The sequence below is a fragment of the Serratia sp. CY81684 genome, assembly GCF_052166595.1.
Taxonomy (GTDB): Bacteria; Pseudomonadota; Gammaproteobacteria; order Enterobacterales; family Enterobacteriaceae; genus Serratia; species Serratia nematodiphila.
In genome coordinates this window covers 1-49980 of sequence record NZ_JBJNOO010000010.1, presented here as the reverse complement: position 1 = coordinate 49980, position 49980 = coordinate 1, and the positions used below count along the sequence as shown (strand labels likewise).

The 49980-nt window shown below is 59.5% G+C and carries 49 protein-coding genes, 3 tRNA genes and 1 rRNA gene; 37 read left to right on the top strand and 16 right to left on the bottom strand.

Translation table 11 applies throughout. The features are described from left to right. The 3 genes from rrf to dkgB form a co-directional block, all read left to right on the top strand. A 5S ribosomal RNA gene (gene rrf, locus ACJ8QF_RS23960) occupies positions 1-109 on the top strand; the annotation flags it as partial. 94 nt (positions 110-203) lie between these two features. Further along, a tRNA-Asp gene (locus tag ACJ8QF_RS23955) sits at positions 204-280 on the top strand. A 214-nt stretch (positions 281-494) separates the two neighbouring features. Further along, positions 495-1298 (top strand): 2,5-didehydrogluconate reductase DkgB, encoded by an 804-nt coding sequence (dkgB, locus tag ACJ8QF_RS23950; RefSeq protein ID WP_015376713.1) that lies wholly within the window; start codon positions 495-497, stop codon positions 1296-1298. A gap of 47 nt (positions 1299-1345) precedes the next feature. Here dkgB and yafC read toward each other — a convergent pair whose 3' ends face one another. Further along, on the bottom strand, positions 1346-2233 hold the full coding sequence (gene yafC, locus ACJ8QF_RS23945; protein ID WP_265262031.1) for a DNA-binding transcriptional regulator YafC: 888 nt from the start codon (positions 2231-2233) through the stop codon (positions 1346-1348). Positions 2234-2338: 105 nt separating this feature from the next. Here yafC and ACJ8QF_RS23940 point away from each other — a divergent pair, with 105 nt between their 5' ends. Then, the gene (locus ACJ8QF_RS23940; protein WP_265262032.1) at positions 2339-3514 is read left to right on the top strand and encodes an MFS transporter; all 1176 of its coding nucleotides are present in this window, start codon (positions 2339-2341) and stop codon (positions 3512-3514) included. Positions 3515-3755: 241 nt separating this feature from the next. Continuing rightward, entirely contained in the window at positions 3756-4550 is a 795-nt protein-coding gene (locus ACJ8QF_RS23935; protein ID WP_025160092.1) for an endonuclease/exonuclease/phosphatase family protein, read from the top strand. 52 nt (positions 4551-4602) lie between these two features. On the opposite strand, the gene mltD is transcribed toward ACJ8QF_RS23935, so the two are convergent. Together mltD and gloB are read right to left on the bottom strand one after the other, a co-directional pair. After that, positions 4603-5985: a murein transglycosylase D gene (mltD, locus tag ACJ8QF_RS23930; protein WP_442537913.1), complete on the bottom strand. Its 1383-nt coding sequence runs from the start codon at positions 5983-5985 to the stop codon at positions 4603-4605. Between the two features lie 71 nt (positions 5986-6056). Continuing rightward, the gene (gloB, locus tag ACJ8QF_RS23925; RefSeq protein WP_265262033.1) at positions 6057-6812 is read right to left on the bottom strand and encodes a hydroxyacylglutathione hydrolase; all 756 of its coding nucleotides are present in this window, start codon (positions 6810-6812) and stop codon (positions 6057-6059) included. 44 nt (positions 6813-6856) lie between these two features. Here gloB and ACJ8QF_RS23920 point away from each other — a divergent pair, with 44 nt between their 5' ends. Further along, complete coding sequence (locus ACJ8QF_RS23920; RefSeq protein ID WP_004930191.1) at positions 6857-7576, top strand: class I SAM-dependent methyltransferase; 720 nt, start codon at positions 6857-6859, stop codon at positions 7574-7576. On the opposite strand, the gene rnhA is transcribed toward ACJ8QF_RS23920, so the two are convergent. Beyond that, complete coding sequence (gene rnhA, locus ACJ8QF_RS23915; protein WP_265262034.1) at positions 7573-8040, bottom strand: ribonuclease HI; 468 nt, start codon at positions 8038-8040, stop codon at positions 7573-7575. The genes ACJ8QF_RS23920 and rnhA overlap by 4 nt on opposite strands. Before the next feature lie 72 nt (positions 8041-8112). Between rnhA and dnaQ the strand changes: the two genes are divergently transcribed. Together dnaQ and ACJ8QF_RS23905 are read left to right on the top strand one after the other, a co-directional pair. After that, entirely contained in the window at positions 8113-8856 is a 744-nt protein-coding gene (dnaQ, locus tag ACJ8QF_RS23910) for a DNA polymerase III subunit epsilon (protein WP_004930195.1), read from the top strand. A 144-nt stretch (positions 8857-9000) separates the two neighbouring features. Next, positions 9001-9077 (top strand) — tRNA-Asp (locus tag ACJ8QF_RS23905). A gap of 105 nt (positions 9078-9182) precedes the next feature. Here the strand turns inward: ACJ8QF_RS23905 and ACJ8QF_RS23900 are convergent. Next, complete coding sequence (locus ACJ8QF_RS23900) at positions 9183-11423, bottom strand: TonB-dependent siderophore receptor (RefSeq protein WP_265262035.1); 2241 nt, start codon at positions 11421-11423, stop codon at positions 9183-9185. A 234-nt stretch (positions 11424-11657) separates the two neighbouring features. Between ACJ8QF_RS23900 and ACJ8QF_RS23895 the strand changes: the two genes are divergently transcribed. Further along, the gene (locus ACJ8QF_RS23895) at positions 11658-12536 is read left to right on the top strand and encodes a siderophore-interacting protein (protein ID WP_004930199.1); all 879 of its coding nucleotides are present in this window, start codon (positions 11658-11660) and stop codon (positions 12534-12536) included. A 134-nt stretch (positions 12537-12670) separates the two neighbouring features. Here ACJ8QF_RS23895 and ACJ8QF_RS23890 read toward each other — a convergent pair whose 3' ends face one another. Genes ACJ8QF_RS23890 through ACJ8QF_RS23880 form a run of 3 tightly spaced genes read right to left on the bottom strand, consistent with a single transcriptional unit; the run spans position 12671 to position 15267 of the window. Further along, positions 12671-13306: a LysE family translocator gene (locus ACJ8QF_RS23890; protein ID WP_442537912.1), complete on the bottom strand. Its 636-nt coding sequence runs from the start codon at positions 13304-13306 to the stop codon at positions 12671-12673. Between the two features lie 39 nt (positions 13307-13345). After that, positions 13346-14119 carry an amidohydrolase gene (locus ACJ8QF_RS23885; RefSeq protein ID WP_021505014.1) on the bottom strand — a complete coding sequence of 258 codons (774 nt, stop codon included), beginning with the start codon at positions 14117-14119 and terminating at the stop codon, positions 13346-13348. Further along, the gene (locus tag ACJ8QF_RS23880; RefSeq protein ID WP_265262037.1) at positions 14107-15267 is read right to left on the bottom strand and encodes a pyridoxal phosphate-dependent aminotransferase; all 1161 of its coding nucleotides are present in this window, start codon (positions 15265-15267) and stop codon (positions 14107-14109) included. The genes ACJ8QF_RS23885 and ACJ8QF_RS23880 overlap by 13 nt, the downstream gene beginning before the upstream one ends. Before the next feature lie 164 nt (positions 15268-15431). On the opposite strand from ACJ8QF_RS23880, the gene ACJ8QF_RS23875 reads away from it, so the two are divergent. The 3 genes from ACJ8QF_RS23875 to ACJ8QF_RS23865 are packed head-to-tail and all read left to right on the top strand — an operon-like array spanning position 15432 to position 17271. Next, positions 15432-16046, top strand: coding sequence for a methylthioribulose 1-phosphate dehydratase (locus tag ACJ8QF_RS23875; RefSeq protein WP_004930206.1), 615 nt, complete (start codon positions 15432-15434; stop codon positions 16044-16046). Next, on the top strand, positions 16043-16732 hold the full coding sequence (gene mtnC, locus ACJ8QF_RS23870; RefSeq protein WP_048326840.1) for an acireductone synthase: 690 nt from the start codon (positions 16043-16045) through the stop codon (positions 16730-16732). Before ACJ8QF_RS23875 ends, mtnC begins: the two co-directional genes overlap by 4 nt. Beyond that, positions 16729-17271: a 1,2-dihydroxy-3-keto-5-methylthiopentene dioxygenase gene (locus tag ACJ8QF_RS23865; protein WP_049189023.1), complete on the top strand. Its 543-nt coding sequence runs from the start codon at positions 16729-16731 to the stop codon at positions 17269-17271. Before mtnC ends, ACJ8QF_RS23865 begins: the two co-directional genes overlap by 4 nt. Before the next feature lie 17 nt (positions 17272-17288). Here the strand turns inward: ACJ8QF_RS23865 and mtnA are convergent, their stop codons facing one another. Continuing rightward, complete coding sequence (gene mtnA / locus ACJ8QF_RS23860) at positions 17289-18317, bottom strand: S-methyl-5-thioribose-1-phosphate isomerase (protein ID WP_442537911.1); 1029 nt, start codon at positions 18315-18317, stop codon at positions 17289-17291. A gap of 146 nt (positions 18318-18463) precedes the next feature. On the opposite strand from mtnA, the gene mtnK reads away from it, so the two are divergent. Continuing rightward, the gene (mtnK, locus tag ACJ8QF_RS23855) at positions 18464-19663 is read left to right on the top strand and encodes an S-methyl-5-thioribose kinase (RefSeq protein WP_442537910.1); all 1200 of its coding nucleotides are present in this window, start codon (positions 18464-18466) and stop codon (positions 19661-19663) included. Between the two features lie 73 nt (positions 19664-19736). On the opposite strand, the gene ACJ8QF_RS23850 is transcribed toward mtnK, so the two are convergent. Beyond that, positions 19737-19889, bottom strand: a complete 153-nt coding sequence (locus ACJ8QF_RS23850; RefSeq protein ID WP_004930217.1) for a Hok/Gef family protein — start codon at positions 19887-19889, stop codon at positions 19737-19739. Between the two features lie 284 nt (positions 19890-20173). After that, entirely contained in the window at positions 20174-22630 is a 2457-nt protein-coding gene (fadE, locus tag ACJ8QF_RS23845) for an acyl-CoA dehydrogenase FadE (protein WP_044031891.1), read from the bottom strand. A 246-nt stretch (positions 22631-22876) separates the two neighbouring features. On the opposite strand from fadE, the gene lpcA reads away from it, so the two are divergent. Together lpcA and ACJ8QF_RS23835 are read left to right on the top strand one after the other, a co-directional pair. Beyond that, positions 22877-23458 (top strand): D-sedoheptulose 7-phosphate isomerase, encoded by a 582-nt coding sequence (lpcA, locus tag ACJ8QF_RS23840; RefSeq protein ID WP_004930220.1) that lies wholly within the window; start codon positions 22877-22879, stop codon positions 23456-23458. A 101-nt stretch (positions 23459-23559) separates the two neighbouring features. Next, the gene (locus tag ACJ8QF_RS23835; protein WP_004930222.1) at positions 23560-24363 is read left to right on the top strand and encodes a class II glutamine amidotransferase; all 804 of its coding nucleotides are present in this window, start codon (positions 23560-23562) and stop codon (positions 24361-24363) included. Here the strand turns inward: ACJ8QF_RS23835 and dpaA are convergent. After that, a complete protein-coding gene (dpaA, locus tag ACJ8QF_RS23830; RefSeq protein WP_004930225.1) occupies positions 24298-25068 on the bottom strand; it encodes a peptidoglycan meso-diaminopimelic acid protein amidase in 771 nt (256 codons plus the stop codon). The genes ACJ8QF_RS23835 and dpaA overlap by 66 nt on opposite strands. Positions 25069-25622: 554 nt before the next feature. Between dpaA and ACJ8QF_RS23825 the strand changes: the two genes are divergently transcribed. The 8 genes from ACJ8QF_RS23825 to nqrM are packed head-to-tail and all read left to right on the top strand — an operon-like array spanning position 25623 to position 32733. Continuing rightward, the gene (locus tag ACJ8QF_RS23825) at positions 25623-26972 is read left to right on the top strand and encodes a Na(+)-translocating NADH-quinone reductase subunit A (protein ID WP_197753979.1); all 1350 of its coding nucleotides are present in this window, start codon (positions 25623-25625) and stop codon (positions 26970-26972) included. A gap of 3 nt (positions 26973-26975) precedes the next feature. After that, entirely contained in the window at positions 26976-28217 is a 1242-nt protein-coding gene (locus tag ACJ8QF_RS23820) for an NADH:ubiquinone reductase (Na(+)-transporting) subunit B (protein WP_044031889.1), read from the top strand. Next, a complete protein-coding gene (locus ACJ8QF_RS23815) occupies positions 28207-29001 on the top strand; it encodes a Na(+)-translocating NADH-quinone reductase subunit C (RefSeq protein ID WP_004930230.1) in 795 nt (264 codons plus the stop codon). Before ACJ8QF_RS23820 ends, ACJ8QF_RS23815 begins: the two co-directional genes overlap by 11 nt. Next, positions 28994-29623, top strand: coding sequence for an NADH:ubiquinone reductase (Na(+)-transporting) subunit D (locus ACJ8QF_RS23810; protein WP_004930232.1), 630 nt, complete (start codon positions 28994-28996; stop codon positions 29621-29623). The genes ACJ8QF_RS23815 and ACJ8QF_RS23810 overlap by 8 nt, the downstream gene beginning before the upstream one ends. A gap of 6 nt (positions 29624-29629) precedes the next feature. Then, on the top strand, positions 29630-30226 hold the full coding sequence (gene nqrE, locus ACJ8QF_RS23805) for an NADH:ubiquinone reductase (Na(+)-transporting) subunit E (protein WP_015376732.1): 597 nt from the start codon (positions 29630-29632) through the stop codon (positions 30224-30226). A 15-nt stretch (positions 30227-30241) separates the two neighbouring features. Continuing rightward, a complete protein-coding gene (gene nqrF, locus ACJ8QF_RS23800) occupies positions 30242-31465 on the top strand; it encodes an NADH:ubiquinone reductase (Na(+)-transporting) subunit F (RefSeq protein WP_033634097.1) in 1224 nt (407 codons plus the stop codon). Beyond that, on the top strand, positions 31449-32498 hold the full coding sequence (locus tag ACJ8QF_RS23795) for an FAD:protein FMN transferase (protein WP_351110117.1): 1050 nt from the start codon (positions 31449-31451) through the stop codon (positions 32496-32498). The genes nqrF and ACJ8QF_RS23795 overlap by 17 nt, the downstream gene beginning before the upstream one ends. 7 nt (positions 32499-32505) lie before the next feature. Further along, positions 32506-32733 carry a (Na+)-NQR maturation NqrM gene (nqrM, locus tag ACJ8QF_RS23790; protein ID WP_004930244.1) on the top strand — a complete coding sequence of 76 codons (228 nt, stop codon included), beginning with the start codon at positions 32506-32508 and terminating at the stop codon, positions 32731-32733. Positions 32734-32765: 32 nt separating this feature from the next. Here nqrM and ACJ8QF_RS23785 read toward each other — a convergent pair whose 3' ends face one another. Further along, entirely contained in the window at positions 32766-33662 is an 897-nt protein-coding gene (locus ACJ8QF_RS23785) for a glycerophosphodiester phosphodiesterase family protein (RefSeq protein ID WP_131165497.1), read from the bottom strand. A 183-nt stretch (positions 33663-33845) separates the two neighbouring features. Between ACJ8QF_RS23785 and dinB the strand changes: the two genes are divergently transcribed. Beyond that, entirely contained in the window at positions 33846-34907 is a 1062-nt protein-coding gene (dinB, locus tag ACJ8QF_RS23780; protein WP_019454302.1) for a DNA polymerase IV, read from the top strand. A 42-nt stretch (positions 34908-34949) separates the two neighbouring features. Here the strand turns inward: dinB and pepD are convergent, their stop codons facing one another. Further along, positions 34950-36410, bottom strand: coding sequence for a beta-Ala-His dipeptidase (pepD, locus tag ACJ8QF_RS23775; protein WP_442537909.1), 1461 nt, complete (start codon positions 36408-36410; stop codon positions 34950-34952). 339 nt (positions 36411-36749) lie between these two features. Between pepD and gpt the strand changes: the two genes are divergently transcribed. From gpt to ACJ8QF_RS23710, 13 genes are all read left to right on the top strand, one after another. Further along, the gene (gene gpt / locus ACJ8QF_RS23770) at positions 36750-37208 is read left to right on the top strand and encodes a xanthine phosphoribosyltransferase (RefSeq protein WP_004930253.1); all 459 of its coding nucleotides are present in this window, start codon (positions 36750-36752) and stop codon (positions 37206-37208) included. Between the two features lie 303 nt (positions 37209-37511). After that, positions 37512-38759: an esterase FrsA gene (frsA, locus tag ACJ8QF_RS23765; protein WP_015376737.1), complete on the top strand. Its 1248-nt coding sequence runs from the start codon at positions 37512-37514 to the stop codon at positions 38757-38759. Positions 38760-38819: 60 nt separating this feature from the next. Beyond that, positions 38820-39221 (top strand): sigma factor-binding protein Crl, encoded by a 402-nt coding sequence (gene crl, locus ACJ8QF_RS23760; RefSeq protein ID WP_004930258.1) that lies wholly within the window; start codon positions 38820-38822, stop codon positions 39219-39221. Between the two features lie 116 nt (positions 39222-39337). Further along, the gene (gene proB / locus ACJ8QF_RS23755; protein WP_033634090.1) at positions 39338-40441 is read left to right on the top strand and encodes a glutamate 5-kinase; all 1104 of its coding nucleotides are present in this window, start codon (positions 39338-39340) and stop codon (positions 40439-40441) included. 9 nt (positions 40442-40450) lie between these two features. Beyond that, the gene (gene proA, locus ACJ8QF_RS23750; protein ID WP_019454296.1) at positions 40451-41704 is read left to right on the top strand and encodes a glutamate-5-semialdehyde dehydrogenase; all 1254 of its coding nucleotides are present in this window, start codon (positions 40451-40453) and stop codon (positions 41702-41704) included. A 191-nt stretch (positions 41705-41895) separates the two neighbouring features. Further along, a tRNA-Thr gene (locus tag ACJ8QF_RS23745) sits at positions 41896-41971 on the top strand. Positions 41972-42133: 162 nt separating this feature from the next. Further along, the gene (locus tag ACJ8QF_RS23740; RefSeq protein WP_442537908.1) at positions 42134-43309 is read left to right on the top strand and encodes a tyrosine-type recombinase/integrase; all 1176 of its coding nucleotides are present in this window, start codon (positions 42134-42136) and stop codon (positions 43307-43309) included. A 773-nt stretch (positions 43310-44082) separates the two neighbouring features. After that, on the top strand, positions 44083-44355 hold the full coding sequence (locus ACJ8QF_RS23735) for a helix-turn-helix transcriptional regulator (RefSeq protein WP_442537907.1): 273 nt from the start codon (positions 44083-44085) through the stop codon (positions 44353-44355). After that, complete coding sequence (locus ACJ8QF_RS23730; protein ID WP_442537906.1) at positions 44346-44558, top strand: hypothetical protein; 213 nt, start codon at positions 44346-44348, stop codon at positions 44556-44558. Before ACJ8QF_RS23735 ends, ACJ8QF_RS23730 begins: the two co-directional genes overlap by 10 nt. Further along, positions 44545-45087 carry a host cell division inhibitor Icd-like protein gene (locus ACJ8QF_RS23725; protein ID WP_442537905.1) on the top strand — a complete coding sequence of 181 codons (543 nt, stop codon included), beginning with the start codon at positions 44545-44547 and terminating at the stop codon, positions 45085-45087. Before ACJ8QF_RS23730 ends, ACJ8QF_RS23725 begins: the two co-directional genes overlap by 14 nt. Beyond that, positions 45084-45347 (top strand): hypothetical protein, encoded by a 264-nt coding sequence (locus ACJ8QF_RS23720; RefSeq protein ID WP_055313842.1) that lies wholly within the window; start codon positions 45084-45086, stop codon positions 45345-45347. The genes ACJ8QF_RS23725 and ACJ8QF_RS23720 overlap by 4 nt, the downstream gene beginning before the upstream one ends. Further along, positions 45344-45679 carry a DUF5375 family protein gene (locus ACJ8QF_RS23715; protein ID WP_043147841.1) on the top strand — a complete coding sequence of 112 codons (336 nt, stop codon included), beginning with the start codon at positions 45344-45346 and terminating at the stop codon, positions 45677-45679. The genes ACJ8QF_RS23720 and ACJ8QF_RS23715 overlap by 4 nt, the downstream gene beginning before the upstream one ends. 11 nt (positions 45680-45690) lie before the next feature. Next, positions 45691-48024 carry a primase-helicase zinc-binding domain-containing protein gene (locus ACJ8QF_RS23710; RefSeq protein WP_442537904.1) on the top strand — a complete coding sequence of 778 codons (2334 nt, stop codon included), beginning with the start codon at positions 45691-45693 and terminating at the stop codon, positions 48022-48024. 218 nt (positions 48025-48242) lie between these two features. On the opposite strand, the gene ACJ8QF_RS23705 is transcribed toward ACJ8QF_RS23710, so the two are convergent. Together ACJ8QF_RS23705 and ACJ8QF_RS23700 are read right to left on the bottom strand one after the other, a co-directional pair. Beyond that, positions 48243-49349 (bottom strand): SAVED domain-containing protein, encoded by a 1107-nt coding sequence (locus ACJ8QF_RS23705; protein ID WP_442537903.1) that lies wholly within the window; start codon positions 49347-49349, stop codon positions 48243-48245. A 1-nt stretch (position 49350) separates the two neighbouring features. Then, complete coding sequence (locus ACJ8QF_RS23700; RefSeq protein WP_442537914.1) at positions 49351-49905, bottom strand: 3'-5' exonuclease; 555 nt, start codon at positions 49903-49905, stop codon at positions 49351-49353. Positions 49906-49980 lie beyond the last annotated feature (75 nt).

Sequence of the window (49980 nt, the reverse complement as noted above, 5' to 3'; positions counted from 1 at the left end):
GCAATAGCGCGGTGGTCCCACCTGACCCCATGCCGAACTCAGAAGTGAAACGCCGTAGCGCCGATGGTAGTGTGGGGTCTCCCCATGCGAGAGTAGGACACTGCCAGGCATCAAATAAACGTTATCAGTGTGACGACTGGTAATGCGCAAGTCGCAGAGTGCGATATTGCCGGTATCGAAAGATACAACGTAAAAGAATCGGTGGAGCGGTAGTTCAGTTGGTTAGAATACCTGCCTGTCACGCAGGGGGTCGCGGGTTCGAGCCCCGTCCGTTCCGCCACTTAATTGATAAGCCCTGAGTTTCGACTCAGGGCTTTTTCATATCTGCATCTTGCGCTTTTTAGGCTGGAATTGTTCCTCTTTACCGCCTCGCCTTTCTCCATATTATTGCCTTTAGATCAAAAGTCTTATGCCGAACCAGGCGTTTTTGATCAATAAAAAAGTTGCCATAATCTTCCTCATACCACATCTACCTGTTAATGAGAGAAAACATTATGAGCATCCCTGCATTTGGTTTAGGTACTTTCCGCCTTCAGGATCAGGTTGTTATCGATTCTGTTAGCACTGCACTTGAGCTGGGCTATCGCACTATCGACACCGCGCAGATCTATGAAAACGAAGCGGCTGTTGGCCAGGCTATCGCTGCCAGCGGCGTGAAACGTGAAGACCTGTTCATCACCACCAAGATTTGGATCGCGAATCTGGCGAAAGGCACACTGATCCCAAGCCTGCAAGAAAGCTTGAAAAAACTGCAAACCTCCTACGTTGATCTGACGCTGATCCACTGGCCGTCACCCAACGACGAAGTGCCAGTTGCCGAATTTATGGCTGAGTTGCTGGAAGCGAAAAAGCTGGGGCTGACTCGCCAAATTGGCGTATCTAACTTCACCATCGACTTGATGCAGCAAGCGATTGACGCTATTGGCGCCGATGAAATCGCCACCAACCAAATCGAGCTGTCACCGTTCTTGCAGAACCGCAAGGTGGTAGAATTCGCGCAGCAGCACGGCATCGCCATCACCTCTTACATGACGTTGGCCTACGGCAAAGCGCTGCAGGATGAAACGATTAAAAGCATCGCCGCTCGTCACAATGCAACCCCAGCACAGGTTGTCCTGGCTTGGGCATTGAAGCTGGGCTATGCAGTTATTCCTTCCTCGACCAAGCGAGAAAACCTGGCGAGCAACCTGTTGGCGCAGCAACTGACGCTGACCGACGAAGATATGGCGCAGATCGCCGCACTGGAGTGCAACGGCCGTCTGGTTAGCCCGGAAGGCCTGGCGCCAAACTGGGATTAATCTTTCCTCGCAGTGGTCAGCATAAGGCGTCCATCAGGGCGCCTTTTTTATCGTTTCAGGTATTCACTCACAAAATCAATAAAGCTGCGCAGACGGTTGCTGACGGCGCTGTCGCTGTAATAAACCGCGTTGATCGGCATGGCGACCGGCAGTGTCGCTTCCACCAGAATTGGAACCAAATCTCCACGTTTGATATCTTCGTCGCTCATAAAGTCCGACAGGCAGGCGATACCGTTGCCATGCAGACAGAGATGGCGCTGGGTTTCTCCACTATTAGTGGTCAAGCCGGGAGTGATTTCCAACTGGCTGCCATCTGAACAAGCCAGTGGCCAGCGGTTCAAACTGGGCAGGTCGTTGAAGCCGATGCAGCAGTGACGTGCAAGATCTTCTACCGTTAGCGGCGTGCCGTGCTGAGCCAGATAGGCGGGGGAGGCGAGCACATGCCGGTAGCTGGTCATCAGTTTGCGCGCTTTCAGCGTGGAATCGGTCAGCTCTCCTACGCGGATCGCAATATCCACTTTTCGCTCGATCAAATTGATAAAGTTTTCCGAAGACACCAGCGATAACGACATTTCAGGATAACGTTCGCGGAACTCCGCCACTAAAGGCGTCAGCATGTGCAGCACCACCGGCGTTGCCGCGTCGACGCGCAGCAGGCCTTGCGGGCGTTGACGGCTTTCCATCAGCGCATTTTCTGCCGCGGCCATATCGTTCAGTACCTTCTGCACCTGGCGAAAGTAATTCTCTCCTTCCTGAGTCAGGCTGATTTGGCGCGTGGTGCGGTTGAGCAGCGTTACGCCCAGTTTGCTTTCCAGTTTTTTCACCGTTCGGCTAACCACGGAATTCGCTTGTTCCAAGCGTTCAGCCGCCCGGCTGAAACTGCCGCTTTCCACGACGGTGACAAAGGTGATCAGCTCGTCTGAGTTTGCTTTCATTTTTGCTCCAATGGCAAAGTTAATTTGAAATTTTGAGCATTTTTATCATTTAAGCATAGGCCGATAATAGCCGTCATCAACTTGAATGCTATTTCGGAGTAAAAAATGCCACTCGCATTACTTGCCTTAACCATCAGCGCTTTTGCTATCGGCACGACCGAGTTCGTGATTGTCGGGTTGATTCCGACTATCGCGGAGCAGTTGGGAGTGACCGTACCGTCCGCTGGGTTGCTGGTGACTATCTATGCCCTCGGCGTGGCCATCGGCGCGCCGGTGCTGACGGCCCTGACCAGCCGTATACCGCGCAAACTGCTGCTGGTTGGCCTGATGGTGCTGTTCACTCTCGGCAACCTGCTGGCCTGGCAGTCACCCAGTTATGAATCGCTGGTAGTGGCTCGGTTGTTGACCGGCCTGGCGCACGGCGTGTTCTTCTCTATCGGTTCCACTATCGCCACTAGCCTGGTGGTGAAAGAGAAGGCGGCCTCCGCCATCGCCATCATGTTTGGTGGCCTGACGGTGGCGCTGGTGACCGGCGTACCGCTGGGGACGTTCATCGGCCAGCAATTTGGCTGGCGTGAGACCTTCCTGGCCGTTTCTCTGATTGGCGCTGTCGCCACGCTGGCCAGCATTATTTTGGTGCCGAGCAATATCAAGAACCAGGGCAGCGCCGGCGTGCGGGAACAGCTGAAAGTGCTGACTCATCCTCGTCTGCTGCTGATTTACGCGATTACCGCATTGGGATACGGCGGGGTCTTCACGACCTTTACCTTCCTTGCGCCGATGATGCAGGAACTGGCCGGCTTCTCTGCTCCGACCGTGAGCTGGATACTGTTGGCTTATGGTGTCGCGGTGGCGGTGGGTAACATCTGGGGAGGCAAGCTGGCCGATCGTCATGGGGCCGTGCGTGCGTTGAGCTTTATCTTTGCCGCGCTGGCCGTTTTGTTGCTGGTGTTCCAGTTTACCGCCAGCCACAGTATTGCCGCTTTGCTGACGGTGATTGTGATGGGTGTGTTCGCTTTCGGCAACGTGCCGGGGCTGCAGGTGTATGTGGTGCAGAAAGCCGCGCAATACACGCCAAATGCGGTGGATGTGGCGTCCGGTCTCAACATCGCGGCGTTCAACATCGGCATTGCGCTCGGCTCGGTGATTGGCGGCCAGACCGTTGCCTCACTGGGGCTGGCGCAGACCCCCTGGATTGGCGCGCTGATCGTGGTGGTTGCATTGTTGCTGGTTAGCCTCAGCGGTCGCCTGGATAAAAAGTCTCAGCTGCAAACGGCTTAATTCGTAAAACCCTTGCTGCCTGGCCCGCATTTTGCGGGCCTTTTCGCATTTTTCACCTATTACCCCTCACCTTTACACAGCTATACCGTCAGAAGATTGAAATCGCTGCAGGCGGCCCCTATAACTGAAAAGGTGATGCCCGCAAAAGCCATGCCCTCTATGCAGGGTAGGCGTATAATCAATTCATCGTTGGCGAGTGTTCATCGCCAGTTTTCATGTTAATGGGTAATAGGCGAATCGCGTGCCGAAACGAACTTATGCAATGAGGTATGTTGCAGGTCAGCCAGTTGAGCGAATCTTTCCTGGCGCCGTTAACCAGCCGTTGCCGCCAGGGGCGGCGCTGCCGACGACCGGCGCCTTGCGCGTTATGGTGTGGAATATTTTCAAACAGCAGCGAGCCGACTGGCTTTCGGTGCTGAAAAACCATGGCAAAGACGCGCAGCTGGTATTGTTGCAAGAGGCGCAAACCACGCCAGAGTTGGTGAGCTACGCTACCGCCAACTATCTGGCGGCCGATCAGGTGCCGGCCTTTGTGCTACCGCAGCACCCTTCCGGTGTGATGACGCTGGCGGCCGCTCATCCTGTTTACTGTTGCCCGCTGCGCGAGCGAGAGCCGCTGCTGCGGCTGTCCAAGTCGGCCCTGATCACCGTTTATCCGCTGTACAACGGCGAGCTGTTGATGGTGGTGAACATCCATGCGGTGAACTTTAGCCTGGGCGTCGACGTCTACAGCAAGCAGTTGGGGCCGATAGGCGAACAGATCGCCAGTCACCGGGGGCCGGTGATTATGGCGGGGGATTTCAACGCCTGGAGCCGCAAGCGCATCAATGCGCTGTATGACTTTGCCGGAGAGATGGCGCTGCGCGAAGTGAGTTTCACCGACGACCATCGCCGCAAGGCCTTCGGGCGTCCACTGGATTTCGTATTTTACCGCAATCTGGGAGTGGTGGAGGCGTCGGTGCTGGTGACCAGCGCGTCGGATCACAACCCGCTGTTGGTGGAGTTTCATCCGGAGAAAGACTCGCCGGTATGGTGAATCGCAGCTAATAAAAAAGCACCCCGAAGGGTGCTTTTTTTGTGCCGAACACTTAAGTATCCGGCGTTAGCTTGTTGCCGACAAACAGGGTCAGCTTCAGACCTGGCTGCAGGTTGCCTTTGGCGAGCGTTGAATTCCAACGCATCACATCGTTAATATCGACGCCGTGACGACGTGCGATACTGGCGAGCGAATCACCTTTACGAACCTGGTAGGTGATACTGCTGTTACTGCCAGTATTGCTGGCCACTTGCAGGGTTTGCCCAACTTTTAAGGCGCTCTTGGCGCGTAAGTTGTTCCAACTCTGCAAATCGCTGGTCTTAACGTTCAGCCGCTTGGCAATGCCCGATAAGGTGTCGCCGGAGCGCACTTTATACGAACTGCCACCGGTCAAACCGCTGTTCTTCGCCAACTGCGTCGTTGGCTGAGTCACGGCGATCTGGCCATCGGCCAGCGAGTCTTTCAGTTGCTCGGCATGTCCTTTGGGAACCATGATGTAATGGGGCCCGTTGGGTGCCGTAACGCCTTTTTTGTAGCCTGGGTTATACGCTTTCATCTTGGTGACTGAAAGCCCTGCCATCTCAGCCGCCTGAGTCAGCTGGATCTGCTGTCCAACATCGATACGCGCCAGCGCACGGGTTTCATCCGTTTTCGGGAGTTTCACGCCGTACTTCTTGCTGTTCTTGATGATGTCGCTCAGCGCCAGCATTTTCGGGACATAGATTGACGTTTCACGCGGAAGCGACAATGCCCAGAAATTAGTTGGCTTACCCTGGCGTTTGTTTGCCTTCACCGCTTGCATCACGCGGCCTTCACCACTGTTATAGGCGGCTACGGTCAGTAACCAGTCGCCGTTAAACATGCGGTTCAAGCGCTGCATCATGTTAAGCGCAGCGGTTGTCGAGGCGACGACATCGCGTCGGCCGTCATACCACTGATTGTTTTTCAAACCATAATTGCGACCCGTTTGCGGCACGATTTGCCATAGCCCTGCGGCGTTGGCACTTGACGTGGCGTGTGGGTCAAAAGCGCTCTCCACTATGGGTAGCAGTACCAGTTCCATCGGCATATTACGTTTCTTAATCTGCCCGACTATCCAGTACATGTACGGCTCTGCCCGTAATGTTACATCGTGGAGATAGCTCTTACTTTTTAAGTACTTTCTTTTCTGATCACGGATCCGGGAATTTTCCGGAACCTCCATCTTCAGCTCGTCGCTAATGAAGTTCCACAGGTCCTGTTGCGCGGCGGGACTGTTGTTATCCAACCACCGCGCCGAGCTCGCTCGGCCATTTGCTGTGTACTCTCCTGCTTCACCATCTTGACCAGCCGAAGACAAACTCTGTGCATGCTGTTCTGGCGCCGGTGCGTCCTGCCTGGACGACTGGCAACCCACTAGCAAGACTGAGGCGAGAAATATCGCTTTAGCCTTCATGTGTGTGTCAATGTAGTTGCTTAAAAGACGAGCAATAATACTTTGCTTCGCCAAATAACACAACTAAAAGCTTAGAAGTTATCTTTCCGCAGGCGTAATTCGGAAAAAACTGAATGAAGGCTTTTCGGTGGTGAATTAAAGCCTAATTTCTTTTGTAAATCAGTGTTATGGCAACGTAAAAACAGGTTAATTTTGCGCTCTAATTGCAATGTAGTCGGCACGCTGGCTTGGCCTTTTGCCCTTAACGCTTCAACATGTTGTTGATATGTTTCAATCTCTCGATCTTCCGGCAAAATAGCCCGCGCAAACTTAAGATTTGAAAGAGTATATTCATGCGCGCAGCAAATTAAGGTGTTATCGGGAAGTTGCGCGAGTTGTTGAAATGAGTCGTACATTTGTTTGGCGGTGCCTTCAAACAGCCTGCCGCAGCCGGCGGAGAAAATGGTGTCGCCGCAGAACAGATAAGGGGCACTATAGAATGCCACATGGCCCAGCGTATGGCCGGGAACGGCGATAGTCCGGTATTGGCGGCCATCGATATCAAAGGTGTCGCCGTCATGGACGATGTGGTTGGCGCCTTTGTCCGCGGTTTCCTGCGGTCCATAGACGGCCAGGCCGGGGTACTGCGCGACAATCTGCGCCACGCCGCCGACGTGATCGTGATGATGGTGGGTCAGCAGGATCGCCGCCGGCACCAGCTGCAGGCGCTGCAGCGCTTCGAGCACCGGCTGCGCCTCACCCGGATCGACGATAATGCAGCGTCCCTGCCGGTCATCCAATAACCAAATGTAATTGTCCTGGAAGGCGGGAATGCTGATAAGATTCATGGTGTACCTCTCGTTGGCAACGGCTTGAAAGAAGATAATAAATCATGAAACCAGCCCATACTCTACAAAAGCTCACCGGCCCGCAGTCCTGGGCTGAGCTGCCGTGGGGGGAGTACTATCGTGAAGCGCTCGAGCGGCAGTTGCAACCCTGGTGGCCCAAGCTGTTCGGTTTCCATCTGCTGAAGATGGGCATGCTCAGCGCCGAGCTGGCCACGGATAAATGCGCAATCTCCCATCAGGTTAACGTAGGGCTGGAGGGGGAAGGGCTGCAGGTGGTCGCCGACGCTTATCAACTGCCGTTTGCCGCCAAGTCGGTAGATGCCTGCCTGTTGGCGCATACGCTGTCCTATGCGGACGATCCGCACCGCATGCTGCGTGAGGTGGACAGGGTGTTGATCGACGACGGCTGGTTGGTCATCAGCAGTTTCAATCCGTTCAGCCTGCTGGGGTTGGGCAAGCTGGCGCCCGGGTTGCGTCGTCGCCAGCCCTATGTCAGCCGCATGTTTACCCAGATGCGGCTGCTGGATTGGCTCAGCCTGCTGAATTACGAGGTGTTGCACCAGGCGCGTTTTCACGTACTGCCGTGGCACCGCAAGGGCGGCAAATTTTTATGCACCCATTTGCCGGCGCTGGGCTGCATGAGCGTGATTGTGGCGCGTAAGCGCACCTTGCCGCTGACGCCCACGCCGATGAAACTGGGGGCGAGAAAGCCGTCTCTCAGCCGCGCGGTGGGCGCGACCAAGAGCTATCGCAAGTTGCCTTAGGCTTCCGGTTGGTAACCGACGTCTTCCTGCGTCGGTTTACCGGCCGCTTCGCGCGCCAGCACGTCACAACGTTCGTTCTCCGGATGGCCGGCGTGGCCCTTGACCCATTCCCACTTCACCTCGTGGCGCTGAATGGCCCGATCCAGCCGCTGCCACAGATCGACATTTTTGACCGGTTTTTTGTCGGCGGTTTTCCAACCGCGTTTCTTCCAGTTATGGATCCAGCTGGTGATGCCCTGGCGCACGTACTGGCTGTCGGTGCTGAGCGTCACGGCGCAGGGCACGGTCAGCGCTTCCAGCGCCACGATCGCCGCCATCATTTCCATGCGGTTATTGGTGGTCAGATGGAATCCTTCGCTGAAGGTTTTTTCCGTCTGCTTATAGCGTAGTATCGCGCCGTAGCCACCGGGGCCGGGGTTGCCAAGGCAGGAGCCGTCGGTGAAAATTTCTACCTGTTTGAGCATCTCTGGTAGACTCTTCCTATCAGTTTTATAAAAGCCAAGTCTGACATAAACGAGCGCTGTGAGCACTGCAATATGATCTCTACAACCACCAGACAGATTGTCCTCGATACCGAAACCACCGGTATGAACAAGCTTGGGGTGCACTACGAAGGGCACCGCATCATCGAAATCGGTGCGGTGGAGGTGATTAACCGCCGCCTGACCGGGCGCAACTTCCACGTATACATCAAGCCGGATCGGCTGGTGGATCCGGAAGCCTACGGCGTACACGGCATCAGCGACGACTTCCTGGCCGACAAGCCGACCTTCGATCAGGTTGCCGAGGAATTCCTCGACTTTATCCGCGGCGGCGAGCTGGTGATCCATAACGCGGCGTTCGATATCGGCTTTATGGATCACGAATTCCGCATGTTGCAGCAGGGCATCCCGAAGACCGAGACCTTCTGCACCATCACCGACAGCCTGTTGATGGCGCGTCGCCTGTTCCCGGGCAAGCGCAACAACCTCGATGCCTTGTGCAGCCGTTATGAGATAGACAACAGCAAGCGTACGCTGCACGGCGCATTGCTCGATGCCGAGATCCTGGCGGAAGTTTATCTGGCGATGACCGGCGGTCAGACCTCGATAGCGTTCCAGATGGAGGGGGATACCCAGCAAAATGACGCCGCGCAAGAAATACAGCGCATTGTCCGTCCGGCGACGGCGATGAAAGTGGTCTACGCCAGCGACGAAGAAGTGAAGGCGCATGAGGCGCGTCTGGATCTGGTGGCGAAGAAGGGCGGTAGCTGCCTGTGGCGCGGGGCGCCGGCGGAATAACGGCGTTTTTGCGTGAAAAAACCTCACTGGATAAATCTTCGTTGAAAAACTGTGCAAACGGTTCATTTGCGGAGAAAAAGGCGTTGACGGAACCGAGAGGCGTCCGTAATATGCGCCTCGTTCCCCCGCAAGAGGGAATGGCGCGGAGCGGTAGTTCAGTTGGTTAGAATACCTGCCTGTCACGCAGGGGGTCGCGGGTTCGAGCCCCGTCCGTTCCGCCACTATTCAGAAGCCCTGAGTTAGCGATAACTCAGGGCTTCGTCGTTTCCGTTTTCTGAAAAACGGCGCGGCCCAATGAACGGGGCCGGCAGACCGGCCCCTTATCCTCAGAATAACACCGAATAGTTCAAGCCGAAGGTGCGTCCGCGGCCTTTATAGCTGTACAGCTCAGGCGATCCGTAGGTCGGGCTGTACAGGATCGGCGCGCGTTGGCCCCAAACGGTGGTGTATTCCTTGTCCAGCAAGTTTTCCACGCTGAAGCTGATTTTCCCTACCGGCAGGGTATAGCTGCCGAGGAAATCGAGGGTGTTGTAGCCATCGATTTTGCGGCCCTGGGTGGAGTTGGCCTTGGTGTAATCGCCATCGTCCGATACGTCGAAGGTTTGCTGCGACTGTAAACGCAGATTCCAGTCGCCCGGCGCCCAGCCGACATAAGCGGTGACTTTCGATGGGCTGGCGGTATCGACTACCAGCTTCTTCCATTCGCCGTTGACCTTGGTTTCGGAGCGGATAACGTTGAAGTTAGTGCCGGCGCTCCAGTCGCTCTCTTCAAAGAAATAATCCACCGCGCCTTCCAGCCCGTAGATACGGCGCTTATCCGCATTGACGTTGATGGTCATGTCGGTTTTATTGATGGCGATGCTCTTGTCGGACAACGAATAGTAGGCGGCGATCTGCGTGCGCAGGTTATCGCCGGTATAGCGCCAGCCCAGTTCGTAGGAATTGACCTTGATGCCTTCCAGCTTGGAGTCGCCGACGTTAACGCTCTTCAGCAGCCGGTAGTGGCCGCCGTTCAGCGCGTAGGTGCCGTTGCCGTAATACTTGCCCGGATCCGGGATCTCAAAGCCCTGAGAGAAGTTGAACCAGGTTTGCTGGCGCTCGGTCAGGTGCGCCAGCAGGCCGGCATTGAACAGCGCGTTGTTGTAGTCGGTTTTCCCGCCCGGTATAGCGTCGGCGGACGTCGCGGCGCCGGTGGCGATTGCCTGCTGCTGGTTATAACCGACGAAGTCATCAATCTTGTTTTCGGTGTACTGATAACGCACGCCGCCGCTCAGGGTGAAAATGGGGTTGATGTCGTAGCTGGCCTGCAGGAACGACGCCAGGTTGCTGGTGGTATAGCTCGGGTAGCGGCCGGTGCTGTAAGCGTTCTCCAGCGTCATGCCGCCCGACTGCTGAGCCTTCGCCAGGTTGAAGAACTGCTGGTTGGCGTTGAAGCTTTCATGCTCGGCGTCAATGCCGTAAGTCAGCGTCAGTGCGTCGACAGGTTTGCTGTTTAACGTCAGCTTGCCACCGTAGAAATCGGTTTTTTGCTGCGAAGCGCCAATGCTGCTGACGTAATAGTTCGGTGCTTTGCCCGCCAGCGTCGGGAACGGGTAGAAGGTCAACGTTTCGTCGCGGTAGTAGACCTGCGCCACCAAATCCTGGCCGAGGAAATCAGTGTTGGAATACTGCAGGTTGATGAGATGTCGTTCGGTGCCGGGGATGCGGTCGGAATTTAAGTTACCGCTGTTATATGCCTTGGCGTTGCCGGTCACCGCCGCAAAGTTCTCTCCCAGGAACAGGCCGTGATCGCCGTCGGATTGGCTTTTGTAGTATTGGGTGGTCAGCTGCAGCTGTTGATGATCGTCGATGTTGAGGGTGCCGGTGCCCATCACGTCGAGGCGATTGGAATACTGCAGGCCGGTTTGGGTATTGTCGATCAATACCTCATTGCCTTTGCCGTCATACCAGCCGCCATAGCGCTGGTAAGAAACGGACAGGCGCCCAGAGGCATTGTCGTTGCCGCCGCTGAGCGCCGCCGCCACGTTCTCGTCGTGATCGTTATGGCCGCCAAAGCCGGTTTTACCGCCGACCTGCAACTCGACTTGCTGTTCCTGTTGTCCTTTTTTGGTGACGATATTGATCAGGCCGCCGGTGCTGCCGCCGCCGTACAGCGAGGTTGCGCCGGAAATCACCTCGATATGATCGATATTGAACGGATCGATCGAATCCAACTGGCGGCTGTCGCTGCGCGATGAATTCAGGCGCACGCCGTCAATCATCACCATCATCGAGCGGCCGCGCATATTCATGCCATAGTTGGTGCGGCCCTGGCCGCTGACGTCCATGCCGGGGATCAGCTGCGCCAACATGTCCTTGATCTCTTTGCCGCCCTGAACCTGCTGTTCGATCTCCTGGCTTTCGATCACCCAGGTGGTTTGCGCCATTTCCGCCGTGCTGCGGTGTGAACGGCTGGCGGAGACCACCATCTGCTCTTCGGCGCCGGCTTTCTGATCTTCTGCCCAAGCCGTCGGCGCAAGCATCGCCAGCAGACAAGGATTCAAAACCCAAAGGTGTTTGCGTTTCATCGTTATTTATTTCCCAGGTGATATTGTTATTGCGTTATTTTTGAGAATGATTCTTTTATCAATAACGTTTCTTGTTATCAATAAAATCATGATATGATTTTTTGCGATACATTAACGTAATTAATTAGTTTTATTAACATTTTACCCGCTGCGCGATCGAGCAACCCACACCGTCAACACGGCAGCCGATCGGCCATACGTTCAAGCGACAGCCGTTGCCGGAGAAACGAGAACATGTCCGCCAGCTACAGAATTTTTGATATCACCTTGAAAAGCAAAACGCTGATTTCACCTTCGCTGGTGCGCTGCGTGTTTGAAGGTGCGGATATTCATCGGATGAAGTTGGAAGCGCCGGATCAGCGCATCAAACTGCTGTTCCCGGCGGCGGACGGCCAGATCCCGCAGTTGGCCAATAGCCCGGACTGGTATGGCGATTACATGGCGATCCCCAAAGAGCGGCGCCCGGTGATGCGCACTTATACGCTGCGTGCGCTGCGCCGTGAGCAGAATCAGATGGACGTCGAGTTCGTGCTGCATGGCGTGAACGGCCCGGCCTCCGCCTGGGCGACTCACGCCGAGCCGGGTGATGCCATTCAGACCGTCGCCCCCAACGCTGACTTCGACGGCGACAGCGGCGGCTACGAATGGGCGCCGCCGGCGCAGTTGCAGCAGGCGCTGTTGATCGCCGATGAAACGGCCGTGCCGGCGGCGATGGGCATTCTGGAGCAATTGGCACAGCAGACCAATCCGCCGCGCGTGCAGGCATTCTTCGAAGTGCCGCAGGCGGGGGATTGCCTGGATTTGACCCGCTTCCCGTTCGCCGAGGTTTACTGGCTGCCGCGCGATGTGGGCCGCCAGTTGGCGCACGGCACGTTGCTGGTGGAAGCGGTGCGCCAGCGGGTGGATATTCCCGCTTCGGCGTGCGCGCAAGCGCAGTCTTTGGCGGAAAGCAGCCTGAGCGATGAGGTGTTGTGGGAGCGGGCGGCGGGCGGCAACGCTTTCTATGCCTGGGTGGCGGCCGAGTCTTCGGCGGTGAAAACCCTGCGGCGTTACCTGATTGGCGAACGCGATCTGGACCGCGCTACCGTTAACTTTATGGCCTATTGGTGCTGAATGCGCGGCTTTTTTCCGCCATCGCCGTGGCGGCGCACTGGCCGGTCGGCATGCTGTTTGTGCGTGGCGCTGGCGATCCAGACCTATTGCCTGATGATCGCCGGCTGGGAGGTAAGATGAGGATATGAGAATTCCTAAGATGACGCGTTACGACGATAGAAGCTCAGGGCGATGGCCAATCCGGCCAGCAGCCCGGCGCAGGTGCGGTTTAGCCAGCGCAGAGCGCGGCCGGAAAATATACGCATAGCATGGTGGCCGCCAAGCGCGTAGAGACTCATCAGAGCGATATCGATCAGGGCCGTCACCAGAGCGAGAATGACGTATTGCAGCGCTATGTCGCCCGCTGGCTGGATGAACTGCGGCAGAAAGGCGGAAAAGAACAACAGTCCTTTGGGGTTGGAGAGTGCGACCAGCAGCGAGCGCATAAACGCGGCGCGGCCGTTGCGGGCGCCGGGCATCGCGTTCTGTGCTGCCTGCGGGGTGCCAAGCGGCGCACGCCACAGTTGGCAGGCTAGATAGAACAAATAAGCAGCGCCGGCCCATTTGACCAGCGTGAAAAGCAGTTCGGAAGCTTGCAGTATAGCCCCCAAGCTGCAGCCGACGGCACCGATCAATAGCAGGTCGGACAGCGCCGCACCGGCAATGCCGCAGACGGCGACGCGTTTACCTTTGGTGGCGCCGTTATTGAGCGCCAACAGCATGGTTGGGCCCGGTGTAATGGTGACCGCCGCGACGGCCACGATATAGAGCAAGAGTGTCGTCATATCCATATCACTTCTCCTTGCGTTATCGGCTAAGGTGCCGGGAATTCAGTCAAGACGCAGAAAGCTGTCGGCGTCGCGCCAGGCCGGGAAGGCGCTGCGGTAACTCTGCAGGCTTTCCAGCGACAGCTCGGCGTCCAGCCGCGTGGCCGCGCCGGGCTCCGCATCCGCCAGGATCTCGCCCTGCGGGCTGATGATCAGGCTGTCTCCGCTGTAGTTCAGGCCGTTGGCATCTTCGCCCACCCGGTTGCAGCCTGCCACATACACCTGATTTTCAATCGCCCGCGCCGCCAGCAGCGTTTGCCAATGGCGGCTGCGCGGCGCCGGCCAGTTGGCGACGTACAGCGCCAGATCGTAATCCTGCTGATAGCGCGCCCAGACCGGGAAACGCAGGTCGTAGCAGATCTGCGGCAGGATGCGCCAGCCGCGCCACTCGAAGATTTCACGCCGGTTGCCGGCCTGGTAGTGCAGGTGTTCGCCGGCCATGCGGAACAGATGGCGTTTGTCATAGGCATGCACCTGGCCGCCCGGCTCCACCAGCAGGAAGCGATTGACCGCGCCTTCGGCGGTTTTCAGCGCCACGCTGCCGCCGATCAACGCGTGGCTTTTCACCGCCCAGCCGTGCAGCCAGTCGATCACCTGCTGTTCGGGCAGGGCGCTCTCGCCGGCATCCATGGCAAAACCGGTGGTGAACATTTCCGGCAAGACGATGAGATCGCGCCCGACGATCGGCGCCAGCAACGCGTCGAAGGCGGCCAGGTTAGCAAGGCCGTCGCGCCAGACCAGCGGTTGCTGCAACAGGGTAATTTTTAAAGTCGACATAACCGCTCCGCAGCTGCATCCAGCGTGGCGTCCTGCTTAGCGAAGCACAGCCGGATCAATTTATGAGGGAAAGGATCGGCACAGAAGACCGACAGCGGAATGGCCGCCACGCCCACGTGCTCAGTTAACCAATGGCAGAACGCCACATCGTCCAGATCGGAGATGGCGCTGTAGTCCGCCAGCAAGAAGTATGTACCGGCGCAGGGTAAAATTTCCAGTCGGCTGCTCGCCAGCGCCTGCACAAAGCGATCGCGCTTGGCGCGATAGAACGCGGGCAGCTGTCGCCAGTGCTCCGGTTCGGTGCGCAGGCTATCCGCCAGCGCCAACTGCGCCGGAGTATTGACCGAAAAGGTCAGGTATTGATGCACCTTGCGCACCTCGGCGCTCAGCGCGGCGGGCGCCACGCAGTAACCCACTTTCCAGCCGGTCATGTGGAAGGTTTTACCGAAGGAGGACACCGCGATCGCGCGTTGGCGCAGCTGCGGGTGGGCCAACACGCTGGCGTGGCCGCCTTTGGCGAAGCAGATATGTTCGTAAACCTCGTCGCTGAGCACGTAGATTTCGCGTTCGGCGATGGCGTGCCACAGCTGCTGCAGGTCTTCCGCCTGCCAGGCGGTGGCGGACGGATTGTGCGGCGTGTTGACGATCACCAGGCGGGTGCGCGGCGACAGCGCGGCGGCGAACCGTTGCCAATCCACGGCAAACGCGGGCGGCTGCAGGGCGAGGCGTTTGAGTACGCCGCCGGCCAGCGCCACCGCCGGCGCGTAGCTGTCGTAGCTCGGATCGAAACAGACCACCTCATCGCCGGGGCGCACCAGCGCCGTGATGGCGGCGAACAGCGCTTCGGTAGCGCCGGCGGTGACGGTCACTTCGGTGGTGGCGTCCGGCTGCCAGCCATACAGCTCGGCAGTTTTGTCGGCGATGGCTTCGCGCAGCGCCGCCACGCCGGTCATCGGCGCATACTGGTTGGCGCCCTGGGCGACATGCCAGGCCAGGCGTGCTTTCAGGTAGTCCGGCCCGTCGAAATCGGGGAAGCCCTGCGACAGGTTGATCGCCTGATGCTGCTGCGCCAGCGCGCTCATCTGGGTGAAGATGGTGGTGCCCAGGGCAGGCAGTTTACTTTCGGGAATCAATGCGGAAGTGCTCATAGCAGGTGAATACTCCAGGCGCTTATATTGCCGTCAATATAACACGATGCTAGTATTTGGCAATCAAGACGCTTAGATGGCTAAATGCGAAAAAGTGCTTAGCCTGTCGCGCAGCCGGCTAAGTTTCACCTGCTGACCGCTATACCGAACGGGAAACGATAACAATGACGGAGAATCCGCAACTTACCGCATTACTGGCGGCCTGCCACTGGATTGGTGGCAAAGGCTGGTGTCCGGCGACCGGCGGCAACATGTCGCTGCGCCTCGACGAACGCCAGTGCCTGGTCACCGAATCCGGCAAAGACAAAGGCAGCCTGAGCGCCGCCGATTTTCTGCAGGTGGATATTGCTGACAATCATGTGCCGAGCGGCCGTACGCCATCGGCGGAAACCGGGCTGCATACGCTGCTCTATCGCTTGTACCCGCACCTTGGCGCGGTGCTGCATACCCATTCCGTCAACGCCACCGTGTTGTCGCGGGTGGAACGCGGCGATGCGTTGGTGCTGCAGGGGTACGAAATGCAAAAGTCGCTCGCTGGCCAGCGCAGCCACCTGGACAGCGTGGCGATCCCCATTTTCGATAACGATCAGGACATCCCCCGGCTGGCGGCGCGCGTCGCGGCCTATGCCGAGGTCACGCCGCTGCAGTACGGTTTTCTGGTGCGCGGCCACGGTCTCTATTGCTGGGGAAGCCAGGTGGCGGAAGCCCGCCGCCATCTCGAAGGGCTGGAATTCCTGTTCCAGTGTGAACTGCAACGTCGCTTGCTGGAGGCGAAATGATCCGCGCTATCGTGACCGATATTGAAGGCACCACCAGCGATATTCGCTTCGTGCATCAGGTGCTGTTTCCCTATGCCCGTGAACGGCTGGCGGATTTTGTTCGCCGTCACGCCACGGAGAGCGAAGTCGCCGCGCCGCTGGCGGCGCTGCGCGCTGAAATTGACCAGCCACAGGCGGATCTCGACGCGCTGATCGCCGCGCTGTACCGCTTTATGGATGAAGACCGCAAATCCACCGCGCTCAAGGCGCTGCAGGGCATCATCTGGCGTAGCGGCTATCGCGAAGGGGATTTCCGCGGGCATCTGTACCCGGAGGTCGCCGGGCAGCTAGCCGCCTGGCAGCGTCAGGGGCTGAAGCTTTACGTCTATTCCTCCGGTTCGGTGGAGGCGCAGAAGCTGCTGTTCGGCCACAGCGACGCCGGCGATCTGCAGCCGCTGTTTAGCGGCTATTTCGACACGCACGTCGGCGCCAAGCGTGAAACCGCGTCGTACCGCAACATTGCGCAGGCTATCGGCATCGCGCCCGACGAACTGCTGTTCCTGTCCGATATCCACCAGGAGCTGGACGCGGCGCAGGCCGCCGGCTGGCATACCTGCCAGCTGATCCGCGATGAGGCGGACGCACAGAGCCGGCATCCGCAGGTCAGCCGTTTTGATCACATCGATTTAGGGGAGTTTGTCTCATGAGTGGATTGACCATTTTCAGTGATACAGCGCCGCAGCAGCCGCTGTGGCAGAGCCGCGACGCGCAGGAAATCCAGCGCCAGCTGGCGCAGATCGGCGTGCGCTTTGAGCGTTGGCAGGCGGATCGCGAGCTGGGCGACAATCCGCAGCCGGAGGCGGTGATCGCCGCCTACCAGCATGAGATCGACCGGCTGGTGGCGGAAAAGGGCTACCAGAGCTGGGACGTGATCAGCATGCGACCGGACCACGAACAGCGCCACGCGCTGCGTGAAAAATTCCTGTCCGAACATACGCACGGCGAAGATGAAGTGCGCTTTTTCGTTGAAGGGGCGGGGCTGTTTTGCCTGCATCTGGACGGCAAGATCTTCCAGATCCTGTGCGAAAAGAACGATCTGATCTCAGTGCCGGCCAACACCCGTCACTGGTTCGATATGGGCTCGGCGCCGCACTTTACCGCGATCCGGGTGTTCGACAACCCGGAAGGCTGGGTGGCGCATTTCACCGGCGACAAGATCGCCGATGCCTATCCGCGTCTGGACTGATCGTTAACCGGCGGGCGTTAACCCAGCGTCTGCCGGAAAATCCCCGCTTCAACCTGTTGCGGCGTGATCACGCCGCTGTCGAACACCCACCCGCTGATGAGTTTTGCCGGCGTGACGTCAAACGCCGGATTGTAGACCGGCGCATCGGCCGGCGCCCACTGGCAGGCGCCGAAGCTGCCTGAAACGCCGGTGACTTCGGCCGCCGCGCGCTGCTCGATCGGGATGGCGGCGCCGTCCGGACAGTGCGGATCGTGGGTGGTATGCGGGGCAGCCACGTAGAATGGAATGTCATGGTAGTGCGCCAGCACCGCCAGGCTGTAAGTGCCAATCTTGTTGGCGACGTCGCCGTTGGCGGCGATGCGATCCGCGCCGACCCACACCGCATCGACCTGGCCCTGCGCCATCAGGCTGGCGGCCATCGAATCGCAGATCAGGCGATAGGGAATGCCCAGCTCGCCCAGTTCCCAGGCGGTCAGACGGCCGCCCTGCAGCAGCGGCCGGGTTTCATCGACCCATACCTGTTGCACCTTGCCCTGCTGGTGGGCGCGCAGCAGCACGCCGATGGCGGTGCCGACGCCGGCGGTGGCCAACCCGCCGGTATTGCAGTGGGTCAGCAGGCGGCTGCCGGGCTTGACCAGACCAGCGCCGCGATCGGCGATGCGATCGCACAGCAGGCGATCTTCCTCCACCAACCGCAGCGCTTCGTTCACCATCGCCGGCGCCCAGTCAGGCGCCGCCAGCGCCAGCTTCATGCGATCCAGATTGTTCATCAGGTTAACCGCCGTTGGGCGGGCGGCGCGCAGCGTGCGCAGCGCCTGCTCCAGCTCGGCGCGCGGCACACCGCGTTCTGCCAGCAGCGCCAACAACAGGCTGGCGGACAGCCCGATCAGCGGTGCGCCGCGCACCCGCAGGCTGTGAATGTGCCCGACTAACTCCTCCACGCTGTCGCAAGCGCGCCACCGCTTTTCCTGCGGCAGGGCTTGCTGATCGAGGATCCAAAGGCGGTTGTCCCGCAGGGTCAAACTGGTGGTGTTAAGCGCTTGCATCGGCGGTTAATTCCTTGTTGCGAGGTTATTGCATCTGAAACGCTATTCTGCCAACATGACTTCCAGATGTATAGACGTCCAAATGCTTTTACGTCTAAATAAACAGAATCGCTGGGGGCAGCGAGAGAGAACAGAGGGGTTGGGGAATGTCGCTTTATCGTACGTTTACGGCTGCCGATGCCGTTGAATACGCTCGCCAATACGGGCAGGTGGCCGAACCGCAGGTGCTGGTCAGCGCCGACGAGATCGGCGACGGCAACCTGAACCTGGTGTTCAAGATCCGCGATCGCGAAGGCGTGAGCCGGGTGATCGTCAAACAGGCGTTGCCGTACGTGCGCTGCGTGGGCGAATCCTGGCCGCTGACGCTGGATCGGGCGCGCATCGAAGCGGAAACGCTGTTGATCCACGGCGGTTTCTGCCCGCGGCATACGGTAAAAGTCCTGCACCACGATCCCGAGTTGGCGGTGATGGTGCAAGAAGATCTCTCCGATCATCGCATATGGCGCAGCGAACTGGTGCAGGGGAACTATCATCCGCTGGCGGCCGGTCAGCTGGCGGAATACCTGGCGCAGACGCTGTTCCACACCTCCGATTTTTATCAGCCGGCGCAGCAGAAAAAAGCGGAAGTCAGCCGCTTCACCAACCCCGAGCTGTGCCAGATCACCGAAGATCTGTTCTTTACCGATCCCTATATCGACCATGAGCGCAATCAGTTCGAGGCGGCGCTGTTGCCGCAGGTGCAGGCGCTGCGTGAGGATGCGTCGCTGAAGCTGGCGGTCGCCGGCCTGAAACACCGCTTCCTCAGCAAGGCGGAGGCGTTGTTGCACGGGGATATCCACAGCGGTTCAATTTTCGTGGCGGAAGGGCGATTGAAAGCGATCGACGCTGAATTCGGCTTCTACGGCCCGATCGGTTTTGATGTCGGCACTGCGTTAGGCAACCTGTTGCTCAACTATTGCGGCCAGCCTGGGCTGTTCGGGCCGCGCGACGCCGCCGCCGGGCGCGAGCAGCGTCTGCAGGATGTGCGCGAGCTGTGGCTGATCTTTGCCGATCGTTTCCTGGCGCTGTGCCATCAGCAAAGCCGCGATGCGGCGCTGGCGACGCCGGGTTACGCCGAGCAGTTCCTGCAGCAGGTCTGGACTGATGCGGTAGGGTACTGCGGTACCGAGCTGATTCGGCGCACTATCGGCCTGGCGCACGTCGCCGATCTGGACAGCATCGCCGACGCCGACATGCGCCTCGGCTGTCAGCGTCATGCGCTGGGCTTGGGGCGCACGCTGATCGTCAATGCGCCGCAGATCGAGCATATCGACGCGCTGTTGGCGCGTATTCGTCAGCAAGGCTGAAAAGGCGGGTGCTCGTGGATCCTGCCTGACATCATCAGCCAACGGGCGGGGCGAACCCCGCCGTTGGGTTGCCTTACCGTTCGGATTCGTAAGCCAAAGTGGCCGCAACCTCCGAGTCTCCCAACCTGATGCGCAGTTCGCACAGCGAACCGCGGGTTAGCCAGATGAACGCGATCAGCGTCATACAGACGATCACCAGCTTAAGCACGACCCGTTTTTGCTGCATTTTTGACCTCCCTATCCTTGCCTTGCGGCGGGTAAGAGGCTAACCTGATGTTGCTAGGCATCAGAGTGGCCTCGGGTTGATAATATCGACTCGGGGCCTTTCTCTTTCTCTCCTTTGCCAAGGCGCCGGACAGAAAGATCCAGAGCACCCGCGGCGCAGTCTACCCGAACTTCCTTCCCGTTAAATCCGCCGTTGCGCCAACCTGCGGCGCGGTGCGCAGTTTGTCATGAAAGCAAAAGAAAAAGGGGCGATGATGATCGCCCCTTGGATGCGTGAAGTGAACGTTAAGCCGCTTCGGTCTGCTGCTGGCGCTTAGACTGCGCCGCCGGCTTTTCCGGCTTGGCGGCCGCCAGCGCGTCCGGCGCGAAGTCGTCCACGTTGATGGAGCGCAGGCGGCTCTCTTCGGCTTTCACCAGGATCTTCGCCTCGTCGGCGCTGATCTTGCCTTCTTCCAGCGCGCGCTCCGCCAAACGATCCAGACGGGTGAACGGCAGGTTTTTGCCGACCGCCTTGCACAGGCGTTCGTGAATCGGCTCGGCGGCCATCACGTCGGCCAGCGCCGCTTCCAGCAGGCCGATTGGGTTATGCTCGCTCGGCGTCAGGTACTGGCCGCGCCCCAGACGGCTGCGGGTGGCGGAAGGCACCTGCAGGATCTTGGCCAGCTGATGATCAAGGCGATCGGACGGTGCGGTATGCACGCGGCCGAACGGGAAGACCACGAAGCGCAGCGCGCCGGCGATAAAGCGGTTCGGGAAGTTGCGCAGCAGATCATCCAGCGCCTGTTCGGCTTTATGCAGGCTGTCTTGCACGCCCCAATGCACCAGCGGCAGATCTTCTTTCTGACGGCCTTCGTCGTCAAAGCGTTTCAGCACGGCGGAAGCCAGGTACATCTGGCTGAGGATATCCCCCAGGCGAGCGGAGATGCGCTCGCGGCGCTTCAGGCTGCCGCCCAGCACGCCCATGGAAACGTCCGACAGCAACGCCAGGTTGGCGCTCAGGCGGTTCAACTGCTGATAGTAACGACGGGTCGCGTCCTTGGTCGGCGTGGCGCTGGTGCGGCCGTTGGTCAGGCCCAGCCAGAAGCTGCGTACCTTGTTGCTGCCGACGTGGCCCAAGTGGCCGAACAGCGATTTATCGAAGGCGTTCAGATCGTTGTTCTGCGCCGCCGCCATTTCATCCAGCACATAAGGATGGCAGCGGATCGCGCCCTGGCCGAAGATCATCATGGTGCGGGTCAGGATGTTCGCGCCTTCCACCGTGATGGCGATCGGTGCGCCCTGATAAGCGCGAGCCAGGAAGTTGGATTCGCCCAGCATGATGCCTTTACCGCCGGCGATGTCCATGGCGTCAACGATCGACTGCTGGCCGCGGTGCGTACAGTGGTATTTGACGATGGCCGACAGCACGGCCGGTTTCTCGCCCTGCACCAGTGCATAGGTGATCAGCGAAGCGGCGGCGTCCATCACATAGGTGTTGCCGGCGATGCGTGCCAACGGCTCTTCGATCCCTTCCATCTTGCCGATGGAGATCTTGAACTGACGGCGAATGTGCGCGTAGGCGCCGGTCGCCAGGGCGATGGATTTCAGGCTGCCGGTGGAGTTGGACGGCAGGGTGATGCCGCGACCGACCGACAGGCATTCAACCAGCATGCGCCAGCCCTGGCCGGCCATTTTCGGCCCGCCGATGATGTAATCGATCGGCACGAACACGTCGGTGCCGCGGGTCGGGCCGTTCTGGAACGGCACGTTCAGCGGGAAGTGGCGGTTGCCGATTTCCACGCCCGGCGTGCTGGTCGGGATCAGCGCACAGGTGATGCCCGGGGATTCGTTGTCGCTCAGCAGGCGGTTCGGGTCATGCAGTTTGAATGCCAAACCCAGCACGGTGGCGACCGGTGCCAGCGTGATGTAGCGCTTGTTCCAGGTCAGGCGCATGCCCAGCACCTGCTTGCCTTGCCATTCGCCCATGCACACGGTGCCCACGTCCGGGATCGCGCCGGCATCGGAACCCGCTTCCGGGCTGGTCAGCGCGAAGCAAGGGATTTCGTCGCCGCGCGCCAGGCCCGGCAGGTAGTGGTTTTTCTGTTCTTCGGTACCGTAGTGCTGCAGCAGTTCGCCCGGGCCGAGGGAGTTTGGCACGCCGACGGTGATCGCCAGGATGCCGGAAACGCCGGCCAGTTTTTGCAGCACCATCGCCTGAGCGTAAGGGGAGAATTCCAGGCCGCCGTACTCTTTCTTGATGATCATCGCGAAGAAACGGTGTTCTTTCAGGTACGCCCAGAGTTCAGGCGGCAGATCGGCCAGTTCATGGGTGATCTGGAAGTCGTTGGCCATGCGGCAGGCTTCTTCCACCGGGCCGTCGATAAACGCCTGCTCTTCTTCCGTCAGGCGTGGTTTCGGGTAGCTGTGCAGTTTGTTCCAGTCCGGCGCACCGCGGAACAGATCGCCTTCCCACCAGGTGGTGCCCGCGTCGATCGCTTCCTTCTCGGTGGTGGACATCGGCGGCATCACCTTGCGGAAGGCGCGCAGCGCCGGCGCGGAGAGCAGAGAGCGACGCACAGAGGAAAGGTTCAGCGGCAGCAGCACGATCGCCAGCGGCAGCAACAGCCAGAAGCTCCACAGGCCGATCGCGCCCATGGCAGCGGTGTACGCCACCAGGATCAGGCTGCTGAGGGTAAGGTTCACTCGGTGGTAGAACACCACGCCGAGGAGCGCCAGTAAAACGACAATACTAAGAACCATCATAAGAAGCTCCGAAGTAGTAAGAGGTCTGACCTGTTGTGTGTATGTAATAGGTTTTAGTACAAGGCAGAATTTTTATCAATGCGTTTACAGTTTAATTACAACTCAGGTCACAAACTGACAGCACCAATCATCAAAAACCTCTCCGCTTCCTTAACCGGCGCGCTGTTTGGCTGAGAATGCTTCTCGCTGTTTCCGCGATCCGGTACACTGCGGAGCGGAAGATTTGACGATAACAAGAGGTTCCTCATGTACCACGACCTTATTCGCAGTGAACTGAACGAAGCGGCTGATACCCTGGCGAAATTTATCAATGACGACGCCAACATCGACGCCATCCAACGCGCGGCGGTGCTGCTGGCGGATTCCTTCAAAGCCGGCGGTAAAGTGATTTCCTGCGGCAACGGCGGTTCCCATTGCGACGCGATGCACTTCGCCGAAGAGCTGACCGGCCGCTACCGTGAAAACCGCCCGGGCTACCCGGCGATTGCCATCTCGGACGTGAGCCATCTGTCCTGCGTCAGCAACGACTTCGGCTATGAGTATGTGTTCTCGCGCTATGTGGAAGCGGTGGGCCGCGAAGGCGACGTGCTGCTGGGCATTTCCACCTCCGGCAACTCCGGCAACATCATCAAGGCTATCGACGCGGCGCGTGCCAAGGGGATGAAAGTGATCACCCTGACCGGCAAGGACGGCGGCAAGATGGCGGGTTCCGCCGATGTGGAAATTCGCGTGCCGCACTTCGGCTACGCCGATCGCATCCAGGAGATCCACATTAAAGCGATTCACATCTTGATTCAGCTGATCGAAAAAGAGATGGTTAAGGCGTAATAGCCTTCGGGGGGCTGCGGCTCCCCATGAATAAGACTGCGGGCGCCGCATATATGCCGTGCCCGCACAGCCTGTGTCAGTGTGGTTAAGGAGTGCTGGCGATGTGTGAACTGCTCGGGATGAGCGCAAACGTACCGACCGATATCTGCTTCAGCTTTACCGGCCTGGTACAGCGCGGCGGCCGCACCGGGCCGCATAAGGATGGCTGGGGCATTACCTTCTATGAAGGGAACGGCTGCCGTACATTCAAGGATCCGCAGCCGAGCTTCAACTCGCCGATCGCCCGCCTGGTGCAGGACTACCCGATCAAGTCTTGCGCGGTGGTGTCCCATATTCGCCAGGCCAACCGCGGCGAAGTGGCGTTGGAAAACACCCATCCGTTCACCCGTGAACTGTGGGGCCGCAACTGGACCTACGCGCACAACGGCCAATTGAAAGGCTATCGCCAGCTGGATACCGGCACGTTCCGCCCGGTCGGCCAGACCGACAGCGAATATGCGTTCTGCTGGCTGCTGCACCAGCTGGCGCTGAAATATCCGCGCACCCCGAGCCAGTGGCCGGCGGTCTTCCGCTATATCGGCCTGTTGGCGAGCCAGCTGCGCAAGAAAGGGGTGTTCAATATGCTGTTGTCGGACGGACGCTTCGTGATGGCGTATTGCTCCACCAACCTGTATTGGATCACGCGCCGCGCGCCGTTCGGCAAGGCGACGCTGCTTGATCAGGACGTGGAGATTGATTTTCAGCAACAGACCACACCGAACGATGTGGTCACGGTGATCGCCACCCAACCGCTGACCGCCAACGAAACCTGGCACAAGATTGAGCCAGGCGAGTTCGCGTTATTTCACTTCGGTGAGAGGCTTGTTCTGAGCGAAGGGGTTGGTGTTGGGCGTCGGGCTGGCTGACGCGTACTGCGTCATCATGCCGCCGCTGCTCATCAGCGGTTGACCCAAGACGTACTGGCCATTGACCACGCCCATTGTCGGCGGTTGGCGGTTCTTCGCGAAGTAATCGTAGCCCGGCTTCAGCTGGCGCCAGAAGGCGATATAGCTGGATGACGCATGGCGTTTCAGGTTCTGTTCGGTCATGCGGAACGGATAGATGCTGATGTCGACGCGGCTTTGGCCATAGGCGAAGGCGGCTTCGACGTAGCGATAGATCTCATCCATATAGGTGTTGGTCATCGCGTAACAGCCGATCGATTTACATTCGCCGTGGATCATCAGATAAGCGCCGGAATAGCCCTGCGACTTATCGTAATCGTTAGGGAAACCGATATTGATCGCCCGATAATACTTGCTGTCGGGTTTCAGATGGCGCGCGTCAACGCTATAAAAGCCTTCAGGACTTTTAAAGTCGCCTTCACGACGTTTAGGACCCAGCCCGCCGGAGAAATTACAGATCGGGAACGTGTTGACCAGGCGGAATTCATTGCCCATTCTGGCATACAATTCCAGCTTGCGTTCCTCTTTGAAGATCTGAATATAGACCGGCGAACCCAATAATTGCTGTTTAACTACCGGCGCTTCGGGTACCTGCTCGCTGGCGCTGCAGGCCGTGATCATCGGCATAGAAACAAGCATCGCAAACAACAGCGCGATTTTGCTCATTATAATTCCTGCTTATATTTATCTGCCGGCGCAATCAATCTGGCCAGCATGCCACTGATTATTGTTTTTACTGCTGCAAAACACCGCCAGATTACCAGCGCGTTTATTTTTAGCAATACGTGATATGTATAAAAAAACGACAAAGCTCGATAAAAGTGAAATGACCGGCAGATTTTAACGATAAGTAGTGAAAAACAGGCGAAATTTAATTGCGTTTGCTTGACCCAAGTCACGACGGAACGCAGAACAATGTTGCGAACAATGTTAATATTCCCTCTTCAATTTAACGCGCGGTAGCGATTGAAGCGGCAGGGGTTATGGCATATAACCCGGCCGTTTTGGTGGTTATTTGGCTACAGGCCGTTAACACATCGATTGTCACGCAAACAACGGAAAGGGGGGAATCAAGGGAATGCGCGTTACCCCATATATTCACTGCGAGAAAGTTCATGTTGGGCGTGCCGCCATGCGCACTGCCCGGCAATCCTGGCATCGTCCGCACCCGCCTCTGGGGCCGGGCAGACGTGTAAACCAAACTACATCGTATAAATCCTATGATTAAGATCAGAAAAGGGCTGGATCTGCCGATAGCCGGGGTTCCGGTTCAGGCGATCCAAGATGGCCCGAACATTCAGCATGTCGCCCTGCTTGGGGAAGAGTATGTCGGAATGCGCCCCTCCATGCTGGTGCAGGAAGGCGATACCGTTAAGAAAGGCCAGGCGTTGTTCGAAGACAAGAAAAACCCCGGGGTTTTCTTCACGGCACCCGCCAGCGGCCGCATCGCCGCGATTAACCGCGGCGAGCGGCGCGTATTGCAATCGGTAGTGATTGCGCTGGAAAACGGCGGCGACGATCAGCTCGAGTTCGCGCACTACCCGCTGGGTGAACTGAGCCAGCTGCCGCGCGAACAGGTCGAAAGCGAACTGATCGCCAGCGGCCTGTGGACCGCGCTGCGCACCCGCCCGTTCAGCAAGACGCCGGCTCCCGGCAGCGAACCGCGCGCCATTTTCGTCACCGCGATGGACACCCAGCCGTTGGCCGCCGATCCGCAGGTGATCATCGCCGAGCAGCAGGCGGCGTTCAACGCCGGGTTGGTGGTGCTGGCGCGCCTGACGGCAGGCAAGGTGCACGTGTGCCATGCCGCCGGCGCTTCGGTTGGCCAGCAGAGCGGCCCGCAGATCGCCTACAGCGAATTCGCCGGCCCGCATCCCGCCGGGTTGGCGGGCACCCACATTCACTTCCTCGAACCGGTCAGCCTGAAGAAAACCGTTTGGCACATCGGTTACCAGGATGCGATCGCCATCGGCACGCTGTTCACCACCGGCAAGCTCGATACCCGCCGTGTGGTGGCGCTGGCCGGGCCGCAGGTGGCGCAGCCGGCGCTGCTGCGCACCCGCCTGGGGGCCAGCCTCGATGAGCTGACCGCCGGCCGCCTGAAAGGCGGCGAGAATCGGGTGATCTCCGGTTCGGTGCTGAACGGCATGCACGCCGCCGGGCCGAACGCCTGGCTCGGCCGCTTCCACTCGCAGGTGTCGGTGCTGGAAGAAGGGCGCGACAAAGAGCTGTTCGGTTGGATCGTGCCCTCGCCGAACAAGTTTTCCATTACCCGCACCACGCTGGGCCACTTCCTGAAGAACAAACTGTTCGCCTTCTCGACCACCACCAACGGCGGCGAGCGCGCCATGGTGCCGATCGGCAACTACGAGCGGGTGATGCCGCTGGATATTTTGCCGACGCTGCTGCTGCGCGATCTGCTGGCGGGCGACAGCGACAGCGCGCAGGCGCTGGGTTGTCTGGAGCTGGACGAGGAAGATCTGGCGCTGTGCACCTTCGTTTGCCCCGGCAAGTATGAGTACGCGCCGGTGCTGCGCGAGGTGCTGACCAAGATTGAGCAGGAAGGATAACCGATGGGCCTGAAGAATTATTTTGAGAAGATAGAGCATCACTTCACGCCGGGCGGCAAACTGGAAAAGTGGTACCCGCTGTATGAAGCGACCACCACGGTGTTTTACACCCCCGGCACGGTGACGCGCGGCGCTTCGCACGTGCGCGACGCCATCGATTTGAAACGCATGATGATCCTGGTGTGGCTGGCGGTGTTCCCGGCGATGTTCTGGGGCATGTACAACGTCGGCCAGCAGGCGATCCCGGCGCTGCACCATCTGTACAGCGGCGACGCGCTGCAACAGGTGCTGGCGGGCGACTGGCATTATCGCCTGGCGCAGTGGCTCGGCGCCTCGCTGGCGGCCGATGCCGGCTGGGTCAGCAAGATGGTGCTGGGCGCCTGTTACTTCCTGCCGATCTACGCCGTGGTGTTCGTCGTCGGCGGCTTCTGGGAAGTGCTGTTCGCCATTATCCGCAAGCATGAGGTCAACGAAGGTTTCTTCGTCACCTCTATCCTGTTCGCGCTGATCGTGCCGCCGACCCTGCCGCTGTGGCAGGCCGCGCTGGGCATCACCTTCGGCGTGGTGGTGGCCAAAGAGATCTTCGGCGGCACCGGGCGCAACTTCCTCAACCCGGCGCTGGCCGGCCGCGCCTTCCTGTTCTTCGCCTATCCGGCGCAGATCTCCGGCGATCTGGTGTGGACTTCCGCGGACGGCTTCTCCGGCGCGACGCCGCTGGCGCAGTGGAGCGCGGGCGGGGCGCACGGCCTGAGCAACGTCGCCACCGGCCAGTCCATCAGCTGGATGGACGCTTTCCTCGGCAACATTCCCGGCTCGATCGGTGAGGTGTCCACGCTGATGATCCTGATCGGCGGGGCGATTATCCTGTTCGGCCGCGTGGCCTCCTGGCGCATCGTCGCCGGCGTAATGCTCGGCATGGTGGCTTCCGCCCTGTTGTTCAATGCCATCGGTTCGGACACCAACCCGATGTTCGCCATGCCGTGGTACTGGCATCTGGTGCTGGGCGGCTTCGCCTTCGGCATGATCTTTATGGCGACCGACCCGGTTTCCGCCTCCTTCACCAATAAGGGGAAATGGTGGTACGGCATTCTGATCGGCGTGATGTGCGTGCTGATTAGGGTAGTCAACCCCGCCTATCCGGAAGGCATGATGCTGGCGATCCTGTTCGCCAACCTGTTCGCGCCGCTGTTCGATTACCTGGTGGTGCAGGCCAACATCAAGCGGAGAAAAGCCCGTGGCGAATGAAGCGAAAAATGACGGCATCGGTAAAACGCTGCTGGTAGTGCTGCTGCTGTGTCTGGTGTGTTCAGTGGTGGTGGCGGGCTCCGCCGTCGGCCTGAAGTCCAAACAGCAGGAGCAAAAGCTGCTCGACAAGCAGCGCAATATTCTCGACGTAGCCGGCCTGTTGCAGCCGAAAATGGAGAGCGAGCAGGTCAAGCGCCTGTACAGCGAGCGCATCGAACCGCGTTTGGTGGATCTGAACAGCGGCGAGTTTGTCGCCGGCAAGGCGGCGGCGTTCGATCTGGGCGCCGCGCTGCGTGACGACGCCAAAAGCGTGGCGCTGGCGGCGGGCGACGATCCGGCCGGCATCAAGCGCCGCAGCAACCAGGCGGAAATCTATCTGGTGCGCGATGAAAGCGGCCAGGTGAACAAGATTGTGCTGCCGGTATACGGCACCGGCCTGTGGTCGATGATGTACGCCTTCGTGGCGCTGGATAACGACGGCAACACGGTCAAGGGCATCACCTACTACGACCAGGGGGAAACGCCGGGGCTGGGCGGTGAGGTCGAGAACCCGTCCTGGCGCCAGCAGTGGGTCGGCAAGCAGCTGTTCGGCGACAACGGCCAGCCGGCGATCCGCGTGGTGAAAGGCGGCGCGCGCCAGGGGGATGTGCACGGGGTAGATGGCCTGTCCGGCGCCACGCTGACCTCCAACGGCGTGCAGCATACGTTTGATTTCTGGTTGGGCGAGCACGGCTTCGGCCCGTTCCTGAAAAAAGTTCGTGAAGGAGCGCTGAAAAATGGCTGATTCCAAAGAGATAAAGCGGGTCCTGCTGGGGCCGCTGTTCGACAATAACCCGATCGCCCTGCAGGTGCTGGGCGTCTGTTCGGCGCTGGCGGTGACCACCAAGCTGGAGACGGCGGTGGTGATGACCATTGCGGTGACGCTGGTGACCGCGTTCTCCAGCTTCTTCATCTCGCTGATCCGTCACCATATTCCCAACAGCGTGCGCATCATCGTGCAGATGGCGATCATCGCCTCGCTGGTGATCGTGGTCGATCAGCTGCTGCGCGCCTATGCGTTCGAGATCTCCAAGCAGCTGTCGGTGTTCGTTGGCCTTATCATCACCAACTGCATCGTGATGGGGCGCGCCGAGGCCTACGCCATGAAGTCGCCGCCGATCGAGAGCTTTATGGACGGCATCGGCAACGGGCTGGGCTACGGGGTGATCCTGGTGCTGGTCGGTTTCCTGCGCGAGCTGATCGGCTCCGGCAAGCTGTTTGGCGTGCCGGTGCTGGAAACGGTGCAGAACGGCGGTTGGTATCAGCCGAACGGCCTGTTCCTGCTGGCGCCGAGCGCGTTCTTCATCATCGGCCTGCTGATCTGGGTGCTGCGCACCCTGAAGCCGGCGCAGATCGAAAAGGAGTAAAGGCCGATGGAACACTATATCAGCCTGTTTGTGCGCGCGGTGTTCGTCGAGAACATGGCGCTGGCGTTCTTCCTCGGGATGTGTACCTTCCTGGCGGTGTCGAAGAAGGTCTCGACCGCCTTTGGCCTGGGCATCGCGGTGACCATCGTGCTCGGCATTTCGGTGCCGGTGAACAACCTGGTCTACAACCTGATCCTGCGCGACGGTGCGCTGGTGGAAGGCGTCGATCTGAGCTTCCTCAACTTCATCACCTTCATCGGCGTGATCGCGGCGCTGGTGCAGATTTTGGAGATGATCCTCGATCGCTTCTTCCCGTCGCTGTATAACGCGCTCGGCATCTTCCTGCCGCTCATCACCGTGAACTGCGCCATCTTCGGCGGCGTGTCCTTCATGGTGCAGCGCGACTACAACTTCGCCGAATCGGTGGTGTACGGCATCGGTTCCGGCACCGGCTGGATGCTGGCGATCGTCGCCATGGCGGGGATCCGCGAAAAACTCAAGTATGCCAACGTGCCGGCAGGGCTGCGCGGCCTGGGCATTACCTTTATCACCACCGGACTGATGGCGCTGGGCTTCATGTCCTTCTCCGGTGTTCAGTTGTAAAGGCGGGAAGAATTTATGGAAATTATTTTAGGCGTAGCGATGTTCACCGCCATCGTGATGGTGCTGGTGTTGCTGATCCTGTTCGCCAAATCGAAGCTGGTGAACACCGGCGACATCGCGGTGGAAATCAACGGCGATCTGGATAAGAGCTTCCATGCGCCGGCGGGCGACAAGCTGCTCAACGTGCTCTCCAGCCAGGGGATCTTCGTCTCCTCGGCCTGCGGCGGCGGCGGCTCCTGCGGCCAGTGCCGGGTGGTGATCAAAGAGGGCGGCGGCGATATCCTGCCGACCGAGCTCTCGCACATCAACAAGCGCGAAGCGAAAGAGGGTTGCCGCCTGGCGTGCCAGGTGAACGTGAAGCAGAACCTGAAGATCGAGCTGCCGGAAGAGATCTTCGGCGTGAAGAAATGGGAGTGCGAGGTTATCTCCAACGATAACAAAGCCACCTTTATCAAAGAGCTGAAGCTGAAGATCCCCGATGGGGAAGACGTGCCGTTCCGCGCGGGCGGTTTCATCCAGATCGAAGCGCCGGCGCACGACATCAGCTACGCCGACTTCGACGTGCCGCAGGAGTATCGCGGCGACTGGGACAAGTTCAACCTGTTCCGCTACCGCTCGACGGTGAACGACACCACGGTGCGCGCCTACTCGATGGCCAACTATCCGGAAGAAAAGGGCATCATCATGCTCAACGTGCGTATCGCCACGCCGCCGCCGAACAATCCGGACGTGCCGCCGGGCATCATGTCTTCCTATATCTGGTCGCTGAAGCCGGGCGACAAGGTGACCATCTCCGGACCGTTCGGCGAGTTCTTCGCCAAGGACACCGACGCCGAAATGATCTTTATCGGCGGCGGCGCGGGCATGGCGCCGATGCGCTCGCACATCTTCGATCAGCTCAAGCGTCTGAACTCGAAGCGCAAGATCACTTTCTGGTACGGCGCGCGTTCGCTGCGCGAGATGTTCTATGAAGACGACTTCAACCAGCTGCAGGCGGAGAACGAAAACTTCACCTGGCACGTGGCGCTGTCGGATCCGCAGCCGGAAGATAACTGGACCGGCTACACCGGCTTTATCCATAATGTTCTGCTGGAGAACTACCTGAAGAACCACCCGGCGCCGGAAGACTGCGAGTTTTACATGTGCGGGCCGCCGATGATGAACGCCGCGGTGATCAAGATGCTCAAAGATCTGGGCGTCGAAGACGAAAATATCATGCTGGATGACTTTGGTGGCTAAATTGCGCGCATTGGCGACGAAGAACTGGCTGACGGGCGTGGCGCTGAGCGCCACCCTGCTGCTGACCGGCTGCGGGCCGGAACAGGTGGATCTGACGGGTAAAACCATGGGCACCTCGTATTCGATCCGTTACGTGACCGGCGACGATACGCCGTCGGCGCGCGAGATGCAGGCGGAGATCGACAAACGGCTGGAACAGGTGAACGATCAGATGTCCACCTACCGGCCGGATTCCGAGCTAAGCCGCTTCAACGCCAGCCGCGATATTGACCGGCCGTTCCCGGTTTCGCCGGCCACCGCCGAAGTGGTGCGCGAAGCGCTGCGCATCAATCGCGTCACCGATGGCGCGCTGGACGTGACCGTCGGGCCGCTGGTCAACCTATGGGGTTTCGGCCCGGAAGGGCGGCCGGACAAAGTGCCGAGCGAGGCGGAACTGGAACACCGCCGCGCCTGGACCGGCGCCGATAAACTGGCGGTGCAGGGCAGCGCGCTGGTGAAAAGCATCCCCGAGCTGTATGTCGACCTGTCTTCGATTGCCAAAGGATATGGCGTGGACGTGGTGGCGGAGTATCTGCAATCGCAACACGTGAAAGACTACATGGTGGATATCGGCGGTGAAGTTCGTACCCGCGGGCGCAACGGCGAGCAAAAGCCGTGGCGCATCGCCATCGAGCGCCCGACCGCCGGCGCGCAGCAGCAGGCGCAGCTGGTGATCCAGCCGGGGGAGATGTCGATCGCCACCTCGGGTGACTATCGCAACTACTTCGAGCAGGACGGGGTGCGCTATTCGCACACCATCGATCCGGTCACCGGGCGGCCGATCCATCATCGGCTGGTGTCGATCACCGTGCTGAGCCCGACCTGCATGACCGCCGACGGCCTGTCCACCGGCCTGAACGTGATGGGGCCGGAGCGCGGCATGGCGCTGGCCAACCTGCTCGGTATCCCGGTGTTCATGATCGTGAAAACCGCCGACGGGTTTGAGGAGCGTTATTCGGACGCGTTCAAACCCTATCTGAAAAAGCGTTCGTGAGGTTGCTATGTTGACGGTATTCGCCGCTACCTTCGTGTTGTTCCTGCTGATCGTCGGCGGGATGTCGCTGGGTTACGTGTTCAAACGCAAAAGCCTGCAGGGCAGCTGCGGCGGCATCACCGCGCTGGGCATGGAGAAAGTCTGCGACTGCCCGGAGCCTTGCGATGCGCGCAAAAAGCGCGAAGCCAAAGCGGCACAGCGGCGCGAGCAGTTGGACAAGCACCGCATTCTGTAGCGAAGCGAAAACCCGGCCTTGGCCGGGTTTTTTTATTTCGCCTTGCGGAAGCTTTTCGCCTCGGCCGGCGAGTTGACCATCACGCCGTCGGCCCCCAGCGCCAGCGCCTGCTGATACTCCTGCGGCGTGTTGACGCCGAACAGAATGATGTGCGCCGGGCCCTGCGAGCGGAAACAATCCATCGACTCTTTATCCCAGGTCAGAAACGCCTTCGAGCGCCCTTCGCCGAGGGTGTACTTCTCTACCACTTCCACCTCACGCTTCAGCTCCAGCCCGTACCAGCGCGGCTGCCGGTTGTCCGGTTTGACATCGCACTGGTGCGCCATGGTGACGTTGGCCAGCAGCGTGCGGGTCTCGTCGCGGCTTTCAAAGCGCGGGATGGCCGGCGGCAGCGCCTGCAGGTATTTGGCATCGGTAGAGTAAACGCGGGTGCGGTTCAGGCTGTCGGTGCTTTCCAGCGTCGCCAGCAGCGCCTGGCCAAACTGCGCCGGATCGGCGTCCGGAGATTTGATGTCCAGATAGAAGGTGACGTGCGGGAACGCCTTTAGCACCTCGTCCAGCCGCGGAATGCCGATGCCCTGGCCGCGGAACGGATGCGCATCGCCTTTGGCGAAGGCCCAGCCGGCATCGGTCTCGGCCAATTGCGCGGCGGTATAGGCAGAGACCGGGCCCTGCCGGTTGGTCAACGTTTTCAGATCCGAGGGGCGATACAGCACGATGACGCCGTCTTTGGATTCTTGCAGGGTGATCCAAATGGCGTCGGCGCCGTTTTTCAGCGCGGTTTCGATGGCGATGCGGGTGTTTTCCGGCGCATCGGCGGTGCCGCCGCGATGGGCTACGATCGCCGGCGCGTGACCGCTGGCGGCGCTGGCCGCCAGCGCGCTCAGCGACAGCGCGGAAGCCAGCAGCCAATGAGAAAATCTGATCATGTAGGGTACCTTGTCGTTATCGTTGTGGTGAGCCGCACGGGATAGCGGAAATCATACTATTGAAAAATTAAGCTTTTTTAACAACGCGGAAATATCTGACGGAAACGGCGCTTTCATCGAAGCCTGCGGCCTTGAGCTTTCGGTATCTGACTGTATACTTATACAGTGTTACTGGAGGGTGCGATGCGTAAAATCATTCATGTCGATATGGACTGCTTCTTCGCGGCGGTGGAAATGCGCGACGATCCCAGCCTGCGCGATATCCCGCTGGCGATTGGCGGCAGCGCCGATCGGCGCGGGGTGATCAGCACCGCCAACTACCCGGCGCGGCGCTACGGCGTGCACAGCGCCATGTCCACGGCGATGGCGCTCAAGCTGTGCCCGCATCTCACCCTGCTGCCGGGGCGCATGGCGGCCTATAAAGAGGCTTCGCTGCACATACGTGAAATCTTCGCCCGCTATACTCCGTTGATCGAGCCACTGTCGCTCGATGAAGCCTATCTCGACGTGACCGACAGCCCGCAATGCAACGGCTCGGCGACGCTGATCGCCCAGGAGATCCGCCAGGCGATCGCCGACGAGCTGAACCTGACCGCGTCGGCCGGCGTCGCGCCGATCAAGTTTCTCGCCAAAATCGCCTCCGAGATGAACAAGCCGAACGGGCAATACGTGATCACCCCGGCGCAGGTGCCGGCGTTTTTGCAGCAGCTGCCGCTCAGCAAGATCCCCGGCGTCGGCAAGGTGACCGCCAAACGGCTGGAGGAAGTGGGGCTTATCACCTGCGCCGACGTGCAGCAATACGATTTGGCGCAGCTGCTCAAGCGCTTCGGCAAGTTCGGCCGGGTGCTGTGGGAGCGGTGCCAGGGCATCGATCGGCGCGAAATCTCGGCGGAGCGGCTGCGTAAATCGGTGGGCGTGGAGCGTACGCTGGCGGAAGACATTCACGACTGGGAAGACTGCGAAACGCTGATTATCGACAAACTCTACCCCGAGCTGGAGATGCGGCTGCGCAAGGTGAAGCCGGATCTGCACATCGCCCGGCAGGGCGTGAAGCTGAAGTTTCAGGATTTTCAGCAAACCACCCAGGAGCACGTGTTCCCGGTGCTGAATCAGCAGGATTTGCTGGCGGTGGCGCGGCAGGCTTGGCGCGAACGGCGTGAAGGGCGCGGCGTGCGGCTGGTGGGGCTGCACGTGACGCTGCTCGATCCGCAGCTGGAGCGGCAGCTGGCGCTGTCTTGGGAATAAAAAAGCCGGCGATTAGCCGGCTTTTTGCGTTAAGCGCGCAGATTACGCGCGCTCAGGGATCGCTTTCAGCAGCGAGGTCAGCAGCTTCCAGTACAGACCGACGCTTTCGATATGCACCTGCTCATCCGGCGAGTGCGGGCCGGTGATGGTTGGCCCGATCGATACCATATCCATGTTTGGATACGGCTTTTTGAACAGACCGCATTCCAGGCCGGCGTGAATCACCATGATGTTCGGCGTCTTGTTGAACAGCTCCTGATACAGCTCGCGCACCAGGTGCATCACCGGCGAGTCAGCGTCCGGCTGCCAGCCCGGGTAGCCGCCCTTCGGCGCCACCTTGGCGCCGGCCAGCTGACCCAGCGCGGTCAGCATCTCGACCACGTAATCTTTGCCGCTGTCGATCAGAGAGCGGATCAGGCAGATGATTTCCGCTTCGTTTTCGCTGGTGGTGACCACGCCGACGTTCAACGAGGTTTCCACTACGCCTTTCACCGCGTCGCTCATGCGGATCACGCCGTTCGGCGTGCCGTTCAGCAGCGCCAGGAAGCGTTGCTGGCTGTCGGCGCTCAGCGCCTGCGAAGCGCTGTTGGTCGGCTCCAGCAGCACGGTGATGTTCTTCTCTTTGGCGGAGAGTTCGTTCTGCAGCACCGCCAGGAACTCCTGGCTCAGCGCTTTCAGCGCGTCGGCCTTGTCCGCCGGCACCGCAACCACCGCGGAGGCTTCACGCGGGATGGCGTTGCGCAGGGTGCCGCCGTTCAGATCCAGCACGCGCAGGTTCAGCTCCGCCGCATGGGAGAACAGGAAGCGCGCCAGCAGTTTGTTGGCGTTGCCCAGACCGACGTGGATCTCGGCGCCGGAGTGGCCGCCTTTCAGGCCCTTGAGGGTCAGTTTCAGGGTTTGGTAACCGGCCGGCACCGCTTCGCGCTGCAGCGGCAGGGTGGTGATGAAGTCGATACCGCCGGCGCAACCCATGTAGATTTCGCCTTCTTCTTCGGAGTCGGTATTGATCAGGATGTCCGCCTGCAGCCAGTTCGGCTGCAGCCCGAAGGCGCCGTCCATCCCCGCTTCTTCGGTCATGGTCAGCAGCACTTCCAGCGGGCCGTGCTCAACGCTGTCGTCGGCCAGCACCGCCAGGGCGGAGGCCATGCCGATGCCGTTGTCGGCGCCCAGCGTGGTGCCGCGCGCTTTCACCCACTCGCCGGCGATATAAGGCTGGATCTGATCCTTGGCGAAGTCGTGCACGGTGTCGTTATTCTTTTGCGGCACCATGTCCAGGTGCGCCTGCAGCGCCACCGGCTTGCGGTTTTCCATGCCTTTGGTGGCCGGTTTGCGCAGCAGGATATTGCCGACCTGATCACGCTCGGCGTGCAGGTTCTTTTCTTTGGCCCAGGTGAGGATGTGCTGCGCCAGCGCTTCTTCATGATAAGAAGGGTGTGGGATAGAACAGATCTTGGCGAAAATATCCCACAGCGGCTGTGGCGAAAGCTGAGACAATTCAGACACTATAAGTCTCCTGTGACGGCAGGCTCCGACAGGACGGGCGTGCCGCGCGGTTAAGGTGAGTGGGCATCTGTGCGTCGTGGCACGATCGTCAGAGAATATCACTTTATTTCCGGCGGTGCGCGCCCCGTATTGTGCGGTTTAAGCGCTTGATCACACGGCTTCGCGGCGGGAACGCTCGTTTTTTCAGCATCAATCACCGAAAAGCCGCCCGGCGGAAATCGCGAGGTTTTCCTCGGTACAGCTGGAATTCAACGCGGCCAGTCTCTATAATCTCGCGCAACCTTTTTTCCCCTGAACTATAAAGTAAGCCGCTTCACCAGCCGGCTGGGACACGATTCTATGAGCGAAAAATACGTTGTTACCTGGGATATGCTGCAAATACATGCACGCAAGCTGGCGCACCGCCTGCTGCCTGCCGACAAATGGACCGGCATCATTGCCGTCAGCCGCGGCGGCCTGGTGCCGGCGGGCCTGCTGGCGCGCGAACTGGGCATTCGCTATGTGGATACCGTCTGCATTTCCAGCTACGACCATGATAACCAGCGCGAAATGAAAGTGCTCAAGCGCGCCGAAGGCGACGGTGAAGGCTTCATCGTGGTGGACGATCTGGTGGATACCGGCGGCACCGCAAAAGCGATCCGCGACATGTACCCGAAAGCGCATTTCGTCACCATCTTCGCCAAGCCGGCGGGCCGTCCACTGGTGGACGACTATGTGATCGACATCCCGCAGGACACCTGGATCGAACAGCCGTGGGACATGGGCGTCAGCTTCGTTCCCCCTATCGGCGGTCGCTAAGCCCAGCCAGTTCCAAGTCAACGCCCGGTTATGCCGGGCGTTTGTTTAAGGATAAACGTGATGGCGTTGTCAGGCTTACCGAAGGCAAGATATAAAAAATAAGGAAAATCAATTTATTGATTTTCGGCCGTTGACCACAAAGGAGGAAAAACCACGCTTTTTCCTCCTTTGTCAGCCGCCCGACGCCCGGTTATGCCGGGCGTTTGCGTTATCTTGGTTTATCCCGCCAGAGTTAGGTACACTACCTCCAGTTAAGTAGGCCTGTTGCGGCCTATCGCCAGATTTACGGAGGCTGTTGTTACCATGGCACAGGCCAACCTTTCTGAAATTCTTTTCAAGCCCAAATTCAAACACCCTGAAACCTCGACGCTGGTGCTGCGCGCGCGCAACAAAGTGAGCGCCGCCATGCATTCCGCATTGGAAGGTGACACCACCGGCAGCTGGTACCGCATGCTGAATCCGCTGCTGTGGGCCTGGCGCGGCGTCAGCCCGATCGAAATCCACGAAGTGTTGGCGCGCATCGCCGCCTCGGACGCCGAGCGCAGCAATCCGCAGCGGCTGGATACCGTAGTGGGCTACCGTAACGGCAACTGGATCTACGAGTGGATCCATCAGGGCATGCAGTGGCAGCAGCGGGCGACGGAGCAGCAGGATCCGCTGGTCGGCGGCGAGTACTGGCTGAAGGCCGCGAGCCTGTACAGTATCGCCGGTTACCCGCACCTGAAGGGCGACGAACTGGCCGAACAGGCGGAGATGCTGGCTAACCGTGCGTACGAAGAGGCGGCGCTGCTGCTGCCGTATCAGCTGAAAGAGCTGGAGTTTCGCATCGAAGGCGGCGGCAGCGTCACCGGGTTCCTGCACATGCCGGAGAAGGGCGAAGCGCCGTTCCCGACGGTGCTGATGTGCGGCAGCCTCGATACGCTGCAGACCGACTATCATCGCCTGTTCCGCGACTACCTGGCGCCGCACGGCATCGCCATGCTGACGCTCGACATGCCGTCGATCGGTTCTTCCTGCAAATGGAAGCTGACGCAGGACTCCAGCTACCTGCACCAGCAGGTGCTGATCCAGCTGGCCTCGGTGCCGTGGGTGGATCATCAGCGGGTGAGCGCCTTCGGCTTCCGCTTCGGCGCCAACGTGGCGGTGCGATTGGCCTACCTGGAGCCGCAGCGGCTGCGCGGCGTAGCCTGCCTGGGGCCGGTGGTGCATCGCCTGCTGTGCGACAGCAGCACCCAGCTGAACGTGCCGGACATGTATATGGACGTGCTGGCGAGCCGCATGGGCATGGCTAACGCCTCGGACAACGTGCTGAAGGTGGAGCTGAACAGCTACTCGCTGAAAATGCAGGGGCTGCTGGGGCGCCGTTGCCCGACACCGATGATCTCCGGCTACTGGGAGCGCGATACGCTCAGCCCGAAAGAGGAGTCGCAGCTGATCGTCACCTCCTCGGTGAGCGGCAAGCTGATCGCTATCCCGCGCACCCCGGTCTACGACAGCTTCCACCGGGCGTTGCTACAGATGTCCGGTTGGCTGAGGGACAAAATGCGTTAATTAGTTGCTAAATTTTAACAGTTTGTTAAAAAGAGTGGTCTACATTGAGGAGGTGAGAGAATGACGTTACCGAGTGGTCACCCTAAAAGCCGACTAATGAAACGTTTTGCCAGCTTGGGGCCGTACCTGCGTGAAGGGCAATGTGAAAACGACCGTTTTTTCTTTGATTGTTTGGCCGTCTGCGTCAATGTAAAGCCCGCTCCGGAGAAGCGCGAGTTCTGGGGCTGGTGGATGGAGCTGCAGGCGGAAGAGGCGCGCTTCACCTATTCGTACCAATTCGGCCTGTTCGATAAGGAAGGCGACTGGACGGCGCAAAACATTAAGGATGATGAAGTGAACGCCAAGCTGGAAGACACCCTGCGCGACTTCCATCGCCGCCTGGGCGAACTGCTGGCGACCATGGAACTGGGGTTGGAACCCGCCGATGATTTCAAAGAAAAACTGATCAAACTCTCCGCCTGACCCCGTTTGACCACGTATTGTGCTGATTTCGCGTTGTGCCTGTTGGCATAACGCGTCTCTCCTGTTACAAAGACCTTTGCACTCTTCTTCTCATCATTACACACGGCAGAAATACTATGAACGGCAGCCAGACATTGGTTGTGAAATTGGGCACCAGCGTGTTGACCGGCGGATCGCTGCGTCTGAACCGCGCCCACATCGTCGAATTGGTGCGCCAGTGCGCGCAGCAACACGCCGCGGGCCACCGCATCGTCATCGTCACCTCCGGCGCCATCGCCGCAGGGCGCGAACACCTGGGCTACCCCGAGCTGCCCGCCACCATCGCCTCCAAGCAGCTGCTGGCGGCGGTGGGGCAGAGCCGGCTGATCCAGCTGTGGGAACAGCTGTTCTCCATTTACGGCATCCACGTCGGGCAGATGCTGCTGACGCGCGCCGATCTGGAAGACCGCGAGCGCTTCCTTAACGCGCGCGACACCATGACGGCGCTGCTGGACAACCGCATCGTGCCGGTAATCAATGAGAACGACGCCGTCGCCACCGCCGAAATCAAAGTGGGCGACAACGATAACCTGTCGGCGCTGGCGGCCATTCTGGCCGGGGCCGACAAACTGCTGCTGCTGACCGATCAGCAGGGCCTCTACACCGCCGATCCGCGCAACAACCCGCAGGCCGAACTGATCCGTGAAGTGCACGGCATCGACGACGCGCTGCGCGCCATCGCCGGCGACAGCGTCTCCGGTCTGGGCACCGGCGGCATGGGCACCAAGCTGCAGGCGGCCGACGTGGCCTGCCGCGCCGGCATCGACGTGGTGATCGCCGCGGGCAGCAAGCCGGGCGTGGTGGCGGATGTGATCGAAGGCAAACCGGTGGGCACCCGTTTCCACGCGCTGGAAACCCCGCTGGAAAACCGCAAGCGCTGGATCTTCGGCGCGCCGCCGGCCGGTGAGATCACCGTCGACGACGGCGCGGTGGAAGCGATGATGGCGCGCGGCAGCTCGCTGCTGCCGAAAGGCATCCGCGAAGTGAAGGGCGACTTCTCGCGCGGTGAAGTGATCCGCATCCGCAACCTGGCGGGGCGCGATCTGGCGCACGGTGTCAGCCGCTACAACAGCGATGCGATGCGCATGATCGCCGGGCACCACTCGCAGGAAATCACCGAAATCCTCGGTTATGAATACGGTCCGGTGGCAGTGCACCGCGACGATATGATTGTCAGTTAAGGAGTGAGCATGCTGGAGCAGATGGGGAAGGCCGCCAAGCAGGCCTCCTGGCAGCTGGCGGTGCTGAGCACGGCGAAGAAGAATCAGGTGCTGTCGGTGATGGCCGACAGGCTGGAAGCCAACAGCGAAGCGATCCTGTTGGCGAACGAACAAGATATGGCGCAGGCGCGCGCCACCGGCATGAGCGAAGCGCTGCTCGATCGCCTGCTGTTGACCCCGGCGCGGCTGGCGGCGATCGCCAACGACGTGCGCCAGGTGTGCCGCCTGAACGATCCGGTCGGCCACGTGTTGGACGGTAACCTGCTGGACAGCGGGCTGAAGCTGGAGCGCCGCCGGGTGCCGCTCGGCGTGATCGGCGTAATTTACGAGGCGCGCCCGAACGTCACCATCGACGTCGCCAGCCTGTGCCTGAAAACCGGCAACGCGGTGATCCTGCGCGGCGGTAAAGAGACGCACAACACCAACCAGGCGACGGTAAAAGTGATCCAGCAGGCGCTGGAACAGTGCGGCCTGCCGGCGGCGGCGGTGCAGGCGATCGACAGCCCGGATCGTGCGCTGGTGAACGAACTGCTGCGCCTGGATCGCTATGTCGACATGCTGATCCCGCGCGGAGGCGCCGGTCTGCACAAGCTGTGCCGCGAGCAATCGACCATCCCGGTGATCACCGGCGGCATCGGCGTGTGCCATACCTACGTGGATGCCGACGTTGATTTCGACAAGGCGCTGACGGTGATTGAAAACGCCAAGATCCAGCGCCCGAGCGCCTGTAACTCGCTGGAGACGCTGCTGGTGAACCGCAGCATCGCCGCCGAGTTCCTGCCGGCGCTGAGCGCCAAAATGGCGGCGGTGGGCGTGACGCTGCACGCGGCGGAAAATGCGCTGCCGCTGCTGCAGGGCGGCCCGGCGACGGTGGTGCCGGTGAATGCGGAGGATTACGACGATGAATGGCTGTCGCTGGATCTGAACGTGCTGCTGGTGGACGATATCGATCAGGCCATCGACCACATCCGCACCCACGGCACCAACCACTCCGACGCGATCCTCACCCGTTCGCTGAGCAGCGCCGAGCACTTCGTGCGCGCGGTGGACTCCTCGGCGGTGTACGTCAACGCCAGCACCCGCTTCACCGACGGCGGCCAGTTCGGCCTGGGCGCAGAAGTGGCGGTGAGCACCCAGAAACTGCACGCCCGCGGGCCGATGGGTCTGGACGCGCTGACCACCTACAAGTGGATCGGCTACGGCGACGATCTGGTGCGCAGCTAAGGCCGGGTTGCGGTCATAAAGAGGTCAGGGCGCAGCGTGCTGCGCCCTGATTGTTTTTGGGGAAGGTTGAGTGTGCCGCAGTGCGGTTGCTTGCAAAACGACCAAACGCCCCGGCGGGCTATTGACTCATTTCACGCACAGGTCTACCTTGTTCAACGCACTTCCGGCTTGCCCCGCAGGCCCGGCTCGATGCCGATATAGCTCAGTTGGTAGAGCAGCGCATTCGTAATGCGAAGGTCGTAGGTTCGACTCCTATTATCGGCACCACCCCCTCTTCCTGTAACGTCCGCAATCATCCAAAAAAATATTAAATAACAATGCATTGATTGGGTTTTATGTCCGTGGCTGTCCGGCGCTGTCCTGTGGAATCCAATATCAGGTGTGTGTAGAATTGCGTGTACTTCTGTTCGGTCTTGAATTTCTATACACATGCGACTTAATAACTTACAAATCCGGAATGCTAAACCTACCCCTAAACCTTACACGTTGAGTGATGGATTGGGCTTATCCCTTTTGGTCGAACCCAATGGCAGCAAGAGCTGGCGCTTTCGTTATCGCTTTGCCGGTAAGCCCAAGATGATTTCATTCGGCGTCTATCCTGCCGTTTCGTTGGCCGATGCTCGGTTAAAGCGTGATGAATCCAGAAAGTTAGTTGCTGAGGGGCAGAACCCCAGCACAGTTCGTAAAGAGAAAAAGCTGGCGCAGCTATACGGGAATGCGAACACCTTTGAAGCGATCGCGAAGGAGTGGCATCAGTCCAAATTGGCGACGTGGTCAGCAGGGTATGCGGCCGATATCATGGACGCGTTCAACATTGATATTTTCCCCTATCTGGGACAGCATCCCATTTCGGCGATAAAGCCGCTTGAGCTACTCACAGTGCTTCGTAAAATTGAGGCGCGTGGGGCGCTTGAGAAAATGCGTAAGGTCAGACAGCGCTGCGGTGAGGTCTTCCGATATGCCACGGCAACCGGGCGGGCGGAGTTCAACCCAGCCGCCGATCTCTCCAGCGTTTTGATTAGCCCAAAATCTACTCATTATCCTTTTTTATCCGTTGACGAAATCCCCGATTTTCTTGCGGCGCTGGAGATGCACTCCGGCAGTCGGTTGGTACAGCTGGCGACGAAGTTACTGATGTTGACCGGAGTCAGGGGTATTGAGCTGCGCATGGCGCAATGGCATGAGGTTGATTTGGATAACGCGCTTTGGGAAATTCCGCAGGAGCGCATGAAAATGCGCCGGGATCATCTCGTGCCTTTATCGACGCAGGCGGTGGCCATCCTGAATGAACTGAGAACCTATACGGGCAACTATCGCTATGTTTTCCCGGGCCGTAATGACGTCAACAAGCCGATGAGCGAAGCGAGTATCAACCAGCTCCTTAAGCGTATCGGCTATAACGGTCGACTCACCGGCCACGGCTTCAGGCACATGATGTCCACGATTTTGCATGAGCAGGACTTCAATACCGCCTGGATAGAGATGCAGCTCGCCCACGTGGACAAGAACGCCATTCGCGGCACTTACAATCACGCTCAGTACCTTGAGAAACGCCGTGAGATGCTGCAATGGTACGCCGATTTTATCGCGGGCCTTGCTCGCTAGAAAATGCCGCCAATAAATCGTTAAAACCCCCTGGCGCGCAATGCTACCCCCGCCACGCCTGCCCGCTTTATGTGTCGCTTTTCATGCAGGTGCATGAGGGGCTCCAGACCGCGTCGCTGCTGGTGTGGTAGGGAGTCAAAAATGCATTTTCTTGCATGCAAAATCATGCACCTTATGCATGCACGCGTTTTTTGACACTCGCTAGCCAGGAAAAAGGCTGTTTTTGGGGAAGGATAGGGCGCGCGTGATGGAAGCGGGCGTGATTATCCCATCATAGCGAGGCCAGATATAGGGGTCTTATGCCGCCTTTCTTCCCGTCTGCGTTTTTGTTATTTGGCCGCCTCAGATATTGATTGCAAAATCACCTTTGCGGTTCTAGTTCTTCTTTAAACTCTTCACTACTGTTCACTTGGATAAAAAATTAGTTAAATCAATAAATAAAACTGTGATGAGTTATTCCTCACTCATCACCCGGTGTTCACTGCTGTTCACTCGGCTAAGAAGGGCCTTTTCTCTGGCTAGCCTGGGGTTGTGCTTGTACGCCTGTTTCTGCCTATTAATAAACGGCTATTCATGGCTCGTTTATTTTTTAGGTTTGCCAATAAAGGTCAATATTAACCTATATGCCCTTTTGGTTGAAAAATAAGCATAAAAGCTGTCCCACCACACAACAACGCCTTGTTGCCACTCCGGTAAATATTCACATAATAGGGCGCTACCGAAGTTCACATAGTCCCGGCCAGCGTTGACCGGACACAAAGAGGTAGCGTTTTATGTTGATCGTTTCCAACCCCACCCCATCCACCCCGTCGCCGGTGCTTCAGAACGGCTACACCCCGCGCGAGCGCTTTATCCGCCTGCCGGAAGTGCTCTACACCACTGGTCTGTCCCGCTCCACCGTCTACGAGATGATGAGCCGCAAGCAGTTTCCGGTACAAGTTTCCCTCGGGGGTAAAAATGTCGCCTGGCTAGCCTCCGAGGTCGAGCAGTGGATGGAAGAACGTATCGCCAACCGTCATCAGGGGAGCGCTGAGAGATGCAGTTAACCCTCGGTCGACACTGTTTTACCCTGAGCGGCAACGACGCCTTGTTTGTGGCCGAAGCCATCTTGTTGCAGCGCAAGCACCCGGATATTGTCTTGCCTGAACATCGCAGTGAAAAACACGGTGTGATTTGCCTGACGAACCGGCAGACAGAGTTGCGTCGTATCTGTGCTGACGAAGTGGCTGATCACAATGCGATCGATTGAACGTCCGGAGGCGTCTTACGGCTTGCCCCCCTGTCCGGCCTTGCGCTATAGTCCTCCCGCTGCCGCAAAATCGGCAGCCGGGCGTGAGAACCCGAGTTACTTATTGGCGACACAACACGCGCCAGGCGTGTTTTTTTATGTCGTGGCCTTAGTGCGCTCATTTTTTGCGCGGTGGATGTTATTCTACCGCAGCAGTCAATCAATGGTGGCTCAGGCGGGGCAGCCTTCGGGCTGGCCGGTTTCCAATAAGGCCGGTTTCTCACCCCCGTCTGGGCTACCACCCTTGCGTGAGAACTTCTGTGGTAGCAATAACCAATACTTATTGGAGGCTGCCACCATGGCTACGACCCTCACCCCGACTCACCCGACATTCTGCTTTCTGTTTGCGGCCGTGCGCCGTTCTGCGCTGACGGCTTCACCGCGCATCGTGCGCACCGTGGCGGATAGCGAACGCAACGCCCGCCGCGTACTGGCCCGTGATTACGTGTTGTCCTTTGCCGGTCGTCTGCCGGTTAAGGCGGCAGCATGAACACCCTGGCCGACCGCTACTACCGCGACACCCATTACCCTATTCCACACGCCGATTTTCTGCGTCTCCAGCATGCGCACGCCACCGGCGTGCTGTTCCTTGACCTGCTGGACACCCTCGACCTCGGCGGGCAGCGCCCCGACGCCGCGCAACAGGCATCGTTTGCTTCGGTCATTGCCTTGCTGACCGACCAGCTCGGCCACGTCGTCAACACCTGTGAAACCCAAATCCTTGCCCGCATGGAGGCCACCGCCGCATGAACACTGCATCCTGTTTACCGATTGAAGTCCGTACCGCCGTTTTCCGCCGCGCCGTGGCGCAAGCCTATCTGGATACCTGCGCCTTTTACCGGGTGAGCCTCGGGTACACGCTGGACGAGCTGCAGATGACGATTGCCTTGCGCCTGGAGGGGCACTTTGTGCGTCAGTACGGCGCAGAGGACGGCATGGACATGGCGTGCACCATGCTGAGCGACATGGTGCAGCCGGACGTTCTGGTGGCTGCGCCGCGCCTGACCGCGCTGGGGCAAAAGATGATGGACGAGCTGTGCTGCGAGCGCCTGTCGGCATCGCAGAACGCCACCGTACACTGAGGAGAGAAAGGATGAGCACCCAGTTCGTTTCCCAGACCGTACGCACCGCCACCGGCCACTGGCCGGTGATACTCCCGGCCCTCGGTATCGCCTTGCAGCCGAACGGTAAGCCGCAGCCGTGCCCGACCTGCGGCGGTAAAGACCGCTTCCGTTTCGACAACCAGGACGGGCGAGGCACTTGGTTCTGCAATCAGTGCGGGGCCGGTGACGGCCTCAATCTGGTGGAAAAAGCCCTGTCACTGTCAGCAAAGGCCGCCGCCGAACAGGTGGCCGCCGTGATGGGGGATAATGCCAGCACTTTACCACCGGCCGCTGAGGCCGGTCATTCACCACGAGACAAAGCCGAGGCCCAGCACAAGGCCGCGCGACAGGCACAGGCTCTGGTAGCTGCCGCGCAGCCCCAGACCGGCAACGCCTACCTGACCGCCAAAGGCTGGCCGGAGGCAGAAACCCTGACTCTGCACGGCCAACCGCTGCGCGTTGGCGGTATCACCTTCCAGCCCGGCGACCTGCTGTTGCCGCTGCATAATGCCGGGGGCGAGGTGGTCAATGTGCAGCTGATTAACGCCAGCGGGGACAAACGCATGCTGGCAGGCGGGCAGGTGAAAGCCGCCTGCCACACCCTGAGCGGCCCGGACAACGCGGTTATCTGGCTCACTGAAGGCTACGCCACCGGCCTCACCGTGCATTGCCTGACCGGTGAGACGGTGTGCGTGGCGCTCAGCGCCAATAACCTGGCGGCGGTGGCGGAGCAGGTACGCAGCCATTACCCGGATGCGCGGCTGCTGCTGGCGGCCGATAATGACCGCAGTGGCACCGGGCAGACCCGCGCCGCCGAGGCGGCCACACGCAGCGGCGGTATCCCGGCGCAGCCGCCCACGGAAGGCGACTGGAACGACATTTATGACAGGGAAGGAGCAGACGCCACACGCGCGCAGCTCCAGGCGTTCAGTCAGCCACCGCAGGCGAGCCCGTTCGACACGCTGAGCGATGCCGATTTGAAAGCCATGAGTGCCAGCGAGAAAGCCGAGCTGTTGGCCGAGCACTACGGCAACACCCTGGCGGTGCCGCCGGTGGGGGAAGAACTCTGCCGCTATACGCGCGGCGCCTGGCAGGTGCTACCGCACCGGCAATTGAGCCGGGAGATTGCCGCGCTGTTCCAGAAGGTACGTGCGCCGTTCTCCGCCGCCGGTATCAACAGCATTTTGGATACCCTCAAGCTGATGGTGCCGCAGATGGGTGACCCGGCCCGCCGGTTGATTGGCTTTCGTAACGGGGTATTCGATACTGTGAGCGGGCAGTTCAGCGCCCACCGCCAGGAACACTGGCTGCGCACCGTCAACAGCGTGGACTACACGCTGCCGCGCGCCGGGGAGAACCTGGCCGACCATGCGCCGCACTTCTGGCAGTGGCTGACGCGGGCTGCCGGGGGCAATCACGACAAGCAGGAGCGCATTCTCGCGGCACTCTTTATGGTGCTGGCCAACCGCTACGACTGGCAGCTGTTCCTCGAAGTGACCGGCCCCGGCGGCAGTGGCAAGAGCGTAATGGCGGCCATCGCCCGGCTGCTGGCCGGTGCCGACAACACCACCTCCGCCACCATCGATAACCTGGAGTCGGCGCGCGAGCGTGCCAGCGTGGTCGGTTACTCGCTGATTATCCTGCCCGACCAGGAAAAGTGGAGCGGTGACGGTGCGGGCATCAAGGCCATCACCGGCGGCGATGCGGTCGCCATCGACCCCAAATACCGCGACGCCTACGCGGCGCACATCCCGGCGGTGATACTGGCGGTGAACAACAACCCGATGCAGTTCAGCGACCGCAGCGGCGGCGTCTCCCGGCGGCGGGTAATTATCACTTTCCCGGACGCAATACCGCTGGCCGAGCGCGACCCGCAGCTGCTGGACAAAATCACCCAGGAGCTGGCGGTGATTGTGCGTCACCTGATGCAGCGCTTTGCCAACCCGAACGAGGCCCGCACCCTGCTCCAGGCGCAGCAAAGCTCGGACGAGGCGCTGACCATCAAACGCCAGGCCGACCCGCTGGTTGATTTTTGTGGCTACCTGACGGTGCTCGGCACCGCAGAAGGCATGATGATAGGCAATGCCAACATCACACCGGCCAATCCGCGTCGCTACCTGTATCACGCCTACCTGTCGTTTATGGCGGCACGGGGCTATCAGCACGTGATGAACCTGACGGCCTTTGGCCTGGCGGTACCGCAGACGCTGAGAGAGTATGAGAAAACCCTGCTCAAGCGTAAAACCCGGCTGGGGATGCAAACCAATGTGGTATTGAGCGAAGAGTGCGAAGCGGACTGGCTGCCGAAATGCGGGGCGGTGTGACGATGAGCAGGACGATCGGCCGGGCCGATCAATCGCCCCTTATTGATCTGCCGAACCCATTGGACGCTCAATCATCGCACCGCCTATAGTGACAGTGAAAATACGCAGCAACACCAGGGCATTACCCCGACCGTTCTACGGCCGACCTAATAATGACAAGCGCTCCCAAACCGGCTCAGGCCGGTTTTTTATATCCTTGTTTCGCCCCAGTCCGACAGTCAGTCGGATGAGGGAACGGTGGGAGGCTTAACCACCGCGCCCCGGCGTTGCCCCTGCGTCGGCATCACCACCCCCCAGGGATAGGCCGGTTGCTGTTCTTTCTCATACTGATAAACAATGAGTTGCGCCAGATTGCGGTGGTCATAACGGCGGCCGAAATTGAGCGCAATGCTGCTGGGAGCGGCCAAAATCACGTGGATGCGTTCGGCGCCGCACGCCGTCAGCATTTTGACCTGTTCGATAAATTGCAGCGCCAGCCGGGTTTGTTTGGAAAGCGACCAGTGATTACCGAGCGTTGTGGAGCTCAGCGAGAGATGCGACAGCGGGTAGGCGGGGAAGGTTTGGCGTATGGCCGTAATGTCGGCCTGGTAGGACACCGAGACCGCCAGCACCACATCTTTGGCCGTTGAGGTGACGAGGCTTTCCATCAGGGTAAAATTGGCGCGGTCATCATCGGCCTTGTTGTCAATCAACCGCCAGGCCTCTTGCGCTCTGTCCCAGTCATAGACGCCGACCGGGCCATTGTCATCGAGAATGGCGCCAATGTAGAAGGTGAACGGAACCGGCAATTGCCCGCCATATACCAGCGTCAGGTCCTGATGGTCGATACCGTCAATCCGGGTGGCGATATTGCTGGCCAGCGTGCTGATATTGTCGTCAAAGGCCTCCTCCGGGTGACTGATTGCGCCATCCCGCATCCGCTGCGTCATATCGAGGGTTAATGCATCTATCTTTCCGTTGAAATGACGGGAGACCGTTTTATGCAGCGGCGTTGTCGCGACTTTCCGCAGCGCTCTCCCTTCGATAACTACCCCCTTTTTGCGCACCGTGATTTTAGCCTCCCGGTAGGCGTCGACCAGCAGCCAGACAAATCCCCCCAGAATGATAAAAGCCGCCACAAACGTGACAGCAGAGTCCGAGATGGCATTCCCCTCGGACATGGTCAGCGAGAAGCGGGCATCGCCTTTCTCCAGCGTTAATGCCTTTCCCAGCGAGTTATTCACACTCAGGATCCCGGCGCCGAGCAGCATGATGAGGTACTGGATTTTCCGTTGGCGCGTTTTCCAGTCGACCAGCTTAATCAGAATGTATTTTACCGTTTCCATGTCAGTGCTTTTCCCTCATGTATGCGTTGATTTTCACAAACATCTCAGCCTGATACAGCGCGTCATCCAGCGCGTTGTGGCTGCCGTGGTTTTTGAGATTAAATCGGGCGTCGATACGGCTGGAGCGGGTGTTCTGCCAGTCGCAGCCGGTGGCGCCCATGTACAGGGCTTTGATATCGAGGGCGGCAAAGCCAAACGGGTTATGACCGAGATAAACGTGAAAGTAGTAATTGATGAATGACCAGTCGAACGCCGCATTGAAACCGACAAAAATCGGTTTGCTCGTGGCGTCGGTGACGGAAGTTACCCAGTGGGCAAATTGTTGCATGGCCTCTTTCGGGTCGATGCCGCGCATTATTTGGGTCTGCAGATTGAAACCGGTGACGGCCAGCGCCTCAGGCTCGTAATGCAGATTCAGCGGCTGCACTTCAATGTAAAAGCGTTCCGCCGGGCGGTCGATGACGCAGGCGCCGATGGAGAGCAGGCTGCACACGCCGGGTATGGGCCCGGCGGTTTCAATATCGACCGAGATAAAGCCTTCATGTTCAACGCTCATTTTTAACCTCGCTGGTGCGTGGGTGCTTGCCGCCGCCTTCCCAGTCGCGGGTGCGCAGCCACTGTTCAAAATAAA

Excerpts from the sequence above, each read along its gene's own strand:
- ACJ8QF_RS23720 (WP_055313842.1), top strand. The coding sequence starts at position 45,084 with ATGAACACCCTGGCCGACCGCTACTACCGCGACACCCATTACCCTATT.
- rnhA (WP_265262034.1), bottom strand. The coding sequence starts at position 8,040 with ATGCTCAAACAGGTAGAAATTTTCACCGACGGCTCCTGCCTTGGCAAC.
- ACJ8QF_RS23735 (WP_442537907.1), top strand. The coding sequence starts at position 44,083 with ATGTTGATCGTTTCCAACCCCACCCCATCCACCCCGTCGCCGGTGCTT.
- ACJ8QF_RS23900 (WP_265262035.1), bottom strand. The coding sequence starts at position 11,423 with ATGAAACGCAAACACCTTTGGGTTTTGAATCCTTGTCTGCTGGCGATG.
- mtnA (WP_442537911.1), bottom strand. The coding sequence starts at position 18,317 with ATGCAAGCGCTTAACACCACCAGTTTGACCCTGCGGGACAACCGCCTT.
- proB (WP_033634090.1), top strand. The coding sequence starts at position 39,338 with ATGAACGGCAGCCAGACATTGGTTGTGAAATTGGGCACCAGCGTGTTG.
- ACJ8QF_RS23835 (WP_004930222.1), top strand. The coding sequence starts at position 23,560 with ATGTGTGAACTGCTCGGGATGAGCGCAAACGTACCGACCGATATCTGC.
- ACJ8QF_RS23740 (WP_442537908.1), top strand. The coding sequence starts at position 42,134 with ATGCGACTTAATAACTTACAAATCCGGAATGCTAAACCTACCCCTAAA.
- ACJ8QF_RS23920 (WP_004930191.1), top strand. The coding sequence starts at position 6,857 with ATGAAACCAGCCCATACTCTACAAAAGCTCACCGGCCCGCAGTCCTGG.
- ACJ8QF_RS23715 (WP_043147841.1), top strand. The coding sequence starts at position 45,344 with ATGAACACTGCATCCTGTTTACCGATTGAAGTCCGTACCGCCGTTTTC.
- ACJ8QF_RS23700 (WP_442537914.1), bottom strand. The coding sequence starts at position 49,905 with ATGAGCGTTGAACATGAAGGCTTTATCTCGGTCGATATTGAAACCGCC.
- fadE (WP_044031891.1), bottom strand. The coding sequence starts at position 22,630 with ATGATGGTTCTTAGTATTGTCGTTTTACTGGCGCTCCTCGGCGTGGTG.
- yafC (WP_265262031.1), bottom strand. The coding sequence starts at position 2,233 with ATGAAAGCAAACTCAGACGAGCTGATCACCTTTGTCACCGTCGTGGAA.
- mtnK (WP_442537910.1), top strand. The coding sequence starts at position 18,464 with ATGTCGCTTTATCGTACGTTTACGGCTGCCGATGCCGTTGAATACGCT.
- mtnC (WP_048326840.1), top strand. The coding sequence starts at position 16,043 with ATGATCCGCGCTATCGTGACCGATATTGAAGGCACCACCAGCGATATT.
- dinB (WP_019454302.1), top strand. The coding sequence starts at position 33,846 with ATGCGTAAAATCATTCATGTCGATATGGACTGCTTCTTCGCGGCGGTG.
- ACJ8QF_RS23820 (WP_044031889.1), top strand. The coding sequence starts at position 26,976 with ATGGGCCTGAAGAATTATTTTGAGAAGATAGAGCATCACTTCACGCCG.
- crl (WP_004930258.1), top strand. The coding sequence starts at position 38,820 with ATGACGTTACCGAGTGGTCACCCTAAAAGCCGACTAATGAAACGTTTT.
- ACJ8QF_RS23730 (WP_442537906.1), top strand. The coding sequence starts at position 44,346 with ATGCAGTTAACCCTCGGTCGACACTGTTTTACCCTGAGCGGCAACGAC.
- ACJ8QF_RS23785 (WP_131165497.1), bottom strand. The coding sequence starts at position 33,662 with ATGATCAGATTTTCTCATTGGCTGCTGGCTTCCGCGCTGTCGCTGAGC.
- nqrF (WP_033634097.1), top strand. The coding sequence starts at position 30,242 with ATGGAAATTATTTTAGGCGTAGCGATGTTCACCGCCATCGTGATGGTG.
- ACJ8QF_RS23890 (WP_442537912.1), bottom strand. The coding sequence starts at position 13,306 with ATGGATATGACGACACTCTTGCTCTATATCGTGGCCGTCGCGGCGGTC.
- lpcA (WP_004930220.1), top strand. The coding sequence starts at position 22,877 with ATGTACCACGACCTTATTCGCAGTGAACTGAACGAAGCGGCTGATACC.
- dpaA (WP_004930225.1), bottom strand. The coding sequence starts at position 25,068 with ATGAGCAAAATCGCGCTGTTGTTTGCGATGCTTGTTTCTATGCCGATG.
- ACJ8QF_RS23795 (WP_351110117.1), top strand. The coding sequence starts at position 31,449 with ATGACTTTGGTGGCTAAATTGCGCGCATTGGCGACGAAGAACTGGCTG.
- ACJ8QF_RS23865 (WP_049189023.1), top strand. The coding sequence starts at position 16,729 with ATGAGTGGATTGACCATTTTCAGTGATACAGCGCCGCAGCAGCCGCTG.
- dnaQ (WP_004930195.1), top strand. The coding sequence starts at position 8,113 with ATGATCTCTACAACCACCAGACAGATTGTCCTCGATACCGAAACCACC.
- ACJ8QF_RS23940 (WP_265262032.1), top strand. The coding sequence starts at position 2,339 with ATGCCACTCGCATTACTTGCCTTAACCATCAGCGCTTTTGCTATCGGC.
- ACJ8QF_RS23850 (WP_004930217.1), bottom strand. The coding sequence starts at position 19,889 with ATGCAGCAAAAACGGGTCGTGCTTAAGCTGGTGATCGTCTGTATGACG.
- nqrE (WP_015376732.1), top strand. The coding sequence starts at position 29,630 with ATGGAACACTATATCAGCCTGTTTGTGCGCGCGGTGTTCGTCGAGAAC.
- gloB (WP_265262033.1), bottom strand. The coding sequence starts at position 6,812 with ATGAATCTTATCAGCATTCCCGCCTTCCAGGACAATTACATTTGGTTA.
- ACJ8QF_RS23810 (WP_004930232.1), top strand. The coding sequence starts at position 28,994 with ATGGCTGATTCCAAAGAGATAAAGCGGGTCCTGCTGGGGCCGCTGTTC.
- ACJ8QF_RS23725 (WP_442537905.1), top strand. The coding sequence starts at position 44,545 with ATGCGATCGATTGAACGTCCGGAGGCGTCTTACGGCTTGCCCCCCTGT.
- mltD (WP_442537913.1), bottom strand. The coding sequence starts at position 5,985 with ATGAAGGCTAAAGCGATATTTCTCGCCTCAGTCTTGCTAGTGGGTTGC.
- ACJ8QF_RS23885 (WP_021505014.1), bottom strand. The coding sequence starts at position 14,119 with ATGTCGACTTTAAAAATTACCCTGTTGCAGCAACCGCTGGTCTGGCGC.
- ACJ8QF_RS23705 (WP_442537903.1), bottom strand. The coding sequence starts at position 49,349 with ATGGAAACGGTAAAATACATTCTGATTAAGCTGGTCGACTGGAAAACG.
- frsA (WP_015376737.1), top strand. The coding sequence starts at position 37,512 with ATGGCACAGGCCAACCTTTCTGAAATTCTTTTCAAGCCCAAATTCAAA.
- gpt (WP_004930253.1), top strand. The coding sequence starts at position 36,750 with ATGAGCGAAAAATACGTTGTTACCTGGGATATGCTGCAAATACATGCA.
- proA (WP_019454296.1), top strand. The coding sequence starts at position 40,451 with ATGCTGGAGCAGATGGGGAAGGCCGCCAAGCAGGCCTCCTGGCAGCTG.
- ACJ8QF_RS23710 (WP_442537904.1), top strand. The coding sequence starts at position 45,691 with ATGAGCACCCAGTTCGTTTCCCAGACCGTACGCACCGCCACCGGCCAC.
- ACJ8QF_RS23880 (WP_265262037.1), bottom strand. The coding sequence starts at position 15,267 with ATGAGCACTTCCGCATTGATTCCCGAAAGTAAACTGCCTGCCCTGGGC.
- ACJ8QF_RS23895 (WP_004930199.1), top strand. The coding sequence starts at position 11,658 with ATGTCCGCCAGCTACAGAATTTTTGATATCACCTTGAAAAGCAAAACG.
- ACJ8QF_RS23875 (WP_004930206.1), top strand. The coding sequence starts at position 15,432 with ATGACGGAGAATCCGCAACTTACCGCATTACTGGCGGCCTGCCACTGG.
- ACJ8QF_RS23825 (WP_197753979.1), top strand. The coding sequence starts at position 25,623 with ATGATTAAGATCAGAAAAGGGCTGGATCTGCCGATAGCCGGGGTTCCG.
- nqrM (WP_004930244.1), top strand. The coding sequence starts at position 32,506 with ATGTTGACGGTATTCGCCGCTACCTTCGTGTTGTTCCTGCTGATCGTC.
- dkgB (WP_015376713.1), top strand. The coding sequence starts at position 495 with ATGAGCATCCCTGCATTTGGTTTAGGTACTTTCCGCCTTCAGGATCAG.